The organism is Moraxella sp. CTOTU47579, assembly GCF_032004885.1.
Classification (GTDB): Bacteria; Pseudomonadota; Gammaproteobacteria; order Pseudomonadales; family Moraxellaceae; genus Faucicola; species Faucicola tetraodonis.
On record NZ_DALZOJ010000005.1, the window covers coordinates 1 to 57,671 of the forward strand.

At 46.0% G+C, this 57,671-nt stretch carries 54 protein-coding genes and 1 pseudogene (1 of these 55 running past the window's edge); 37 read left to right on the forward strand and 18 right to left on the reverse strand.

Going from position 1 to position 57,671, the window contains the following annotated elements:
- Window positions 1-79: 79 nt before the first annotated feature.
- Complete coding sequence (locus RTP55_RS04735) at window positions 80-1,615, forward strand: AMP-binding protein (RefSeq protein ID WP_312384816.1); 1,536 nt, start codon at window positions 80-82, stop codon at window positions 1,613-1,615.
- 59 nt (window positions 1,616-1,674) lie between these two features.
- On the opposite strand, the gene RTP55_RS04740 is transcribed toward RTP55_RS04735, so the two are convergent.
- Window positions 1,675-2,625, reverse strand: coding sequence for a GlxA family transcriptional regulator (locus RTP55_RS04740; RefSeq protein ID WP_312384611.1), 951 nt, complete (start codon window positions 2,623-2,625; stop codon window positions 1,675-1,677).
- A gap of 172 nt (window positions 2,626-2,797) precedes the next feature.
- On the opposite strand from RTP55_RS04740, the gene RTP55_RS04745 reads away from it, so the two are divergent.
- The 15 genes and pseudogenes from RTP55_RS04745 (at window position 2,798) to urtE (ending at window position 19,762) form a co-directional block, all read left to right on the forward strand.
- A complete protein-coding gene (locus tag RTP55_RS04745; RefSeq protein ID WP_409418417.1) occupies window positions 2,798-4,039 on the forward strand; it encodes an aminopeptidase P family protein in 1,242 nt (413 codons plus the stop codon).
- A 77-nt stretch (window positions 4,040-4,116) separates the two neighbouring features.
- Window positions 4,117-5,424, forward strand: coding sequence for an MFS transporter (locus tag RTP55_RS04750; protein ID WP_312384817.1), 1,308 nt, complete (start codon window positions 4,117-4,119; stop codon window positions 5,422-5,424).
- A 151-nt stretch (window positions 5,425-5,575) separates the two neighbouring features.
- Window positions 5,576-6,538, forward strand: coding sequence for a DMT family transporter (locus tag RTP55_RS04755; protein ID WP_312384615.1), 963 nt, complete (start codon window positions 5,576-5,578; stop codon window positions 6,536-6,538).
- Window positions 6,539-6,667: 129 nt separating this feature from the next.
- Window positions 6,668-7,621 carry an urease accessory protein UreD gene (locus RTP55_RS04760; RefSeq protein ID WP_096489507.1) on the forward strand — a complete coding sequence of 318 codons (954 nt, stop codon included), beginning with the start codon at window positions 6,668-6,670 and terminating at the stop codon, window positions 7,619-7,621.
- A 50-nt stretch (window positions 7,622-7,671) separates the two neighbouring features.
- Complete coding sequence (ureA, locus tag RTP55_RS04765; protein ID WP_060995978.1) at window positions 7,672-7,974, forward strand: urease subunit gamma; 303 nt, start codon at window positions 7,672-7,674, stop codon at window positions 7,972-7,974.
- A gap of 24 nt (window positions 7,975-7,998) precedes the next feature.
- On the forward strand, window positions 7,999-10,119 hold the full coding sequence (ureC, locus tag RTP55_RS04770; protein WP_312384618.1) for an urease subunit alpha: 2,121 nt from the start codon (window positions 7,999-8,001) through the stop codon (window positions 10,117-10,119).
- A gap of 237 nt (window positions 10,120-10,356) precedes the next feature.
- Window positions 10,357-10,920, forward strand: a complete 564-nt coding sequence (gene ureE, locus RTP55_RS04775; protein WP_312384620.1) for an urease accessory protein UreE — start codon at window positions 10,357-10,359, stop codon at window positions 10,918-10,920.
- The gene (locus RTP55_RS04780) at window positions 10,917-11,753 is read left to right on the forward strand and encodes an urease accessory protein UreF (RefSeq protein ID WP_312384621.1); all 837 of its coding nucleotides are present in this window, start codon (window positions 10,917-10,919) and stop codon (window positions 11,751-11,753) included. The genes ureE and RTP55_RS04780 overlap by 4 nt, the downstream gene beginning before the upstream one ends.
- Before the next feature lie 50 nt (window positions 11,754-11,803).
- Window positions 11,804-12,505, forward strand: a complete 702-nt coding sequence (gene ureG, locus RTP55_RS04785) for an urease accessory protein UreG (RefSeq protein WP_100285263.1) — start codon at window positions 11,804-11,806, stop codon at window positions 12,503-12,505.
- 27 nt (window positions 12,506-12,532) lie between these two features.
- On the forward strand, window positions 12,533-13,189 hold the full coding sequence (locus RTP55_RS04790; protein WP_312384624.1) for a HupE/UreJ family protein: 657 nt from the start codon (window positions 12,533-12,535) through the stop codon (window positions 13,187-13,189).
- A gap of 560 nt (window positions 13,190-13,749) precedes the next feature.
- Window positions 13,750-15,003, forward strand: coding sequence for an urea ABC transporter substrate-binding protein (gene urtA, locus RTP55_RS04795; protein WP_060996033.1), 1,254 nt, complete (start codon window positions 13,750-13,752; stop codon window positions 15,001-15,003).
- A gap of 292 nt (window positions 15,004-15,295) precedes the next feature.
- Complete coding sequence (gene urtB / locus RTP55_RS04800) at window positions 15,296-16,951, forward strand: urea ABC transporter permease subunit UrtB (protein ID WP_409418418.1); 1,656 nt, start codon at window positions 15,296-15,298, stop codon at window positions 16,949-16,951.
- Between the two features lie 18 nt (window positions 16,952-16,969).
- Window positions 16,970-18,019, forward strand: a pseudogene (gene urtC, locus RTP55_RS04805) (urea ABC transporter permease subunit UrtC); the annotation flags it as partial.
- Between the two features lie 216 nt (window positions 18,020-18,235).
- The gene (urtD, locus tag RTP55_RS04810; protein WP_095356662.1) at window positions 18,236-19,054 is read left to right on the forward strand and encodes an urea ABC transporter ATP-binding protein UrtD; all 819 of its coding nucleotides are present in this window, start codon (window positions 18,236-18,238) and stop codon (window positions 19,052-19,054) included.
- A 9-nt stretch (window positions 19,055-19,063) separates the two neighbouring features.
- Complete coding sequence (gene urtE, locus RTP55_RS04815; RefSeq protein ID WP_050325608.1) at window positions 19,064-19,762, forward strand: urea ABC transporter ATP-binding subunit UrtE; 699 nt, start codon at window positions 19,064-19,066, stop codon at window positions 19,760-19,762.
- A gap of 160 nt (window positions 19,763-19,922) precedes the next feature.
- On the opposite strand, the gene fumC is transcribed toward urtE, so the two are convergent.
- Window positions 19,923-21,338, reverse strand: a complete 1,416-nt coding sequence (gene fumC, locus RTP55_RS04820; RefSeq protein ID WP_312384629.1) for a class II fumarate hydratase — start codon at window positions 21,336-21,338, stop codon at window positions 19,923-19,925.
- 432 nt (window positions 21,339-21,770) lie between these two features.
- Between fumC and RTP55_RS04825 the strand changes: the two genes are divergently transcribed.
- Both RTP55_RS04825 and RTP55_RS04830 read left to right on the forward strand, forming a co-directional pair.
- Window positions 21,771-23,147 carry an MATE family efflux transporter gene (locus RTP55_RS04825; RefSeq protein ID WP_312384631.1) on the forward strand — a complete coding sequence of 459 codons (1,377 nt, stop codon included), beginning with the start codon at window positions 21,771-21,773 and terminating at the stop codon, window positions 23,145-23,147.
- 103 nt (window positions 23,148-23,250) lie between these two features.
- On the forward strand, window positions 23,251-23,382 hold the full coding sequence (locus RTP55_RS04830; protein WP_309574253.1) for a hypothetical protein: 132 nt from the start codon (window positions 23,251-23,253) through the stop codon (window positions 23,380-23,382).
- 96 nt (window positions 23,383-23,478) lie between these two features.
- Here RTP55_RS04830 and RTP55_RS04835 read toward each other — a convergent pair whose 3' ends face one another.
- From RTP55_RS04835 to RTP55_RS04855, 5 genes are all read right to left on the reverse strand, one after another.
- Window positions 23,479-24,135, reverse strand: a complete 657-nt coding sequence (locus RTP55_RS04835) for a trimeric intracellular cation channel family protein (protein ID WP_062333426.1) — start codon at window positions 24,133-24,135, stop codon at window positions 23,479-23,481.
- 301 nt (window positions 24,136-24,436) lie between these two features.
- On the reverse strand, window positions 24,437-25,174 hold the full coding sequence (locus RTP55_RS04840; protein ID WP_065253868.1) for a proteasome-type protease: 738 nt from the start codon (window positions 25,172-25,174) through the stop codon (window positions 24,437-24,439).
- Window positions 25,175-25,234: 60 nt separating this feature from the next.
- Window positions 25,235-26,086, reverse strand: a complete 852-nt coding sequence (locus RTP55_RS04845; protein ID WP_095356666.1) for a transglutaminase family protein — start codon at window positions 26,084-26,086, stop codon at window positions 25,235-25,237.
- A 60-nt stretch (window positions 26,087-26,146) separates the two neighbouring features.
- Window positions 26,147-28,297, reverse strand: coding sequence for a circularly permuted type 2 ATP-grasp protein (locus RTP55_RS04850; protein ID WP_312384634.1), 2,151 nt, complete (start codon window positions 28,295-28,297; stop codon window positions 26,147-26,149).
- A gap of 506 nt (window positions 28,298-28,803) precedes the next feature.
- The gene (locus tag RTP55_RS04855) at window positions 28,804-29,652 is read right to left on the reverse strand and encodes a LysR family transcriptional regulator (protein WP_312384636.1); all 849 of its coding nucleotides are present in this window, start codon (window positions 29,650-29,652) and stop codon (window positions 28,804-28,806) included.
- 180 nt (window positions 29,653-29,832) lie between these two features.
- Here RTP55_RS04855 and RTP55_RS04860 point away from each other — a divergent pair, with 180 nt between their 5' ends.
- The 5 genes from RTP55_RS04860 (at window position 29,833) to RTP55_RS04880 (ending at window position 35,035) form a co-directional block, all read left to right on the forward strand.
- On the forward strand, window positions 29,833-30,237 hold the full coding sequence (locus RTP55_RS04860) for a DoxX family protein (protein ID WP_095356669.1): 405 nt from the start codon (window positions 29,833-29,835) through the stop codon (window positions 30,235-30,237).
- An 86-nt stretch (window positions 30,238-30,323) separates the two neighbouring features.
- The gene (locus RTP55_RS04865) at window positions 30,324-31,130 is read left to right on the forward strand and encodes a DODA-type extradiol aromatic ring-opening family dioxygenase (RefSeq protein WP_312384638.1); all 807 of its coding nucleotides are present in this window, start codon (window positions 30,324-30,326) and stop codon (window positions 31,128-31,130) included.
- 353 nt (window positions 31,131-31,483) lie between these two features.
- A complete protein-coding gene (locus RTP55_RS04870) occupies window positions 31,484-33,349 on the forward strand; it encodes an ABC transporter ATP-binding protein (RefSeq protein WP_312384640.1) in 1,866 nt (621 codons plus the stop codon).
- A 182-nt stretch (window positions 33,350-33,531) separates the two neighbouring features.
- On the forward strand, window positions 33,532-34,416 hold the full coding sequence (locus RTP55_RS04875; RefSeq protein ID WP_282841653.1) for an alpha/beta fold hydrolase: 885 nt from the start codon (window positions 33,532-33,534) through the stop codon (window positions 34,414-34,416).
- Window position 34,417: 1 nt separating this feature from the next.
- Window positions 34,418-35,035 carry an alpha-ketoglutarate-dependent dioxygenase AlkB family protein gene (locus tag RTP55_RS04880; RefSeq protein WP_065253860.1) on the forward strand — a complete coding sequence of 206 codons (618 nt, stop codon included), beginning with the start codon at window positions 34,418-34,420 and terminating at the stop codon, window positions 35,033-35,035.
- A gap of 28 nt (window positions 35,036-35,063) precedes the next feature.
- On the opposite strand, the gene hisA is transcribed toward RTP55_RS04880, so the two are convergent.
- On the reverse strand, window positions 35,064-35,813 hold the full coding sequence (gene hisA, locus RTP55_RS04885; RefSeq protein WP_095356674.1) for a 1-(5-phosphoribosyl)-5-[(5-phosphoribosylamino)methylideneamino]imidazole-4-carboxamide isomerase: 750 nt from the start codon (window positions 35,811-35,813) through the stop codon (window positions 35,064-35,066).
- Between the two features lie 146 nt (window positions 35,814-35,959).
- Here hisA and nhaD point away from each other — a divergent pair, with 146 nt between their 5' ends.
- From nhaD to rplS, 5 genes are all read left to right on the forward strand, one after another.
- The gene (nhaD, locus tag RTP55_RS04890) at window positions 35,960-37,423 is read left to right on the forward strand and encodes a sodium:proton antiporter NhaD (protein WP_312384642.1); all 1,464 of its coding nucleotides are present in this window, start codon (window positions 35,960-35,962) and stop codon (window positions 37,421-37,423) included.
- A 301-nt stretch (window positions 37,424-37,724) separates the two neighbouring features.
- Entirely contained in the window at window positions 37,725-37,982 is a 258-nt protein-coding gene (gene rpsP, locus RTP55_RS04895) for a 30S ribosomal protein S16 (protein WP_007115987.1), read from the forward strand.
- Between the two features lie 34 nt (window positions 37,983-38,016).
- The gene (gene rimM, locus RTP55_RS04900) at window positions 38,017-38,574 is read left to right on the forward strand and encodes a ribosome maturation factor RimM (protein WP_282841656.1); all 558 of its coding nucleotides are present in this window, start codon (window positions 38,017-38,019) and stop codon (window positions 38,572-38,574) included.
- 49 nt (window positions 38,575-38,623) lie between these two features.
- Window positions 38,624-39,394 (forward strand): tRNA (guanosine(37)-N1)-methyltransferase TrmD, encoded by a 771-nt coding sequence (gene trmD, locus RTP55_RS04905; protein WP_312384646.1) that lies wholly within the window; start codon window positions 38,624-38,626, stop codon window positions 39,392-39,394.
- 124 nt (window positions 39,395-39,518) lie between these two features.
- On the forward strand, window positions 39,519-39,899 hold the full coding sequence (gene rplS, locus RTP55_RS04910; protein WP_007115984.1) for a 50S ribosomal protein L19: 381 nt from the start codon (window positions 39,519-39,521) through the stop codon (window positions 39,897-39,899).
- 141 nt (window positions 39,900-40,040) lie between these two features.
- On the opposite strand, the gene RTP55_RS04915 is transcribed toward rplS, so the two are convergent.
- Genes RTP55_RS04915 through argH form a run of 4 tightly spaced genes read right to left on the reverse strand, consistent with a single transcriptional unit; the run spans window position 40,041 to window position 43,412 of the window.
- Entirely contained in the window at window positions 40,041-41,339 is a 1,299-nt protein-coding gene (locus RTP55_RS04915) for an MFS transporter (RefSeq protein WP_312384648.1), read from the reverse strand.
- Between the two features lie 41 nt (window positions 41,340-41,380).
- A complete protein-coding gene (locus RTP55_RS04920; RefSeq protein ID WP_007115982.1) occupies window positions 41,381-41,668 on the reverse strand; it encodes an oxidative damage protection protein in 288 nt (95 codons plus the stop codon).
- Between the two features lie 21 nt (window positions 41,669-41,689).
- On the reverse strand, window positions 41,690-42,034 hold the full coding sequence (locus tag RTP55_RS04925; protein ID WP_312384650.1) for a gamma-glutamylcyclotransferase family protein: 345 nt from the start codon (window positions 42,032-42,034) through the stop codon (window positions 41,690-41,692).
- Window position 42,035: 1 nt separating this feature from the next.
- Complete coding sequence (gene argH, locus RTP55_RS04930) at window positions 42,036-43,412, reverse strand: argininosuccinate lyase (RefSeq protein WP_312384823.1); 1,377 nt, start codon at window positions 43,410-43,412, stop codon at window positions 42,036-42,038.
- Window positions 43,413-43,493: 81 nt separating this feature from the next.
- Between argH and RTP55_RS04935 the strand changes: the two genes are divergently transcribed.
- From RTP55_RS04935 to RTP55_RS04950, 4 genes are all read left to right on the forward strand, one after another.
- Window positions 43,494-44,672 (forward strand): histidine kinase, encoded by a 1,179-nt coding sequence (locus RTP55_RS04935; RefSeq protein ID WP_312384653.1) that lies wholly within the window; start codon window positions 43,494-43,496, stop codon window positions 44,670-44,672.
- A 270-nt stretch (window positions 44,673-44,942) separates the two neighbouring features.
- The gene (locus tag RTP55_RS04940; RefSeq protein ID WP_100269386.1) at window positions 44,943-45,680 is read left to right on the forward strand and encodes a LytR/AlgR family response regulator transcription factor; all 738 of its coding nucleotides are present in this window, start codon (window positions 44,943-44,945) and stop codon (window positions 45,678-45,680) included.
- Between the two features lie 168 nt (window positions 45,681-45,848).
- Window positions 45,849-46,808: a hydroxymethylbilane synthase gene (hemC, locus tag RTP55_RS04945; RefSeq protein WP_312384658.1), complete on the forward strand. Its 960-nt coding sequence runs from the start codon at window positions 45,849-45,851 to the stop codon at window positions 46,806-46,808.
- Between the two features lie 21 nt (window positions 46,809-46,829).
- Window positions 46,830-47,618 carry a uroporphyrinogen-III synthase gene (locus RTP55_RS04950; RefSeq protein WP_312384660.1) on the forward strand — a complete coding sequence of 263 codons (789 nt, stop codon included), beginning with the start codon at window positions 46,830-46,832 and terminating at the stop codon, window positions 47,616-47,618.
- On the opposite strand, the gene mutY is transcribed toward RTP55_RS04950, so the two are convergent.
- Together mutY and RTP55_RS04960 are read right to left on the reverse strand one after the other, a co-directional pair.
- Window positions 47,601-48,887, reverse strand: a complete 1,287-nt coding sequence (gene mutY / locus RTP55_RS04955) for an A/G-specific adenine glycosylase (RefSeq protein ID WP_312384663.1) — start codon at window positions 48,885-48,887, stop codon at window positions 47,601-47,603. The two genes, RTP55_RS04950 and mutY, sit on opposite strands and share 18 nt — an antisense overlap.
- 166 nt (window positions 48,888-49,053) lie before the next feature.
- On the reverse strand, window positions 49,054-49,794 hold the full coding sequence (locus tag RTP55_RS04960; RefSeq protein ID WP_312384664.1) for a dienelactone hydrolase family protein: 741 nt from the start codon (window positions 49,792-49,794) through the stop codon (window positions 49,054-49,056).
- Between the two features lie 204 nt (window positions 49,795-49,998).
- Here RTP55_RS04960 and RTP55_RS04965 point away from each other — a divergent pair, with 204 nt between their 5' ends.
- The 4 genes from RTP55_RS04965 (at window position 49,999) to RTP55_RS04980 (ending at window position 53,790) form a co-directional block, all read left to right on the forward strand.
- On the forward strand, window positions 49,999-50,472 hold the full coding sequence (locus tag RTP55_RS04965; RefSeq protein WP_312384666.1) for a YcgN family cysteine cluster protein: 474 nt from the start codon (window positions 49,999-50,001) through the stop codon (window positions 50,470-50,472).
- A gap of 156 nt (window positions 50,473-50,628) precedes the next feature.
- Window positions 50,629-51,528, forward strand: a complete 900-nt coding sequence (locus RTP55_RS04970) for a CBS domain-containing protein (RefSeq protein ID WP_135887611.1) — start codon at window positions 50,629-50,631, stop codon at window positions 51,526-51,528.
- A 52-nt stretch (window positions 51,529-51,580) separates the two neighbouring features.
- Window positions 51,581-53,155 (forward strand): apolipoprotein N-acyltransferase, encoded by a 1,575-nt coding sequence (gene lnt, locus RTP55_RS04975; protein WP_312384668.1) that lies wholly within the window; start codon window positions 51,581-51,583, stop codon window positions 53,153-53,155.
- 146 nt (window positions 53,156-53,301) lie between these two features.
- A complete protein-coding gene (locus RTP55_RS04980) occupies window positions 53,302-53,790 on the forward strand; it encodes a hypothetical protein (RefSeq protein ID WP_065253848.1) in 489 nt (162 codons plus the stop codon).
- A 93-nt stretch (window positions 53,791-53,883) separates the two neighbouring features.
- Here RTP55_RS04980 and RTP55_RS04985 read toward each other — a convergent pair whose 3' ends face one another.
- The 4 genes from RTP55_RS04985 to hisF form a co-directional block, all read right to left on the reverse strand.
- The gene (locus tag RTP55_RS04985; protein ID WP_312384669.1) at window positions 53,884-54,411 is read right to left on the reverse strand and encodes a dihydrofolate reductase; all 528 of its coding nucleotides are present in this window, start codon (window positions 54,409-54,411) and stop codon (window positions 53,884-53,886) included.
- 43 nt (window positions 54,412-54,454) lie between these two features.
- Window positions 54,455-55,315: a thymidylate synthase gene (locus RTP55_RS04990; RefSeq protein ID WP_095356690.1), complete on the reverse strand. Its 861-nt coding sequence runs from the start codon at window positions 55,313-55,315 to the stop codon at window positions 54,455-54,457.
- A gap of 31 nt (window positions 55,316-55,346) precedes the next feature.
- A complete protein-coding gene (gene lgt / locus RTP55_RS04995) occupies window positions 55,347-56,246 on the reverse strand; it encodes a prolipoprotein diacylglyceryl transferase (RefSeq protein ID WP_065253968.1) in 900 nt (299 codons plus the stop codon).
- A 129-nt stretch (window positions 56,247-56,375) separates the two neighbouring features.
- A complete protein-coding gene (gene hisF / locus RTP55_RS05000) occupies window positions 56,376-57,134 on the reverse strand; it encodes an imidazole glycerol phosphate synthase subunit HisF (protein WP_036600629.1) in 759 nt (252 codons plus the stop codon).
- Window positions 57,135-57,226: 92 nt separating this feature from the next.
- On the opposite strand from hisF, the gene RTP55_RS05005 reads away from it, so the two are divergent.
- Window positions 57,227-57,671, forward strand: the start of a protein-coding gene (locus RTP55_RS05005; protein ID WP_312115265.1) for a homoserine kinase. The gene runs 539 nt beyond the window's last position; the window shows 445 of its 984 coding nt (coding positions 1-445); its start codon is at window positions 57,227-57,229; its stop codon lies beyond the right edge, outside the window.

Genomic DNA, 57,671 nt, shown 5'->3' on the forward strand with positions numbered 1-57,671 from the left:
TCAGTCGGCTTTTGCCCAGCTTAAGGCTATTAGCGGTGCGTAACTTCAGTTATTAAATGAAGTCAAAGCCACGCTACTTATCACGCTTGCGCCATTACCCAATCAAGATAATAAGCCGCAGCTTTGGGACAAGGCGGTAGCGGTTGCCAAGCTTACCCCAAGTTTGCAGCATATCATTGGGGTGACGATGGCTCATCATTTCACCCATCAACTTAATATAACCTTGCCAGATGCAAGTAAAGAATTTGTACAGCAGTTACCAGAGACGGTCACCTATCATGACTTTTATGCTGGGATTGCAAGCCAGCCCAAAGATAGATTAATTAATCCCCGTACCATTGTCCCTGAGGATCTGTCTTCATTCTTTGGAACCGGTGGTACAACTGGCATGCCCAAAATCGCCATGCGTAATCATAAAAATGAAGTCGCCAATGTCTTACAGGCACGGGCGTTGTTTGGTGATGACATGCTAAATCAGGGCAATGTCGTGCTGTGCGGACTACCCCTATTTCACGTCAATGCCGTCATGGTTACAGGATTATTACCGTTATCGATGGGGGGTGAAATTTTGCTGGTTTCGCCAGAGGGCTATCGCGGCGATGGGGTGATGGCAAATTTTTGGGCGATTATTGCGCATTATCGCGTGAGTTTTTTTAGTGGTGTGCCCACGCTGTTTGCTGGCTTATTAAATCTACCAGTTGGCGACCATGATATTGCTAGTTTAAAGCACTGTTTGTGTGGCGCAGCCCCGATGCCGATAGAAGTATTTAAACAATTTGAAAAACAAACAGGGGTACAAATCATTGAAGCGTACGGTATGACGGAAGGCAATTGTGGTAGTTCAGCCAACCCAAGATTTGGGGAGAAGAAAATTGGTTCAATAGGGCTACGCTTCCCATATCAGCCTATGCAAGTGATGATGCTTGATGATAATGGCAAGTTTGTGCGAGTTGCCAACACAGGCGAGGTGGGCAATATTTGTATTCGCGGCGATAATGTGTTTGTCGGCTATTATTTGGCGCAGCAGAACCAAGGGATTTGGGTAACTGACTCTGACAATCAAACTTGGTTTAATTCAGGCGATTTGGGCTATCAAGATGCAGACGGCTACTTTTTCTTGACGGGTAGAAAAAAAGAGTTAATTATCCGAGGTGGACACAATATTGACCCAAAAATGATCGAAGAGGTGGTTTATCAATATGACGGGGTAGCCGGCTGTGCCGCCATTGGTAAACCTGATAGCTATACAGGCGAGTTACCTGTTTTATTCGTTGCCCCTAAGCCGGGTGTCAGCTTAGATACTGATAAACTCATGCAATTTTGCCAACAAAACATTGGCGAAAAAGCGGCGATTCCTAAAGCCATCTACGTGATTGATGCATTGCCTTTAACGGCAGTGGGTAAAGTATTTAAACCTGCACTAAAACGTCAAGCGACCGTGATGGCTGTCAGTGAAGTACTGCAACAACATCATATCAAGGCTACCGTCAGCAGCAAAGATGATTCTACTTATGGGTTTATTGTACTAGTCAAACTAGATGGCGATGCGTCACATCAACCCCAAGCCAAGACAGTGTTGGACCAATTGGCGATTCATTGGCAGTGGGCTGAATAGGTTTTTTAAATAATTAAGGTAACTACTAAATTAAGCGATGGTACAAGACGCATTAACCCTTATAGCGTTTTTCGAAAATCACTGGCTGACATATTAAACTGCTGTTGAAAAGCTCTGGAAAAAGATGCCAGATTAAAAAAGCCAGTCGCCATTGAAATGGTGGTCACTGGCATGGTGGTATGTTTGAGTAGATTTTTAGCATGGTCTAATCGTAAATTAAGATAATACTGTTGGGGTGAGACCCCTAGCTGTTTGGCAAATTGCCGCTGTAGTTGTCTTTCAGAAATGCCGACGTATTTAGCAATATCCGCTAGCGTGAGCGGTTCTTCGATATTGGTTTTCATTAACGTGATAGCATCGATAACATGCGCGTAGCTATGACTGAGGGTCTTTGGCTTAGGTAAATGTTGGATGCTCGCTGGCTCTCGGATAGCGGTGATGACAAACATGTCTTGAATTTTTTCAACGATTTCTCGCCCAAAGTGCTGTTTGATGATGTGCAGGGTCATATCAAGCGCACATACCCCGCCAGAGCAGGTGTAGAGTCGATCACCAATGGTAAAAATATGGTTTAAGAATTTTACATTGCCAAATTGTTCCTGAGCCAGCGTAACATTTTCCCAATGCAGCGAGGCTGATTGATTGGCTAACAACCCTGCATTCGCAAGCGCGATTGCTCCCGTACAAAGCCCCCCTAACGCAATATCCCGAACGGCTAAACGCTCCACAATCCCCTTTAGCGCGTCTGTCATTAAATTTTCGGCTTCATAGCCACCGCAGATAAACACGAGCTCACAATCAAATAGATGTTTGATTTCAGCGGTATGAGTGACTTGCACCCCATTACTGGCACTGGTCTGATGACCTGCAAAACCACTAATAATCCAGCTATATAGTGGCTGACTACTGACATAGTTTGCCATTCGTAACGGCTCGATGACATTGCTAAAAGCCATCATGGTAAAGCCATCAATCAATAAAAAACCAATTTTTTTAATATTCGCTGTCATAAGTAAAGTATGAATGGACAAGCCATGTTGTCGTAATTAGTCAAAAAAATGTCGCCTTATGAAAAACTGACTTTTTAAATTTGCGTATGATGAGGGATGTGGAGAGCAAAGAATTTCTTAACATCAACCTAAACCTCGTGAGGCGCAAACAATGAATCAGTCAGTTGAACATATGATAAATAAAGCAGCTAGCCTAGATACTGCACTTAGCATGCCAAGCTTAATCCAAATCAAAAATGGCGAGAAGGTCAAGCCGACTTTTAGCGCCCAAGAATACCAAAACCGCCAACAAAAGCTTAAAGCCTATATGGCAAAAAGCGACATTGATAGCGTGTTATTCACCTCCTATCACAATATCAACTACTATGCAGACTTCTTATATTGCTCATTTGGACGCTTCTATGGTCTGGTCATCGACCAAGACAAAGTAGTGACTATCTCCGCCAATATCGACGGTGGACAGCCTTGGCGACGTACCATGGGCGATGACAATATCGTCTATACCGACTGGCAACGCGATAACTACTTTAAAGCTGTGGCAAGTCAAATCAAAAATAAAGGCAGAGTGGGGATTGAATACGATCACTTACCCATTGAACGTTTGAAAAAACTACAAGACGCTTTGCCCAATGTTGAATTTGTCGATATTAGCCAAGCTTGTATGAAAATGCGGATGGTGAAATCAGCCGAGGAAATCGCCCTTATCAAGCAAGGTGCACAGGTTTGTGACATTGGTGGGGCAGCGCTCGTTAACGCCGTGCATGAAGGTGTTCCTGAGTATGAGGTAGCGCTAGCCTCTACCCAAGCGATGGTACGAGAAATCGGGCAACGCTTTGAGCATGTCGAACTCATGGATACTTGGACGTGGTTTCAATCAGGTATCAACACCGATGGCGCGCACAATCCTGTGACCAATCGCAAAGTGCAGCGCAATGATATTTTAAGCTTAAACTGCTTTTCGATGATTGCAGGCTACTATGTGGCGCTGGAGCGTACGCTGTATTTTGGTGAACCTGATGCAGCAACGCTCAAATATTGGGAAATTAACTGCAAAGTGCATGAAGAAGGCATGAAACTCATCAAACCTGGCGTTCGTTGCTGTGATATCGCCTTAGAGCTCAACAAAATCTATGCCGAATATGGCATTTTAGACCGCCGCACCTTTGGGTATGGGCACTCATTTGGCGTGTTGTCACACTATTATGGCCGTGAAGCAGGTTTAGAACTGCGTGAAGACATTGATACGGTACTTGAGCCAAATATGGTCATCTCAATGGAACCGATGATTATGATTCCAGAAGGTATGGCAGGGGCAGGCGGTTATCGTGAACATGATATTTTGGTTTTAACTGAAACAGGCGCAGACAACATCACAGGCTTCGCCTATGGTCCCGCGCATAACATTATCAGTTAGCTTACTTTAGCATGACTTACTACCAACCAAGGGGAAACTAAATGACAACTTTTGCACTTTCACCCACTGCCATAGCAATGCAACAACCAGCTGCAGAGCCGTATGTTAAAGATCCTGTGTTACTCAAAAAAGCCGCCAAAGCCAGTTTTATTGGTAACTTTGTCGAGTGGTTTGATTACGCATCGTATGGCTATTTTGCCACTGTCATCGCTAGCGTATTTTTTGCTAAAACCGATGCAACCGTCGCATTGATGTCAACTTATGCAATTTTTGCGCTATCCTTTATTGTCCGCCCGTTTGGGGGTATTTTTTGGGGACATATTGGCGATAAATACGGTCGAAAAGCGGCTTTATCTTGGTCGATTTTGATTATGTCAGGTGCTACTTTCTTAATCGGATTGTTGCCAAGTTATGCCACCGTCGGTATCTTAGCGCCTGTGTTGTTGTTACTGCTGCGCATGATTCAAGGTTTTTCAGCCTCGGGAGAGTATGCAGGGGCATCAGCATTTATGGCAGAGTATGCGCCCCCCGACAAAAAAGGGTTTTATACCAGTATCGTACCTGCCAGTACATCGGCCGGTCTATTATTAGGTTCGCTGATTGCGGCAGCTATGACCGCCTTTATGGATGCTGACTTTGTACAAACTTGGGGCTGGCGTATTCCGTTTTTATTGGCTGCACCACTGGGTCTAGTGGGTCGATATATGCGGTTGAATCTTGAAAAAACCCCGGCTTTTAAGGCTTTTGAAGAAAGCACCATTGAAAAACCGGTGCCAATCAAAAATTTGTTTGCCAACCATAAAAAAACCTTGTGTAGTGCGTTTATGTTATGTAGTTTGAATGCGGTGGCTTTTTACTTAATCCTAAGCTATATGCCGACTTATTTATCGACCCAAATGCACATCAATGAAACGCAGTCGCTGCTAGCTGCCTCCATTTCATTAGTCGCTTATATCGGTATGATTTTTACGATGGGTAAACTGTCAGACAAATACGGTCGCAAAACCATGCTGATCATCGCATCTGTATTGTTTATCGCGTTGACCGTGCCTTTGTTTCATATGCTAAGCCTGGGTGGGTTTTTAACCATTGTGTTGATTCAACTGCTGTTCTCGCTGTTATTATCCGTCAATGACGGTACACTACCGGCTTTTTTAAGTGAGATTTTCCCAGTCGAGGTGCGTTATTCAGGTTTTGCTTTCACCTTTAACTCAGCCAATGCCCTACTTGGCGGCACAACCCCGTTGATGGCAACTTGGTTAATGAGCAAAACAGGCAGTCAAATCGCGCCAGCTTGGTTATTGGTGATAGCAAGCGTAATCGCGCTGGTAGCAACGGTGATGTATAAAAAATCCGATAGTGTGTCTATGTTAGAAAAAGGTTAAAAAAACGTTAAAAAAATGTTAGAAAAATAATTGATTAACCACGGTTATCAATAACCCCATGAAGTTAATTTAAGTTTTTTCCCAAAGTGGTTTTAGCCAACCTTGTTTGCTAGAATCACTTTTTTTATTTCCCATTTTTTAGGAGTTGCCAGTGACTCGTAAACCTGCTTTCGGTACCAACCAATCCCCTAACACGCGCAATCATGCGACGATGGGTGGCTTACAAGTCATTGTGGCGGCTATCTGTTGGGGCACGCTGGGTATCTTTACTACCTATCTACATCAACTGGGTTTTGATAGTGTGCAAATTGCCATTTTAAGAGTGGTGACGGCTGCTATGATGCTACTGATGTTATTGCCATCGTTGTGGACGTCTATTAGGCAGTTGTCATTTGGCGAGATATTACAGTTGAGCCTGCAATCGTTGATTGGCGTGCTAGGCATGACGGTTTGCTATTTTATCGCGGTCAATTTTGTGGGCGCGGGCATTGCGGTATCACTACTATATACGGCGCCGATTTTTAGTTTGGTATTGGCATTTTTTTTATTAAAAGAACCGATAACAAAAAAATCATTTACCTTAGCTTGCATCGCGGTAGTGGGTGTGGCATTGACAACGCTCAGTGAGAACTTTACATTGAGTTGGGGGATTGTGTTTGGTCTATTATCTGGGGTGTGCTATTCACTGTATGGCATTTTAGGAAAAAAAGCCTTACACAAACACTATCCACCGACCTTGGTGTTTTTTAGTTCGGTGGTGATTAGTGCCATGGCTTTATTATTCCTACCGATGACCTATCAAACCTATGCCAAAGCATTCAGCATGCCTGTCATCACTTGGTTGTGGGTGATGGGGCTCAGCCTAGTGGGTACCGTGATTCCGTTTTTCTTGTATATGTCAGCCTTACATAAACTCCCTGCGACCAAAGCCTCGGTATTCACCGTGTTTGAGCCGTTTACCGCGATTGTATTGTCGATCGTATTACTGCACCAATCGCTCAATGGCATGCAGTACTCAGGGATGATATTAATCCTTTTAGCCACCCTCCTAAACTCTATCAAATTGCCCATGCAGCGTCATCGGCAACTGACGGAAGTCGATACTCAAGTTTAATAACAGCCCACCACCGTGTAAACATCCCTGATTTGGGCTTCAGTATGGTGGTATCAAGTCTCACTGCCGCAATGTGGCACACCCCTTGCATTCTATAAAACCATATATTTTTTATATAGTTAGATAGATATGGCTTGGCACTCAGTACTTACCTTAGCTTTTGACACCCAACATGCGGGTGAGCATGCGCGCACCAATTTGGTACAACGCCATCACCAAGGCGCCTTGCGGGTACAAAAAGCCTTGTATCCTGAAAGCGGTGAACAGCAAGGTATTTGTCATGTCATCATGCTGTATCCGCCTGCTGGCATCGCCTTAGGCGATAAACTCGATATTGACATTGGCGTAAAACATCACGCCCACGCTGTGATTACCACGCCCGGGGCAAATAAATGGTACGGCAATTTACCAAGTTACACCGCTAACAAGCAAACCGATGATAGCCCATCAGCCAGAAAAACCCAAGAAACCAAAAAAAACCAAGAAACTCAAGAGAATTCAAATAGTTATGCTGTTCAAAATGTCACGGTTTATCTACAAGATGACAGCCGTTTTGAATGGCTACCGCAAGAAAACTGTTTTTATAACGCAAGTTTTGCCCATGCCACCAATCAGTTTTTTATCAGCCCAGCTGCCAGTGTTATCGCTTGGGAAATTAACCTGTTAGGGCGAGAGTATCATGGCGAGCGCTACAGTACAGGCGAGATGCGGTTATCAAACCTATTTTGGCGCGTGGATGAGCAGCCCAAATTGCTGCTTGCTGATACCTTACATCACTGTGCCGAACACGATTGGTTTGGCTCAGCCGTGGGTCTCAATAACCATAGCGTCTTTGCGAGCTTATGGGTTGTGCCAAGCGTTGATGCGCAAAAACAGCTGATTGAATGGGTCAAGCAATTACGCTTATTTATCGACCACCATAGCTTGCCTGTCTCTTGCACCCAAACAGGCGAGGTGATGATTATTCGCTATTTGGGGGATGATGTCCGCCAATGTTTTGACAGTTTTGGTGCAGTTCGTGGTGAGATTCGCACTTTAATGTGGCAACAAGACAGTCATTTGCCCCGAATTTGGGCAACCTAATGGCAGTGAAGGTCTAATTTTTAACACTGAAAAAATAATTGGAGTAACCCATGCATTTAACCCCCGCCGAAAAAGATAAATTACTCATTTTTACCGCAGGACTGGTTGCCGAGCGCCGCAAACAACGTGGCTTAAAACTTAACTATCCAGAAGCAATAGCCTATATCAGTATGTTGGTGCTCGAAGGCGCAAGAGAGGGCAAAACAGTGGCACAGTTGATGGGCGAAGGCACCACGTGGCTTAGGGTTGAGGATGTGATGGATGGTATCGCCGAGATGATTGACGATGTGCAAGTGGAAGCCACCTTTCCAGATGGTACCAAACTGGTGACCATTCACCAACCGATTGTGTAATTTAAACAGTATAAGGGGTAAACCATGAAAGTTGGCGAATATAAGCTAAAAGACCAAGCCATTATCCTGAATGAAGGGCGCGCCGTCCAAACTATTTTGGTCAAAAATACCGGCGACAGACCGATTCAAATCGGCTCTCACTACCATTTTGCCGAAGCCAATGACGCACTGGCGTTTGACCGTGACAAGGCGCTTGGGTTTCGCTTAAATATCTTATCGGGTACAGCAGTGCGTTTTGAGCCAGGGCAAGCGCGATCAGTCGAACTGGTCGAGTTTGGTGGCAATAAGGCGATTTTTGGGTTTGCTGGGCGGGTGATGGGGCAAGCCACCGCATCTGTGGATACCGCAAGTTTACCAAAATCACAAAAAACCGTACCCCGCCAAATGTATGCCGAGCATTTTGGCTTAACCGTGGGCGATAAACTGCGTCTTGCTGATACCGAGCTGTGGCTCGAAGTGGAAAAAGACTTTACCAGCTATGGTGAAGAGGTCAAATTTGGTGGTGGCAAAGTGATTCGTGATGGCATGGGGCAAGGGCAGCGCCCGTTTGCTGAGGTGGCTGACACCGTGATTACCAACGCGCTTATTTTGGATTATACCGGGATTTATAAAGCCGATGTGGCGATAAAAGACAGCCGAATTTGGGCGATTGGCAAGGCGGGCAACCCCGATATTCAATCCAATGTCACCATCGCTATTGGCGCAAGCACCGAGATTATTGCAGGTGAAGGCAAAATTTTGACCGCGGGCGGGATTGACACCCATATTCACTTTATCGCGCCACAGCAAGCGGAGGTTGCCTTGATGTCTGGGGTGACGACCATGATTGGCGGTGGTTCAGGGCCTGCCCAAGGCACGCTTGCCACCACATGCACCAACGGCAAATACCATATCGAAACCATGCTCAAAGCCCTTGATGATATGCCCATGAACATTGGGCTACTAGGCAAAGGCAATGTCAGCTTGCCGCAGCCGATTGTCGAGCAAATCGAAGCAGGCGTGGTCGGGCTAAAACTGCATGAAGACTGGGGCACCACGCCGCAAGCGATTGATAACTGCTTGAGCGTTGCCGAAGAGTATGATGTGCAAGTGGCGATTCATACCGATACGCTCAACGAAAGTGGCTATCTAGAAAGCACGCTAAACGCCTTTAAAGATCGCTGTATTCACACCTTTCACACCGAAGGCGCAGGCGGCGGGCACGCCCCTGATATTTTGCGGGCGATTGGCGAGCCACATGTGTTGCCGTCGTCGACCAACCCCACGCGTCCGTTTACCATCAACACCATCGATGAGCATCTCGACATGCTGATGGTCTGTCACCATTTGAGCCCTGCGATTGCCGAAGATATCGCCTTTGCTGAGAGCCGTATCCGCCAAGAAACCATCGCCGCTGAAGACATTTTGCACGATTTGGGGGCAATCTCGATGATGAGTAGCGACTCGCAAGCGATGGGACGGGTGGGCGAGGTGATTATCCGCACTTGGCAAACGGCGGATAAAATGAAACGCCAACGCGGATTTTTAGCACCTGATACAGTGAGCCAAAATGCGTCTAATATTGGGCTTCATGACATCGACCCAGTGACCAAAAATACAGTGACCGAAGATACAGTGACAGAAAATGACAATTTTCGCATTAAACGCTATATCGCCAAATACACCATCAATCCCGCCATTACCCATGGTATTGCCGAGGAAGTCGGTTCGGTAGAAGTCGGTAAATGGGCGGATTTGGTGCTATGGTCGCCCAAATTCTTTGGGGTAAAACCTGACACGATTTTAAAAGGTGGTAGCATCGCCGCTTATCCGATGGGCGATATCAATGCCTCCATCCCAACCCCGCAGCCGGTGCATTATCGTCCGATGTTCGCAAGCCTTGGCAAAGCCATCCACCAAACCAGTATCACCTTTGTATCCAAAATCGCCTTTGACAACAATATCCAACACAAACTCGGGTTGCAAAAAGTGATTCGCCCTGTGCAGGGTATTCGTGACATTCGCAAAAAAGATATGCGGTTTAATAGCTATTGCCCTGAGATGTCGATCAACCCAGAAACCTATGAAGTGCGGGCGGATGGTCAGCTTCTCACTTGCCAGCCGTCAGCTGTGTTGCCAATGGCACAGCGGTATTTCTTGTTTTAAATGGGATTTTAGATATGAATGCCAATGTGATGACTAAAACCGAACAATCCCATCTGTGATGAATGTGGCAGTGAGTTTTTTAACAATGTATCGCCAATGAAAAATCTTTGCCCAAACTGTTCGCATTTACTGTATGGGCTTAACAACTGTGAACATCAATTTAAAGAGGGTCGCTGTCAAAAATGCGGTTGTCATGGGAAACTTCTGAGTAGGTAGAAAATTTAACAAAGGATAATGATGAAAATTTATAATCAGCGGGTGCAACTGTTAACTCACCAACAGCAAACCGATTTGGTCAACCAACAAGCAAACGGGCAGTTTTTGCAGCTCGACTTTGACACACGCCAGCGGTCACGCTTTCGTGCAACCCTGCAAAATGGTGAAGCGGTCGGTATCGACCTGCCACGCACAGGTACGCTCAAAGATGGGGATGTGGTACAAAATGCGTCAGGCGACATCATACAAATTTTTGCCAAACCACAAACCCTCACCAAAGTCACCGCCGACAATGCTTTTGAACTGATGCGGGGGGCGTACCATTTAGGCAATCGTCATGTACCACTGATGCTCGTTGAGCAGGGTCAAGCGCAGCATGCCCTGTACTTTGAGCCCGATTATGTGCTTGCCGATATGCTAGTGAAATTGGGCTTAACCGTGAGCGAGGTAGAACATGCTTTTGAACCTGAAACAGGGGCGTATGGGCATGGCGGGCATTCACATGGGCATGATAATCGGTTAAGCCATGCCGACACGCAAAGCACAATCGTCGGTGATTTAACCAAAGCCACGTTTTTTTCATGAAAACGATGACAACAATATCGCACCTCACACACACGGCGCCGCCACAACAATTGCTTAAGCTGATGATGCTGGCATCGAGCAATTTGCCGATTGGTAGTTATACCTATTCCCAAGGCGTGGAGTCTGCTATTGAGCAAGGTTTTATTCATGATGAAGCCAGTAGTTTGGCGTTTTTGCAGGCGTATCAACAAGAGGTTTTACTCAATTTTGAATTGCCGCTGATGGCAAGTATGATGCAGCTGTCAGCGCAAAAAAATCACCACAGCTTGGTGGATAGTCTAGCCAATTTTTATGGGGCAAGCCGTGATAGCCATGAGTTTTTATTAGAGAGTCAACAATTGGCGCAGGCATTTTGTGCCTGGCTCGATGGCGTGCTCGGCCTTGCGATGCCACAAGATTGGATAGCGCAAGGCTATTTACCGTTATTCGCTCGCTTGGCGTATTTTTGGCAACTGCCCATAGCCGATAGCTTGATGACCTATGCGTTTGCTCAAATGGAAAATCTGACCTTAGCGATTGTCAAAACCTTGCCGCTAGGACAAATGGCAGGCCAACGTATCATTTGGCAATTGGGGCAAGCGATGGATGAACCGATTGCCAAGCTTTGCCAAACGCAAGCCAGCAAAGTCAAAATGGCATTGACAGCCATCAATCATCAGCAAACGGTTATGGGTAAGCTACAAGACATTGCGCCACAATTTTTACAGGCACAGCAGCATGCCCAAACATTACTAATTTTAATCAACCACTTGCAACTATCAGCGTCTATACCATCTTTGGCAGAATTATCCTGTCATCATGAACAACAATATAGTCGTCTGTTTCGTTCCTAAACCCCCTGTCTTTAACAACCCGTCTTTAACATCAATCACAAGGAAACCCCATGACTGGCTTTACCCAAAAAACCCCAACCCAACAGCCTCGCTTATCCCCGTTACGCCTTGGCATTGGCGGGCCTGTTGGCTCTGGCAAAACCGCTTTGACCTTAAGTCTGTGTCGCCGTCTCAAAGATGTGTACAACATGGCGGTGATTACCAACGATATTTATACCAAAGAAGATTCGGAGTTTTTGACCCGCCACGACGCCATGCCCGCTGAGCGGATTATCGGGGTGGAAACGGGCGGTTGTCCGCACACAGCGATTCGTGAAGATGCGTCGATTAATCTTAATGCCGTGGCTACCTTGCAAAATCGCTTTGACGGTCTTGAGCTGATTATCATTGAGTCCGGCGGTGATAACTTGGCGGCGACCTTTAGCCCAGAGTTGTCGGATTTGACTATTTATGTGATTGATGTGAGTGCAGGCGACAAAATCCCCCGTAAAGGTGGACCCGGGATTACCAAATCAGATTTGCTGATCATCAATAAAACCGACCTTGCGCCACTCGTGGGCGCGGATTTGTCGATTATGGATAAAGACGCCAAAAAAATGCGCGGCGATAAGCCGTTTGTGTTTAGCAACATGAAAACTCAAGACGGTTTGGATGACATTATCAAATTTATCCAACAACAGGGCATGCTAAGAGCGCTAGAGATTCCGTCACAGCCGGTACAACATTTACCAAGCTCAAGCGAAAATATGTAAAAAATGCGATAAAATCAAGGAGACATAATGAAAACTTTAACCCAAAAAACAACCCAAAAAACGGCGTTGGCAACTGCGCTTTTTAGCCTTTCAAGTGTGGCAGTGGCGCATGTCGGTCATGGTTTAACCCATCATGCAGGTGCAAGTTCGGTGGATTTAATGGCTGCCGTCACTGCAGGGCTCATGCACCCTATCTCAGGTCTTGACCACGTGGTGCTTGCGGTTGGCATGGGCATGGTGTTTGCCCGTCACAAAAAACTGGGTTTAGGCTTATTGGTGACAAGCCTACTGTTAGGATTTGCTTTGGTGCAACTAGCTCATGTGGCGATTGGCTCATCGATTATTGAAGGTGCGATTTTGCTATCGGTGGTGTTGACAGCGGTCGCAGTTTTGGCGCAGCGCACCAAGATAGCACAAGCCAAACAGAAAAGCTTTTCGCTCATGATGGCGATCAGCTTATTTGGTTTGACGCTATTTCATGGTATGGCGCATGCCGTGGAGATGCCAGTCAGTAGCGTGAGTCAAGGCTTTGGCTTAGGCATGATAACCGCGATGTCTGCCTTGTTTGCTGTGGGTGCAGGGGTGATGAATTGGGTAAAAGCACAATCCCATGCGCATCCCAAGCTGTCTTGGCTACCTTCGATTATAGCGGCATTGGGCATGGCAATGGTATTGGCTAACTAGTGATTAACAACATTTTTGATAAAAAGTGCAAGCTGTCTGGCTTGCACTTTTTTTATGCAACAAATTGGGTCATGTCATAAAGACACTGGCGATAAAGCATTGTTTAGCGTCAGTCAATGCTAGAGCAATGCCAAATAAATGACAGATGAATGGTAATAGTGCAAAAAACTATTCCAGTTCATCAGATTGGTGAAATCGCTAAGGCTGCCAAAGTTTACCCATTTTTTACCAAGGAGCAGCATTTAGCCAATGGGTGATTATTTAAAATAAATGTTTTTAACTATACCAATTCAACCTTTTGATTTAATTGATAAAATTTCCAAAAATAGCTTTTAACATGCAGATTGGCACACTAATTGAATTATCACTATAGTCAGTTAAGACAACCAGCAACCGATAGCCAAAGCCTATCCGTTACGCTCTACCTTAAAACGGCAATCCATCTATTTTAGGAGTGACACATGTTAGACAAAAAAACCACCGAGCTAACCACGACTGAGCGTCAATTAAGCCGTCGTGCATTTGGCAGATCCTTGGTTGCCCTAGCGGTAACGGGCAGTATGATGTTGACAGGTTGTTCAAAACCGCAATCATCAAGTGACGCCAAACCAGCCAGTGGCACGTCAACCACTGCTGCCACCGGTAGTGCGCCTGCCCCTAGCAATGGTGATACCATCAAAGTGGGTATATTACATTCACTCTCAGGTACTATGGCAATCTCTGAAACATCGCTCAAAGACACCGCGTTGATGGCGATTGATGAAATCAATGCCAAAGGTGGGGTGATGGGCAAAAAACTTGAGCCTGTGGTTGTCGACCCTGCCTCAGACTGGCCATTGTTCGCCGAAAAAACGCGCCAGCTACTAACACAAGACAAAGTCGCGGTTATCTTTGGTTGCTGGACATCGGTTTCTCGTAAATCCGTGTTGCCTGTGGTTGAAGAATTAAACGGCTTATTGTTCTACCCTGTGCAGTACGAAGGACAAGAGCAGTCCAAAAACATCTTTTATACGGGCGCCGCGCCCAACCAACAAGCCATTCCTGCGGTTGAATACTTGATGTCACCAGAAGGTGGCGGTGCCAAACGCTTCGTCTTACTGGGTACTGACTATGTGTATCCCCGTACCACCAATAAGATTTTACGGGCGTTTTTAAAGTCTAAAGGTGTGGCAGATAGCGACATCATGGAAGAATATACCCCATTTGGCTTTAACAACTACCAAACCATCGTGGGTAATATTAAAAAATTCTCAGCGGGTAAAAAGACCGCCGTTATCTCCACCATCAATGGCGACTCAAACGTCCCCTTCTACCGTGAGCTTGGTAACCAAGGCATCAAAGCGGCGGATATTCCTGTGATGGCGTTCTCTGTGGGCGAAGAAGAACTTCGCGGTATCGACACTACCCCATTAGTCGGACACTTGGCAGCATGGAACTACTTTGAATCGGTCAAAAACCCTGTCAACATCAAGTTTGTGAACGCTTATAAAAAATACGCCATTGACCACAAACTGCCAAATGCCGATAAAGTAGTGACCAATGACCCAATGGAAGCCACCTATGTGGGTATCAATATGTGGAAGCAAGCGGTTGAAAAAGCGGGCTCCACCGATGTGGATAAAGTCCGTGCTGCCATGGCAGGTCAAAGCTTTGCCGCGCCATCGGGCTACACGCTAACCATGGATGCCGAAAATCACCACTTACACAAACCTGTGATGATTGGGCAAATTCGTGCCGATGGTCAGTTTGACGTGGTTTACAAAACCAAAGATGCCATTAAAGCTGAACCTTGGAGTCCTTATATCCCCAAATAAGTATTCCGAAATAAGTATGACGAAATAAGCCTTTCCAATAAGCTTGAATGAAGTTAACACTCGATGTTGTGACAGCCATACCGCGCATCAATACCCCAGCTGGTATGGCTTATTTTTTTGCCAAAATTTTACGATTTCACCTTTTATTGATTTAAACATTGATCCGTCACCCCACCAAACAGATGGACTAATCATAAAGACTAATCATACAAACTAAGGAGCGACCATCATGCTCAATGGTAATCATTCTCTCGGGCAGTTTTTGCAAAAAAGTAAAAAAATTGTGCTCGGCATGTCGCTAGCGACCACGATGGGCATTGGCTTGCCAAGCGTGAGTAATGCACAGGCAAGTACCGCTTCGGCAACTACGATAACCAGTACAGTAACCACAGCAGCTACAACTACGGCATCCGCAAGCACGGCAGCCAGCGCAGGCGATGATATTCAAAAATTCGTAGCCGCCGATTTTGCGGGGCGTCAAGCCATGCTCAACAACTGGACAGGCACCAGTCAATCCTATGACAAACTGGTCGAGCTGATTAACAAAGACGAGCTGTACCGTGATGATGCCGGCAATGTCTATACTTTAGAAAATACCGACCAACTCTACCACTATCCTGCGCATACTTTGGTAAGCAATTGGCCAAGCGACCTAAACCAAGTCACACTCAATAACGCGCTGCGTTCGGCGTTGACCTTAGGGCAAACCAAAGCCAAACTCAAATCTGACGATGCCAGCGAACGCCTTAAAGCGGTGGATATCTTAGCCGACAACATCGCCACACTCGATAAAAAAACCGTTGCCGATATTTATGCCAATGAAAAAGACAGTACGGTAAAAGCAGCATTGGCACAACTGCAAGCGCGTATGGATTTGCAATCGGGCGATGAGATGACCCAGATTGCGGCATTAAAAACCTTGGCGTCCAGTAACAGCCCCGATGTGTTAGCCGATATCGAAGCGATGGCAAAACAAACCAGCCATTCACCCGAGCTCAAACAAGCCTTACAAACAACCCAAGACAAAGTCAAATCGCGTATCAAAGCCAGTGAGTGGACGGGACACGTGTTTTCTGGCTTCAGCACCGCCAGTATTTTGTTGTTGGCGGCGTTGGGACTTGCCATTACTTACGGTCTATTGGGTGTCATTAACATGGCGCATGGTGAGCTCATTATGATTGGTGCCTATACCACCTATGTGGTGCAAAGTTTTTTTAAGAGCCATTTGGCAGGCTATGTCGATTGGTACATGCTTGCCGCGATTCCGCTGGCGTTTTTGGTGAGCGCCGTTATTGGCATGATTATTGAGCGGGTAGTGATACGTCCGCTATATGGCAGACAGCTAGAAACCTTGCTTGCCACGTTTGGGGTGAGTTTGATTCTGATGCAGTTAGTTCGCATGATTTTTGGGGCGCAAAACGTCGAAGTCTCCAATATTTCATGGCTAAGCGGTGCTGTCGCCTTGACCCCAAGCTTGATGTTGCCATACAACCGTATTGCTATTATCGGTTTTACCATTATCGTATTGCTGTTATTGGTGTTTTTACTCAAATACACCCGCTTTGGTCTGTTTGTACGTGCCGTGACCCAAAACCGTCAAATGGCGCGTGCGGTGGGTATTCGCTCGGCGCGTGTCGATATGATGGCGTTTGGGCTCGGCTCTGGCTTGGCAGGTTTGGCAGGCTGCGCTTTGGCGCAAGTGGGCAATGTAGGTCCTGATTTGGGGCAAAACTACATCATCGATGCTTTCTTGGTAGTAGTGGTCGGCGGTGTCGGTCAAATTTGGGGGGCAGTACTGGCCGCCTTGGGTCTAGGCGTGAGTGGTACCGTGCTTGAGATTGGCATGGGTGCGGTGATTGCCAAAATCATTTTGTTGGTACTGGTGGTGCTATTTATCCAAAAACGCCCACAAGGTCTGTTTGCCCTTAAAGGTCGCTTTGTCGAGTAATCATTGGAGAGTTAAAAAATGCGTATTTTACAATTATTTGCAGATAAACCAGTGAGTCGCTTGGCAATTATGGGCTGTTTTGCGGTGTTGATGGTGTTGCCTTGGTTGCATTTGCTACCTGCCGATTCGGCGCTGCATTTATCCGCTTATTGGGTCACTTTGATTGGCAAAATCATGTGTCTGGCGATGGTTGCTTTGGCACTGGACTTGGTATGGGGCTATGCGGGGATTTTGAGCCTTGGGCATGGCTTGTACTTTGCCCTTGGCGGGTATGCGATGGGTATGTATCTGATGCGCCAAGCATCAGGCAACAGCTTGCCCGAGTTTATGCGGTTTTTGAGCTGGGATAAAATGCCTTGGTTTTGGGCAGGCACAGACAACTTTGCTTGGGCGGCGATATTGGTGGTGCTGGTGCCGGCAGTGGTGGCTTTTATATTTGGGTTTTTTGCCTTTCGCTCAAAAATCAAAGACGTATATTTCTCGATTATCACCCAAGCCATGGTGTTTGCCGCATCACTTCTATTTTTCCGTAACGAAACTGGGTTTGGCGGTAACAACGGTTTTACCGGGTTTAAAACCATCTTAGGTATGGACATCGCTGCTCCCATGACGCGCACCTTGCTCTGTTTTGCCACAGCATTCGTGCTGATGCTTGCCTACCTTGGCCTACGTTATTTGATGCACAAGCCGTATGGCCGCGTACTGGGCGCCGTACGTGATAGCGAAAACCGTTTGCAATACCTGGGCTACCGTACCCTATGGTACAAGCTATCTGCGTGGGTGTTATCGGCGATTATCGCAGGGATTGCTGGCGCGTTGTATGTGCCACAAGTGGGCATTATCAATCCCAGTGAGATGAACCCTGTCAACTCGATTGAAATGGCGGTCTGGGTCGCCACAGGTGGACGCGGCACGCTGATCGGGGCGATATTGGGCGCAGGTGTGGTCAATGCGGTGAAAACTTACTTTACCGTGGCATATCCCGAAGCTTGGCTATTGATTTTGGGCGGGTTGTTTGTGGTCGTCACCTTGTTTTTACCCAAAGGCATTATTGGTCTATTGGACAAAATCACGCATGGCAAAAAAACGGTCGAGCCAAGCGTAAAAAATATGGAAACAAACCAAGAAACAAACATAGAAGCAAAAAAAGAATCTTAGGCGGAAGGGGCTTTAGGGTCGGCAGCGGCGTTAGGCTGACCGCCTGCAACCCAGTAGTTATTTTGATTATACCCGATGACTAATACCCCATAAATACCCCATTAATAACACATCAAAGAGTCTGTTATGAATACAAACGATAATAATATTAATGACTTTGCTGAGAGCAACTACGGAAGGCTAAAGTCACAAGAAGCGGATTTTAGCAAAGGTATTGCCCTATATATGGAAGATGTCAGTGTGTGGTTTGATAAATTCCGCGCCTTAAACAACTTATCTTTGTACATCAAAGAAGGCGAGCTGCGTTGTATTATCGGACCTAACGGTGCGGGTAAAACCACGCTGATGGACGTGATTACCGGTAAAACTCGCCCCACGGAAGGGTCAGTGTATTTTGGACAAACCCACAATCTTGCCAGCATGACCACCGAGCAAATTGCCGAAGCTGGCATTGGGCGAAAATTTCAAAAACCCACGGTGTTTGAAAATTTTACCGTCATGGAGAACTTACTGCTTGCCGCACCCAAAGACAAGCGGGTCAAAAAAAGCCTGTTTAGCAAACTTGACCCAGATGCGCAAAATGCCCTTGACCAGACTTTAGCGACGATTCGCTTGGGTGAGTTTGTCAATAAACCTGCAGGATTGTTGTCGCACGGGCAAAAACAATGGCTGGAGATTGGGATGCTACTGATGCAGCGCCCCAAGCTGATTTTGCTCGATGAGCCAGTGGCAGGCATGACCGATGCCGAAACCGAACGCACCGCCGAGCTATGTTTGGAGCTCAAAAAAGACCATACCTTGGTGGTGGTTGAGCATGACATGAGCTTTATTGACACCATCAGTGAGCAAGTGACGGTATTGGCACAAGGGGCGATTTTGGCAGAAGGGACGCTTGCTGAAGTACAAGCCAACGACGATGTCATCGAAAAATATCTAGGGCGATAGGGGATAGCGATGTTAGAAGTAAACACAATCAATCAATATTATGGCGGTAGTCATATTTTGCGCGATGTCAGTTTGACCGCGCCTGTGGGTGAGTGTTCTGTGGTACTCGGTCGCAATGGCGTGGGTAAAACCACACTGTTAAAGTGCCTGATGGGGGTTTTACCGATTAAATCGGGTCAAATTTTGCTCGATGGCAAAGACATCAGCAAATTATCGCCCGAAAACCGCGTGCGCGCAGGCATGGCGTATGTGCCACAAGGGCGAGATATTTTTTCAACCTTAACCGTAGAAGAAAATATCTTGATTGGCATGGCAAAGTTTAAAGGCAGCAAAGCCAAAAAAGTCCCAAACCATTTGTACGAGATTTTTCCTGTGCTCGATGAGATGAGCCAGCGCCGGGGCGGTGACTTGTCAGGCGGTCAACAACAACAATTAGCGATAGCCAGGGCGCTCGCTTCTGAGCCACGGGTGCTGATTTTGGACGAGCCGACTGAAGGGATTCAGCCATCGATTATCAAAGATATCGGACGGGTGATTCGTCGCTTGGCTGACCAAGGTGATATGGCGATTATTTTGGTCGAGCAGTTTTATGACTTTGCCGAAGAACTTGCCGACAACTATACGGTTATGGCACGGGGGCAAGTCATCGCCCAAGGCATGGGCGGTGATATGCCAGAAAAAGGCATCAGGGAGCTAGTGGCAATTTAGTAAATAGCAAAAGCTTGCGTGAGTTAGCTTTTAGCCAGATGACAGTCATCTGGCTAAAAAGCTGCTGATAAAAATTGATTGATTAAAGAGTGCGATTACGCTGCATTAACCTTCACATTACTTTGGACTAATCATTTTTGAATTAGTCACTTTCGATTAATCACTTTGGACTAGTCATGGCTTCAGGTTTGACCCATTCATCAAATTGGGCGTCAGTCAATAAACCGAGTTCAACGGCAACTTGTTTTAAGGTTTTATTTTCTTTATAAGCAGTTTTGGCAATTTTTGCTGCATTTTCATAGCCGACATGGCGATTGAGCGCGGTGACTAACATCAATGAGTTGTGTAGGAAATAATCAATTTTTTCTGTCACAGGCTCGATGCCTACCGCGCAATGGTCATTGAAGCTGTCACAAGTATCGGCAAGTAAGCGAATCGATTGTAGCAGGTTGTAGCCGATGACTGGCATAAACACATTGAGTTCAAAATTGCCCGACGCCCCCGCCATATTGATGGTGACATCGTTACCCATCACTTGCGCCACGACCATCGTCATGGCTTCAGACTGGGTCGGATTGACTTTACCTGGCATGATGGATGAACCTGGCTCATTTTCAGGGATTTTAAGCTCGCCAATCCCACATCTAGGACCTGAAGCCAACCAGCGCACATCATTGGCAATTTTATTAAGGCTTGCCGCCAAGGTTTTTAGGGCACCTGAGGCAAAAACTTCAGCGTCTCTGGCCGCTAACGCTTCAAATTTATTGGGCGCGGTGACAAACGGAATTTGTGTTAAATCCGCTAAGGTCTGTGCGACAGTCTGCGCATAGTCAGGATGCGCATTGAGTCCTGTACCGACTGCAGTACCGCCTAAAGGCAGTTCATACAGACCTTGTAGCGCGGCATCTAGACGAATGAGCGCATGATCTAACTGACTGACATAGCCGCTAAACTCTTGTCCTAGCGTCAAAGGGGTGGCGTCTTGCAAATGGGTACGTCCGATTTTTACAATGCTAGCAAACTGCTCAGCTTTGCTTGCTAAGGTGTCACGCAGTTTTTGCACCGCAGGGATAAGCAGATAGATAATCTGACGCGCCGCCGCTACTCGAATCGCGGTGGGAAAGCTGTCATTGGTAGATTGGGCGTGGTTGACATCGTCATTGGGATGAATTGGCTGATAACGACCTTTGCCTTGACCGACAAGTTCATTGGCGCGGTTGGCAATCACTTCATTCATATTCATGTTTGACTGGGTGCCAGAGCCTGTTTGCCAAACCACCAAAGGAAATTGGTCACGCAGTGCCCCGTTGATGATTTCATCGGCGGCCTGCACGATAAGGTCACGTTTATCATCACTGATACGCCCTAATTTGGCATTGGTGATGGCGGCGGCTTTTTTGACCAGTGCCATGGCTTCAATCAGCGGCTGTGGCAAGGTTTCGCCACCGATTTTAAAGTTATTGCGGCTACGCTCGGTTTGCGCGCCCCAGTAGGCATCTATAGGGACGTTGACAGCGCCCATGGTGTCTTTTTCGCTGCGAAATTGCTGGGTATCGGTTTGGTTGTCGGTTGTCATTATTGTTCTCTTTTTTAGTGAATTTTTTTGATTCTGTCATTATCAAAGCGGCTGGTTATCGCCACTTATGCATCAAAGCACATATGCACCAAGGCACAGGGTAAAGTTTAACAGAGTTATCGACCATAGAAGTTTGACAATATGTGTCGTTTGTTATCTTTGTTAAAGTAAGCGGTAAAATGACGGGTGATAACGAAAGATAGTTAACATTTTATTGCGATATGTTGTTGAGCAATCGTTTACTATGAACGAAATTTTGCCAGCGTCGGTAGATTTTTTGGCCTTTCGATACGCTTTGGGTTGCTATCTAGCACTGTATAAATTTACCTAGCGGGTAGGTAGCAAAAAAATAATTAAAATAGCCATCGTTATCATTATCATCATTAAGCAACTATTATTAAGAAGCAATTATCATTAAGCAAATTTGACGGTATGAAAAAATCACAACAACTTCCAGATTTTAGTTCGGTCGGCACGCTATGGCGACCGTTTTTGTTTTTCTTGTTGCCTTTACTGCTGACCAACATCTTGCAATCGCTGTCAGGGACGATTAACACTATTTTTGTTGGGCAGATGCTAGGGGTACAGGCGATTGCCGCCGTGTCGGTGTTTGCCCCAGTGCTGTTTTTTTTGATGGCATTTATTATCGGTATCGCTTCAGGCTCATCGATTTTGGTAGGGCAGGCTTGGGGTGCCAGAGAGTTGGATTTGGTCAAACGAATTACCGGCAATAGCTTTGCAATTATTTTGATATTAGGGGTAATGATTGCGATTGCGGGCAGCTTGCTCAGTCAATTGATTATTGTGCAGATGGGCGTCCCTGCTGAGATTCAAGGCTTGGCAAACCGTTATGCCAAGTTAATGTTGGCAGGCAGTCCGCTACTGTTTTTATTTATCGCTTATACTTCGTTATTGCGCGGGGTTGGCGATTCGGTGACGCCCCTGTTTGCCGTGGGTATTTCCATTGTGATTGGGATTGTGGTGACGCCTGCGCTCATTCAAGGTTGGTTCGGGTTACCCAAGCTAGATATTCAGGCCCCTGCGATTGCGACTTTATTGTCACAGTTGTTGGTATTGCTGTTTTTATTTTTTTATACCCGTGCCAAAAATCACCCCTTACAAATTGATACTCAATTACTCAAATATATACGCATCCAACCCGACATCGCGCGTAAAGTGATTCGGTTGGGGTTACCTACCGCGTTTCAGATGGTCACGGGCGCGATATCTGGCTTGGTGATTATTGGGCTGGTCAATGGCTTTGGTACCAATGCTACCGCAGCTTATGGCGCAGTCAACCAAGTGTTGAGCTATGTGCAATTTCCTGCCATGTCGATTGCGATAGCAGCATCAATTTATGCCTCGCAAGCGATTGGCGCAGGTAAAGCAAGTGCCTTAAACTGCGTCACTCGCACTGCCATGATGACCAATCTCATTATTACGGGTGGGTTGATTGTTCTGGCGTATCTTTTTTCCCGTTATTTGATGGCGATGTTTATCACGGTGGAAGGCGTGATTATACTAGCGCAACAGTTATTGCACATTGTGTTATGGAGTTTGCTTTTTTTTAGCAGTGGCATGATTTTTAGTGGCATGATGCGCGCTACTGGGATGGTGTGGCAGCCTATGTTTATCAGTATCGGCAGTATCTTATTGGTAGAGATTCCCAGTGCGATTTTACTCAGTCGTCATTTTGGACTGCAAGGCATTTGGTGGGCGTATGTGGCAAACTTTATAGTGATGAGCGTGTTACAAGGCTTGTACTACCAATTTGTTTGGAAGAAAAAAGCAGTCGAGCGATTGGTGTAAGCAGTATTTATTTCAATCTGGCAAAAGTAAGCTATCTAGATACCGACACCGACTATTGTCCAAAACCGCATACGCTAAGCTTAGATAATGATATAACGAGATTTTGCTGTATCATTATCTTGCGGCTGCAGCACTTGACATCCCAACCCCAACCGACCATCATGCCTATCTGACTTACCAGCTTGACGTCATCAAATGCGAGCATCGGTATTATTTGCTTGATTTAGCCGCTTGATAAAGCCTTATATTTATTAACGGATTGCCGCAGTCAAGCCAAATTTGATAACTACCAAAAGTGATGGCTAAATGTGTTGACTACCTAATTCGTTAGCTAAGAGGCGCTTTTTTTCCAACCGGGTAAATGATAATTAAACGCCAGCGCGGCAATACGCAGCCCTGTGGTGGTGACGGTACTGATGAACATAATCACCCAAGCGGCAAGCGAGCTGTAAACCGCCAAAATCGCATACACCCAGCCGCCAACCAACGCACACATAGCATACGGACGATGGTCAAAAAACGCGGTGGGCATCTCACCACAGGCAATATCACGCATCACCCCGCCAAATACCCCAGTAATAATCCCCATGATGACTGACACCGCCATCGGCATACCGCTTGCCAGTGACGCTTGTACCCCAGAGGCGACAAACAAGCCTAACCCTAACGCATCTGCCAATTGAATCGCCGCAGGGGTGATACGAAACGGACGGCGGCTATTGACTAGCATCACCACAATACAAAGCGCAAACACCAGCCATAACATCAGCTCTTGGGACACCCAAAAAAACGGCCGCCGCTCTAGCAAAATATCACGCAGCGTGCCACCCCCATACGCCGATAAAAATCCCAGCACCGCTACCCCAAACATATCCATACGTTTGCGCACGCCTGCCAAGATACCTGACAAGGCAAAAGCAATGGTGCCAATGACTTCTACGGCGATTCTGAGTGATTCACCCCAAGGTGCCAAATCAGTTAGCTGCATAGCATAAAAACCAAACAATTATAAAAAATCACATCATACCATACCCACCAAAATAACCGCCTAGCAAAAACCCAAGGTATTTGCATTATCTATGGCAAGGCAATTGAACTATAGTAAAGCAATTGCCTAGGACTGGTCGATATAGACGGGAACGGATTATGTCAAGAGCGGTATATGCCAAAAATGGTATAACCAAAAGCGCGGTATAACCAAAAGCACGATATAAATGGACAGGGGATGACACAGTGAAGAACCTGCTAGATGGTTTGACGTGGGTTGATTTTTAACTGTATGACAGTTGCTATTGCCAATAGCTCACCGGTGAGTCTTCAAGTTCATTTAGAATTTTTCTTAGCCCATCTGACCAGTGTTGGCGTATGCTGGCAAAGTACTCATCGTTTTCATCAATGCGAAACCCTTGTGGCATCTGTAGGCTGTCATTGTGATAGACCAACACATCAATGGGCATACCGACGGATAAGTTGGAGCGGATGGTTGAATCAAAAGAAATCAGAATGGCTCGCATCGCTGATTTGAGTGATGCGTCATAATTCATGGAACGGTCTAAAATAGGTTTGCCGTATTTACTTTCCCCTAACTGGAAAAAAGGCGTATCGGTCGTTGCTCTGATGCAATTACCTTCAGGGTAGATAAAATAAATTTCGGGGGATTGCCCCTTGATTTGCCCACCCAAAATAAAACTGCTTCTAAACTTGGTATCCGTTTCTTGTGCGATGGTTTGGGCATGGATGGTGGTTTCTCGCAGGCACTCACCCACCAATTGCGCGGCATCATACAGGGTAGGGACGGTATGCAGATTACGCTCTTGCGCAAGTTTGATGGCGTTATCTAGTTTGGTAAATACCGCTTGTGACGTCGCCAAGTTGCCGGCGGTTTGTAGCACCAAAAACCGCTCGCCTTCAATGCCGTATTGATACATTTTGCGAAACATCGATACTTGGTCAACGCCCGCATTGGTGCGAGTATCACTGGCGAAAATCATCCCATCTTTGAGTCGGATACCCACACAATAGGTCATGGTTGTTCCTTTTTTAGCAAATACTGGTTTAGCAAATATTGGTGAATCAATAGTGGCAAATTACTGCTGCGCTGCAAACTGCGCGTTAAGCTGCGGTATGTACTGGGGGCTTGTAGATACCATGACTTGACTATACAGTCGCTCGTCACCGCCCCCTGTTCGCACCCCGCGCACTGGCGCCGCATCGGCATAGTCACGCCCAAAGGCGATGTAGACATGGGAATTAGGGGTAAAATGTTGGTTAGAGATATCAAAGGTGTACCAATTACCCGCAAGCCAGACTTCTGCCCAGGCATGGCTTGCCATATGCGCTTGGGTCGCTTCATAAATATAACCCGATACATAGCGCGCTGCAATGCCTTTATCCCGTAGCAGTGCCAAAAATACATGGGTATGGTCTTGGCACACCCCAGCCGCCATCGCAAACGCTTGCTCTGCTGTGGTGCCGACATGGGTCACGCTTTTGGTATAGGGCATTTTATCGAGCAAGTCTTTTGCCAATGATTTGAGGATGGCTAACTGCGTATCGATGTCCTCACTTTGTAAAAACTGCTCAAGCGCGTCATGGGCAAATTCACGCATGGCTTCGGAGCATTGGGTCAGCTTGGTGGGTACGGCAAAAATCTGATACGGCACTTGCTGATTGTCAGGGATAAATAAAGTATCAGTGTTAATTTCTACTTCGCCAAAGGCTTGAATTTGCAAGTTGTTATGCGGTTCGTGACGGCTTAGGGTAAGCCATTGGTTGCCAAAGCCGTCCGTTTGCATTTGTGCGACTTTAGGCAGCATCACTTGCCAGTTATGGATGGTTTGGTGGGGTAGTGTCATCGGCGTCATGCGGATGTATTGCACACTGCGTAAGGCAAGTTGTTCATAAAAATAATTGGTTTGGTGGCTGATTATAAGTCTCATTGTGCTCTCACTAACTGCTTATTTTTGTCAAAATGATGGTAATCATCTAATAGATTTGGCTTACACACCTTGCTGTAAAATATTTGAAAACGCGCCCGATAGTGACTGAAAATCTTTGGGTTGATTAGACTTTAACAGTTGATTGACCAATCGATCCAGCTCACGCCAGCGGGTGTTTTCTGGCAAGGTATTAACAACCTCTTTAAGTTTTTGCACGCACTCACGGCAATCTTTTTTCATCAATATATGACAGTCCAGCGATTCAAAACATTGTCCGAGTTGCCAAAACGTGACCACAATCGGGTTTTCCTGCTGCATCGAGGCATTGCAGGCATAGAGCTGTAGGCTAGCGGCGCGGTACGCTCCTGTATTGGCTAGCCGTTTGATGAGGTTATAGAGTTCCGCCGTATCTTTGCCAATAACGCCTTTGACGTCTTGGACATTTTGCTCGATAAAACCAATGGTTTCGGGCACCTTTTTGTTGGCAAGATAGTCATATAGGGCATCGGCATCGGCTGAAATCGGCAAGCCAAGATTGTGCACGATGGCATCGACGTCTATTTGGCTGTACTGGTCATTTGACAGCCGTGTAATGATTTGTTCATAGTAGCGTAAGCGCTCACTGTATCGACCTAGCCACACTAAGTAGCTCGCTGTTGATAACAGCAAAATTAAGCGATTGTGATTGATGTTTTCATACGCCAATAAAGTCGACGATTGCGATTTTCGTTCATGGTTGGTTTGAATGGTGCCCAAATGAGCAGTGCCTTGTTTGCCGCTGAGTTTGCCATTGACGGTATCGACCACCCAAGTGTCTTTTACCCCGCCGCCTTGGGATGAGTTGACCACCAATGAGCCTTCGGTCATTGCCACCCGTGTCAATCCGCCTGGCACAATATCCACCGTACCGTCACCATGTGACAATACAAAAGGACGCAAATCAATATGGCGCGGTGCGATGCCACTGGCGACTGCGGTTGGGTTGGTGGACAGACTAATGGTCGGCTGGGCGATAAACCCTGCTGGGTTGTCTAGTAAGCGTTTGCGGTAAGCGGCAATTTGTTCTTTGCTTGACGTCGGTCCTATCAGCATCCCATATCCCCCCGAGCCCTGCGTTTCTTTAATCACCAACTCGGGCATATGGTCGAGCACATATGCCAACTCATCGGCATCACTGCATTGATAGGTTTGCACATTGGGTAGAATCGGTTTTTCACCCAAATAATACTCAATTATCTTGGGTACAAACGGATAAAGGCTTTTATCGTCAGCAATCCCTGTGCCTGGGGCGTTGGTTATCACCACATTGCCTGCGCGATACGCACTCATCAGCCCTGACACCCCCAAGATTGAATCGGGTAAAAACGCCAACGGGTCCAAAAATGGGTCGTCAATACGGCGATAAATCACATCCACTTGTACCTTGCCACGCACCCCTTGGATGTAGACATGGTTGTTTTCTACAATCAAATCATAGCCATGCACCAAGGGCACATTCATCTCACGCGCCAAAAACGCATGTTCATAATAGGCACTATTAAAACGTCCCGGGGTGAGTACCACGATTTGTGGGTCGTATTTGTTGGTGGTGCTCGATAGACACGCCTTTAACCGTTTTGGATAGTCTGCCACCGGCAACACTGATTGAGATTGGTAGAGTTTGCTTAGTAGGGTTTGTGACACATTGCGGCTCTCGAGCATATAAGAGACACCAGAAGGGGTGCGTAAGTTGTCTTCGAGCACACAATATTGTCCGTGCTGGTCGCGAATCAAATCAATGCCGCTGATATGGGCATAGACGGGTTTATCCAAGTTGATACCCAGCATCCACGGCTCGTAGCCACTGTTTTTAAACACAAACTCGCTTGGCACAATGCCTTCTTTGACAATCGTCTGTTCGTGATAAATATCATGGATAAATTGATTGAGCGCGCGGATACGTTGTTGGCAGCCTTTTTCCATCACTTGCCATTCTTGGATGTCAATGATGCGCGGGATGATATCAAAGGGTATCATGCGCTCAATGTTGCTAGCATCGCTATAGACAGTGAAGGTCACGCCGCGGCGATAAAAAATATCCGATGCTTGGTTATTCAAACTAATTAACGTGTCTGAATTCATTTCTTGAAGCCAAGCACCCACCTGTTGTGCCGAATGTCTATATTGCCCATCGGCGAGTTGCAGTTCATCAAATGCTTTGGCAATTGGCATTATTGGCTCCTTATGTATGACAAAAGATGGAATAGTTTTTGCCTCACGATGGCAGACATTTTCTTGACAGATTATTCTATAAATAACTTATTAAATAATTCATCAAGTTTCATGCCAAAAAAAACAAAGCAAAAGGCATAAATAGTTGAAAAATAGATTAAAAATCGCTCAATTTTGCCCCAAAATTAATCGAATTATTGAAGTTGGTGCAGTGTAAAACAAAAAACCTATGCCATAGGCGCATAAAAATCATGACATGAACCAAATTGATGCACGAGAAATATTTTGGTGAAAAATTAAACCAATATTTTTCTACTAAATTGTTATTATATTAAAATTATTTTTATTAAAAATTATTGCAATACATAATCAGATAATGCGCATACTAATAGCAATAGTCAATACCCAACTTGTACAATTCAAACAACCTGAACTAGTCGGATGCCGGCTTCGTTGATTACTCGACGCTAAGGCTCGTGACCTAAAGGATAAAAACAGTTAACAGGCTAATCGTTTTTTATTAAGTTCTCCCCCAAAAAATCAATGAATAAGCGTATTTTTAAATTCAAAAATGCCCGATTCATATAGACCGCATAGATTGATACGCTGCTAAATGGCTGCTCAAACAATTTGACCAGTCGTCCTTGCGCAATCTCATCCTCAATCAGCCATTCGGGCAATATCGCAGCGCCCATGCCTGTCAGCGCCATCTGTGCCATCATGACGGTGTTATTACTGCTGTTATAAGGTTTGAGTGTGGTTGCCATGTGCGTATAGTTGGGTAAAATCCCTGGCAGGTTACTGAGCGCCTCTGCAGACGTAGGCGGCTCGTGCTGCGCAAGAAAACGCGGACTTGCGACATAATAAAAATCTATTTTGCCCAGCGGTTTGACAATTAAATTATCTTGTGGCGTATTGACTACTCGCAGGGCTAGGTCATAGCCTGCAGCAATCAAATCGGTGAAGCGATTTTCCAAATCAACCGTTAGCTCAATTTTGGGGTAATCTTGCTGGAATTTGGCAAGCAGATTGACAAAATAGGACGTGGCAAACCATACCGGTGCAATGATTCGCAGTTTTCCTTCCGGCAGTACACTGCCATCATGTGCCTTGGTTTTTGCCTGCTGCAAAATATCTAGGGCGTGTACCGCTTCAGCGTAGTATTGTTGACCGACTTCAGTGAGGCTCAAATTACGGTTGTTGCGATGTAATAGCTTGGCTTGCACATAGGCTTCAAGGTGTTGTAAGTGTTTGCTAGTCATGGCAAGGGACATATCGAGTGCGTCAGCGGCTTTGGTAAAACTGCCTTTTTCTACGATGGTGCGAAACACTTGCAAGCTTTTGAGCGTATCCATGCGTATCCTTCAGTGAGTTAATGCTTCTAGTGAATTAACGCTTGAATGCGTCATTTCAATTATCAACTAATAAGAAATAATATATCAATATTTTATGTGTTTTTCTCTTAATAAGATATCAATATAATGGCGCCATCACATATATTCATGACCGTAATTTTAGAATAATAGGACACAACAATGAACAATGTTTCTCGATACCAACCTTATGTACTTGGCTTGCTTCGCATCGTACTGGGCTACACCTTTATGCTACATGGCATGGCAAAATTATTTGGGGTGCCGCATGTGGCGATGTTTGATGGTTTGCAATTGTTTTCGCTGATGGGCTTAGCAGGCGTGTTAGAATTGGTCGGTGGCGTGTTATTGATTTTGGGCTGGTTCACGCGTCCTGTCGCCTTTATTCTGTCAGGTCAAATGGCAGTGGCATACTTTATGATGCACGCGGGCATTGATAATTTTTGGTTGCCACTGCTCAACCAAGGTGAAGCTGCTGTGCTGTATAGTTTTGCTTTCTTGTACTTATCTGTCGCAGGCGCGGGTGCTTTCTCCATTGATAATCGCGGGCAAGCTGTCAGTGCCTAGTTCATAAAAATTTTAGGTAATAAAAATATTAGCTAATAAAAATTTTAGTTGATAAAAGTTTTAGGTGATAACAATAGGAGGTCGCCATGAAGGGTTTAACATTAACTGATGTATTCGGCGCAAGTATTGACAAGCCAACGCTGCCGAGTTTATTTATCTCGCATGGGGCACCGACGATTGCGATTGAAGATACACCATTTACTAAGGCGCTGCATCAGCTCGGTGCAGCTTTACCCAAGCCTAGGCTTATCCTTATCATGTCGGCGCACTGGGAAAGTGGCGAGTGGCTGATCAACGCCAATCCAGCGCCCAGCACTTGGCATGATTTTGGCGGTTTTCCTAAAGCGTTATTTGAAATCCAGTACCCCGCAGCCGGTCATCCGGCGGCTGCGCAAAGTATCGCCAAGCAGCTAGCGCAAATGCAAGTGGCGGTTAAAGTGGTCGACACTCAACCATTTGATCATGGTGTCTGGACACCGCTGCTACACATGTACCCCAATGCCGATGTGCCAATCGTGCAGGTGTCGTTGCCACACGGGTTTAGCCCCAGTCAGTTGTATCAGCTTGGGCAGTTGTTTGCGCCACTACGGCAACAAGGGGTATTGATTGTGGCATCGGGCAGTATTACCCATAACTTGTACAATGTGCGTTTTAACAGCCAACAGATTGAGCCGCAAGCTAAAACCTTTAAATACTGGATAATAGATCAGTTAAAAGCCAATGACAAAACGATGTTTGATTGGCAGACGCATAGCTTGGCTCGCCACAATCACCCAACGCCCGAGCATTTATTGCCTGTATTTTTTGCGCGGGGCGCAGGGGATGTGATGTCGGTAGTGCATGAAAGCTTTGCTCACTACAATCTGGGTATGGATATTTATCGGTTTGATTAGTGGATAAAAAAAGGCGAATTAACCGCAGTAAATTTGCCTTATCATCAATCTATCGCACAAGCTTTATAAGTAATGCTTCATAAAAATGTCATTTGTATTGCTTTATTTTAGTACTTTTAATCCAATATTGTAGCGGCTGAATAAGTAGCAAAAAAAGCCTCAAAAAAAGCCATTATTCTAGGATAATGGCTTTTTTATGGCGATAAAAAAGTTTTGGTAAATACCGCTTAGGATTAAGTTGAAAATTGTTTACTTGTATGTAAAGGATTGTAGCTCGCCGTCAGCAACCCTGCTATCAATCCTCAATATCTGCTAAAATAACACAGATAATTTTAAACTACTGATAATCAATTATGGGTTTATTTCGTTTTTTTGAAAATCGTCTGGAAGTCTATCCAGAAGACAATTACAACCTACCAACGGATAATTTTCTGAAGTTTCTGTGGGCGTGTACCAAGGGCTTGCGCGGTTGGATTTTTGCCTTCATGTTCTTGACGGGCTTGATAGGCGTGTATGAGTCGCTACTGTACAAGTGGATTGGCGATATCGTCAACTGGCTGGGTGCTTATACGCCCGCTAATCTGTGGTCAGAAAAAGGCAATAGTTTGCTAATGATGGCGGCTGTGTTGGTGGTCAGCCCGATTTTGGTGGGCTTAAGTTCGCTGATTCATTTTCAGACCCTGCAAGGCGTGTTCCCGATGCAGATGCGCTGGCGTTTTCACCGTCAAATGCTCGGTCAATCCATGCAGTTTTATCAAGACGAGTTTTCCGGTCGGGTGTCTGCCAAGGTGATGCAAACCGCGCTTGCGGTACGCGATACCATTATGACCATTGCCGATATGCTGGTGTATGTATTGGTGTATTTTGTCAGTAGTGGCATTATTTTATTTCACCTTGATGGTTGGCTACTTATCCCATTTCTGTTGTGGATGGTGATGTTTTTTGCCACTGTGGCGTATTTTATCCCCAAGCTTAAAAATTCTGCCAGTCGCCAAGCCGATGCCCGTGCCTTGATGACAGGGCGGATTACGGATGCGTATGCCAATATCACGACAGTAAAATTATTTAGCCACTCTCGCCGTGAGTTGACCTATGCCAAAGATGCGATGAGCCAGTTTTTGGGTACGGTGCATGAGCAAATGCGCTGGGTGTCCCGCCTTGAGCTGGTCAATCATTTGATTAATGTGGTATTGGTCGGTACTACGGTGGCGCTCGGTTTGTACCTGTGGTATTACAACGGCTTAAGCGTAGGGGCGATTGCGGCAGCGACTGCAATGGCGATGCGTCTTAACGGGTTGACCCACTGGATAATGTGGCAAACGGCGGCATTGTTTGAGAATATCGGTACCGTGCAGGACGGCATGAAAACCTTGTCAAAACCGCATACCGTGGTAGATAAGCCGAATGCTAGGGATTTAATCATCACGCAAGGCGAAATCAACTTTAGCCATGTCGATTTTAATTATGGCCGCAGTGGCAATAAAACCAATGATGCCGATGCCAAGCAAAAACTACTCGATGACTTTAACCTTGAAATTAAGGCAGGTGAAAAAATCGGTCTAGTGGGACGCTCTGGCGCAGGTAAATCAACCTTGGTGAATTTGCTACTGCGTTTCTATGATGTCGATGGTGGTGCGATTTTAATTGATAATCAAAACATCAGCGATGTCACCCAAGAGAGCTTACGCCAACAAATCGGCATGGTCACCCAAGATACCTCACTACTACACCGCACCGTGCGAGAAAATATTGCCTATGGTCGCCCAGATGCCACCGATGAGCAAATCATCAGCGCCGCCAAACAAGCGCATGCATGGGAGTTTATCCAACATCTAAGCGACGCCAAAGGCAATGTCGGCTTGGATACCCAAGTCGGTGAACGAGGGGTCAAACTCTCGGGTGGACAACGCCAGCGCATTGCCATCGCCCGTGTGATGCTCAAAAATGCCCCGATTTTGCTGCTGGATGAAGCGACCTCAGCACTCGATAGCGAAGTGGAATACGCCATCACTGACAGCCTTAACGATATGATGGCAGGCAAGACCGTGATTGCGATTGCCCACCGATTATCGACAATTGCGTCGATGGATAGATTGGTGGTGATGGATAGAGGGCAAATCGTCGAGCAAGGTAGCCATGCGCAGCTATTGGCTCAAAATGGCGTGTATGCCAAATTATGGGCAAGACAAAGTGGCGGTTTTCTTGGCGAAGATGATTAAATAAAAGACGTGCTAACTTACGCTAGATTTGATACCGCCCAACGGCAAGGGTGAATGCCAAGTCACAAAAGGGGTAGCCATAATTTTTCACTGGGTCTTATAATCAAGTAACCAAGTCACTTTTTAGTCACCTTTTAGTCACTAAAAAGTGGCTAAAAAAGTGATTAATTAGGACAATTGGCATGGAAGAACAACGCATCAATCTAAATGGCAAAAACGCCAAATACTATAACATTAAAAACCCCACCGCCAGCCAGACTGCCCATTTTTACGGCGGCAACGGCTTTGCCCTAGGCGTCTATGAGCCGCTCTTGATCGACTTGGCGCAACATCTTAACATCACCGCGCTAACCATGCGGGGGGAATGGTACGATAAACCGACCGAAACCGCGCTGACGCGGGAACAGGACGCCGATATCTTGATTGAGTTCTTGCAAGCCACCCTAGCAGAGCGAGACGGCAAGCCCGTCATCGGTATCGGGCACTCACAAGGCGCAACGGCCACCACCATGGCAGCTGCCAAACGCCCAGATTTGTTTAGCGCGCTTTATTTGCTTGAGCCTGTCACCTTTACCAACCAGCAAGGCAAGCTTTACAGCCTGGTGCCACGCATGGTGAAAATGACCCGAGAACCCTTTAAAAGCACCCAAGTCAAACAAGCCAACTGGGGCAGTGTGGATGCGTATTATCAGTTTCTTCGCCGTCATAAAGCGTACAAACGTATCACCGATGAGCACCTTTTAACCTATGCCAAAAATAGTCTAGAGGCAGGTGAGCAGGCTGAACTCACGCTACGTTTTTCACCCAAGCAAGAACTCGCCAATTATTTTGGTACACCGCTGATTATGAAGCCATTACAACAGCTTATTGCCGACAACAAAGTACCTGTGCAGTTAATTATCGGTAAGCCGTCGATGTTTATCAGTCAACAAGTGCGCCAGATGTGGGATACATTCGTGCCCAAGGAGCAAATGACGGTGCTCAATGACTATGGACATTTATTGCCACTTGAAGCACCAGAATTATGCGCCAAGCTCATTTTTCAAAAGCTGAAGTTGACAAGCTAACATGAGTTTATTTGCCGCCAATCCCAACGAGAATTTATTGCCCTACGATGGCATTGTCAATGATTTTGGGCAGGTTTTTGACAACCCCGCTTATGAGCCCAATGCGCTTTATCGGCATTTTTTAACGCAGTTACCTTGGCAGCATGACGTTGTCACAATTTTTGGCAAAACCCATGTCACCCACCGCCAAATCGTGTGGATGAGTGAAAACGATTATCACTATTCTGGACAACGCAAGACGGCAACGCCTTGGACAGCAGATGTTTTGGCATTAAAACAGCACATAGAATTGCTGCTGGCTGAGCAACATATGAGCGCAAATTTTAACGCCTGTTTGTTTAATTATTACCCCACAGGCGATGATGGTATGGGCTACCATGCCGATAATGAAAGCGAACTGGGTAATGAACCCATTATCGCGTCTGTCTCATTAGGGGCAACCCGTAAATTTGTATTTAAGCACCGCATCACCAAGGAAAAAGTCGAGATTCCCTTGCAAAATGGACAGCTAATTGTCATGCGCGGACAAACCCAGCGCCATTGGTTACACAGCCTGCCTAAAACCAAAAAAGTAACGGAAGGTAGAATTAATCTGACCTTCCGTCATATAGCGAATTAGATATCATTTAGCTATCGAGAAGCGCCTGCTAGCTATCGAGAAGCGCCTGCGCCGCAGCAATATCGAGGGTACCTTCATAAATAGCACGGCCTGTAATGATACCTTCAAGATAATCACTGTAGGGTTTTAGGTTTTCGATGTCTTGTAAATCCGTCACCCCACCTGAGGCAATCACCGGAATACCGCCTTCTTTTGCCAAGTTGACTGTTTGCTCGACATTGACGCCTTGCATCATGCCATCACGCGCAATATCAGTATAGACGATAGAAGATACACCTGCATCAGCAAAGCGTTTTGCCAAATCCACCGCTTTGACATCGGTGACATTTGCCCAGCCATGCGTCGCTACCATGCCGTCTTTGGCATCAATGCCCACAATGATATGACCGGCAAATTCTTGACACGCTTGTTCAACAAATTCAGGTTGTTCGACCGCTTTGGTACCGATAATAATATAGCTCAAACCTGCTTCTAGATAATGACGGATGGTATCAAGGCTACGGATACCGCCACCGAGTTGAATGGGTAAATTTGGGTAGGCTTTGGCAATCGCGGTGACGACGTCTTTATGCACAGGCACGCCATCGAAAGCACCGTTTAAATCCACCAAATGCAAGCGTCGAGCGCCTTCTTTTACCCAGCGGCTTGCCATTGCCACAGGGTCGTCACTAAATACGGTATCATCTTCCATACGCCCTTGTTTTAGGCGGACACATTTGCCGTCTTTGAGGTCAATGGCAGGGATAATTAAAGTTGGCGTAGTTGATAACGTCGTCATGGGGCTGTCCTGTTGTCGGTTGGCTCAAATTGAGCAAGGTTGGTCAAAATGCGTGTCGCTAGAATTTGGCGATAATTTTACCGTATAATGCCGACTAAGGTTAAGATATTTTGCATGTGGGTATTAGCATAACAGGGGTAGCGATAATGTTATACGTGGTCATAGCAGGGATTTTTATATTAGGGTACATGGCGATTGCCTTTGAGCACAACATCCATGTCAACAAAGCTGCCAGCGCGCTACTGACTGCGATTGCGTTATGGGTACTGCTGACCTTTGGTATCGATACGCTTGTTGCCAACCATTCGGTGATCGCCAGTCTTGCCAATCATCAAGATTCTTTGCATTTTGTCGGCGAGCAGTTACGTGAGCATTTGGCAGAAATCGCCGAGATTTTGTTCTTCTTGATGGGCGCGATGGCGATTGTTGAACTGATTGATGCGCATGATGGCTTTCGAGTGATTACCGATAAAATTCATACCAAAAATGCCAGTAAGCTACTCGCCATTATTACCATTATCACCTTTTTTCTCTCATCGTTACTCGACAACTTAACCACCACCATTGTGATGGTATCACTGGTGTCAAAAATCATCGATGATCAAAAAATGCGATGGTATTTTGCCGGTCTTATTGTGATTGCGGCCAATGCAGGCGGCGCTTGGTCACCTGTGGGTGATGTCACCACCACCATGCTATGGATTGGCGGGCAGATTACCGCAACGGGTATTATGGCAAATGTGTTTATCCCAAGTATCGTATGTACATTAATCCCAATGGGCTTGGTGATGATGCAGCTAAAGGGTCAAACCGTGACCGCACCTGTACTGCCAAGCGGACAAGAATCTGACAGTGAATTGGCTAGCATGCCTATAGAGCAGCGTATCGAAAGCCTACGTGCTACCATCAAATCAAACGCCCAAGACAGCATCAGTCAAAAAACGCGCATGACAGTGTTACTGCTGGGTTTGGGTGCATTGGCATTTGTGCCAATTTTTAAAACCCTTACCCATTTGCCCCCTTATGTGGGCGTGTTGTTTGGCTTGGCTGTACTGTGGATGGTCACTGAAATCATGCACCGTCACCAAGATGACTATATCCGTGAGCGTATCGGGGTTGAAGGCGTATTAAGCCGTATTGATATTCCCAGTATTTTATTTTTCCTCGGTATTTTATTGGCGGTGGCAGCGCTTGCCACTGCGGGCATACTCGGTGACGTAGCAAAATGGCTGGATGCCACTTTTGGCAATGTATATGTCATCAATGTCATGATTGGCTTATTATCCTCAATCGTGGACAATGTACCTTTGGTAGCAGGGGCAATGAATATGTATCCGCTGACCACTGATGCCAGTATCGCGCAAGCGGCTGCAGCTGAAGCGGCGCGCCTTGAGCTGTTTCGTCAAGATGGCATGTTTTGGGAGTTTTTGGCTTATTGTGCGGGGACAGGCGGCAGCTGTTTGATTATCGGCTCAGCCGCGGGCGTGGCAGCGATGGGGATGGAGAAAATCCCCTTTATGTGGTACATGAAAAAAATCACTTGGCTTGCACTGATTGGCTATCTGGTCGGGGCAGGGGTGTATGTGCTGATTGAAACGATGATAAGATAATACGATAATTGGCTATTCAAGCATAAAAAAGGCGCTCATTTGCGCCTTTTTTATGGACTGGTTTTATGGACTGGTGGGTGATGGCATAGCTTCAATGTGATTAAACTTGCGCTAAATATAAAAAGTCAAAATTTACCCCAAAAAGCTATTGATTTTGATAAAAATATGCTAAACTATTGCCCTTTTTGGTGTACCTAAACTTTGCTAAAACTGTATTTATACCGTTTTTTCAATTGTTTGGGTCTTTTAGGCTCTAACCACTGAACTAGATTCAATTGATTGCATTCACAGAGAGAACATTATGGTAGTTATCCGTTTACAACGCGGTGGTGCGAAAAAACGCCCATTTTATCAAATCGTGGTAACCGACTCACGCAATGCCCGTGACGGTCGTTACATCGAAAACATCGGGTTCTTTAACCCACTAGCGCAAGGTCAAGAAGTGCCACTACGCATCAACGCTGACGCTTACCAAGCATGGATCAACAAAGGCGCACAACCTTCTGACCGTGTTGCCGCTTTATTTAAAGCAGCTAGCAAAGCACAAGCAACTGCTTAATTTTTTATAAAAATTAAGTAGAGCGGACTTTAATATGGCAAAACAACCGACAGACTTGCATACCAATGAGGCTAACACATCGCTGTTTAAAATCGGCGAGCTAAAAAAGCCTTATGGCATTCATGGCTGGCTATGGGTATTTAGCTTTACTGAAGACCGTGAAGCGATATTTCATATGCAGCCTTGGGTCATCAATACTGCCATGGGTCAAAAGACCTTGACGGTAAAAAACTGGCGACAACAAGGTAAAGGCTACGTGGTACAACTTAACGAAGTACCCGACCGCAATATCGCAGAAACTATGTTTGGCGTGAGCCTTTGGGCAGAAAAAAACAATCTGTCTGAGCTTGCAGAAGACGAATATTATTGGTCAGATTTGATTGGTTTGACAGTGATTAGCCAGTCAGAAAATGTCATTTTAGGACGTGTAAAAGAGCTGTTTGAAACAGGGGCACATGCCATTATGGTAGTCGAGCCGACTGCTGATAGTGTCGATGGCGAAGAACGATTGATTCCTTGGCACAAACAGACCATTGGCGAGGTGAATTTAGCCGAGCAGACCTTGATGGTCGATTGGGGCAGTGATTACTAACACTGATGTTTTAGTAGATTAAAGTGCCAGTTTATAGTGAGAATAGCGTATGTTTTTTGCGGTGATAACCATTTTACCCGATATGTTCGCAAGTATCACCGATTTTGGCATCACTGGGCGGGCGCTGGCTCGCAAGCAAGCGGAAATCTTGCTGATTAACCCAAGAGACTTTACCACAGACAATTATCGTCGTATCGATGAGCGTCCGTTTGGTGGGGGTCCCGGCATGGTGATGATGGCAGAGCCGTTACAAAAAGCCATCGACTACGCTAAAACGCAAGCCAATGCGCGTGGTAAAAGCTGTCCTGTGGTGTATTTATCGCCACAAGGCAAGACACTGAGCGAAAGCAGGGTGCTTGATTTTTGCCAATATGACGGCTTGATTTTATTATGCGGTCGTTATGAAGGCATCGATGAAAGACTACTGAGTCAGTCTGTCGATATCGAATGCTCAATTGGTGATTACGTGTTGACAGGCGGTGAATTGCCCGCGATGGTGTTGATGGATAGTGTGATACGCCGTTTGCCCAATGTGATGGGCGATGATTTATCGGCGCAGCAAGACTCCTTCGTGGATGGCTTGCTCGATTGTCCACAATATACCAAACCGACTGAATATCAAGGGATGAAAGTGCCTGACGTGCTGTTGTCAGGGCATCATGCCAACATCGCCAAGTGGCGATTTATTCAGCAGGCAACACGCACCCAGTTAAGACGTCCTGATTTGTGGCAAGCCTTTGTGCCAACCAAACAGCAACAAAAATGGCTGAAAGAAGCAGCGCAATCTGCTAAAGACAGCAACCCAGATTCATCCACTTGACGGATGCCCTAATCGTGTCGATTGCTATCAAGGCACATAAAATTAGCGGGGAGTATGCGCATTTGCTGACATCAACTAACCTTAGTCAGCTTAGCCTCTGTCCCCAGTGAGAGGAGAAAATCTCATGAGTAACAAACATCCTTTGGTTCAACAAATCGAAAATAGCCAGCTTAAGCAAGACGTACCAAGTTTTGGTCCTGGTGACACTGTTGTCGTACAAGTAAAAGTGCGTGAAGGCGACCGTGAGCGTCTACAAGCATTTGAAGGTGTTGTTATCGCTAAACGTAACCGCGGCTTAAACTCTGCGTTTACCGTACGTAAAATCTCTAGTGGTGTAGGTGTTGAACGTGCGTTCCAAACCCATTCACCACAAATTGCAAAGATTGAAGTAAAACGTCGTGGTGATGTACGCCGTGCCAAACTTTACTACCTACGTGACCGTTCTGGTAAATCAGCACGTATCCGTGAAAAACTGTCAGTGCGTAAAGAAGAAGCGCAAGCTTAAGGCTTTAACTGCGTTATTTATTATTTGCCTAAATGGGTTAAACTTTGATTGTCATGGTTTAATCAACACCAAAAAAGCAAAAACCCCAAATAAATCTATTTGGGGTTTTTTGTTAGCTAACTTTAGCCTTTTATGGGTGGGCTAGTCATGATTAATTAAGCTATGCTCTTTGGTATCTTTCATACGAGTATAAACAATCAATGAAATCCCAATCATAATCGTCACATATAAGAAAAACCATTCTTCATGGCCTGCTTGCTTGAAGGACAATGCCACATACTCGGCTGTACCGCCAAACAAAGTATTGGCAATCGCATAGGGTAACGCCACGCCCAACGCACGAATATGCGCAGGGAACATTTCAGCTTTAACGACCGCATTAATTGACGTATAGCCTGTGACAATTATCAAACCAAACAAACATAACGCAAACGCCATCCACGGGTCTGTCGTGCCTGCTAAGGTGCTAAAAATAAAGTAAGTAAATAACACCCCCATCACACCAAATCCTATCATCAGCGGTTTACGCCCGATTCTATCGGATAATGCCCCAGCGACAGGTTGCAAGAGCATAAAAATAAATAACGCAATAGCGGTGATTTGGGTAGCCGACTCTTTACTAAACCCTGACGTGTTGACCAAGAATTTTTGCAAATAAGTGGTGTAAGCATAAAATGCCAATGTACCGCCTGCCGTCAATCCAATGACCGTAAATGCCGCTTTCGGGTGTTCTTTAAATAAAGCCAATGCGCCGGATTTTTTTTGCGAACTACTGGTATCAACTTTATTAAAGGATTCTGTCTCAAGCAAGCCACGGCGAATATAAAATACAAAAAACGCCAACAAAGCCCCAATGACAAACGGAATCCGCCAGCCCCAAGCTTTGAGCTCAGCAGGGGTTAAAACTTGCTGTAGAATAATCAGAAGCACTAGCGCAATTAACTGCCCAGAAATCAGCGTAACATATTGAAAACTGGAAAAAAATCCGCGCTTGTCTTTACCCGCCATCTCGCTGAGGTAAGTGGCGCTAGCCCCATATTCACCGCCTACACTGATACCTTGAATTAAACGAGCAGTCACCAACATAATTGGGGCAAAAATTCCAATACTGTCATAACCAGGTGTCACAGCAATCATCAGTGAGCCTAAGCACATTAATGTTACCGATAGCGTAAGACCTGCTTTACGACCTTTCTTGTCCGCATAAACGCCCATTATCCATGCACCGATCGGTCGCATGACAAAACCCACCGCAAAAATCGCTGCGGCACTCAGCAATTGAGCCGTTTGGTTGCCTTTTGGAAAAAATACAGGGGCAAAATATAAGGTAAAAGCTGCATACGCATACCAGTCGTACCATTCGACCATGTTACCCGCTGAACCGCCTAAAATAGATTTTAACCGTGTTTTTTGGTCAATAGTTTCAATCGATTGAGACATTGAAAATCCTTGTCATAGACTTGTTGAATACATGCTAAAGGTTATTTTTGCGCTGTCCAGCCTTTGGGGCGTTCGTAGTCTTCATTATCCAAAAATTTATTGCGCTGCTCAGTAATAAATTTTTTAGCTTCTGGGTCAATCATGCTCAAGTGATTTTCATTGATGAGCATGGTTTGGTGCTCAAGCCATTCGTTCCACGCTTTGGCAGACACGGTGTTTTGCAATTCTTCACCAAGCTTGTTAGGGAACGGCGGTTTTGGCATTTTGGGTAGCTTTTGTTTATATTTACGGCACATGACCATGTGGTCAGCGGGGTTATAAGTTTCCATTTGTTATCCTTTTAATAGTTGCTAGTCTAAATCGCTTGCATCGGCATAAATCCAAGCGGTAGCGCCACTGTCAAAGTGACCTTCCACTCGTGCGTAGGCATCGACTTCGTAGCGGTCGGCTTGGGCAAGCTCATCATCGGTAATGTCAAAAATCACACCTGCCACTTTGTCGGTTGGGTTGTTGGTTTTAAGTAGTATCGGATGAAAACGTTTGCCACTTTTGGCGAGCACATCGTCATCGGTGATTTCGATTTCACCCAACTGGTAGCCAATGAGTTGGTCTTTACTACCCACCAGTGTACGCCCAAAGGTGGCAAGCTGTACATTTTCTTGTTGTAATGTGCCATACGAGAACAGTTTTGGCATATTAATAACCTAATTGTTCGATACGCTCACGCCCACGCTCAATCGCCATTTTGACTTGATTGGGCGCTGTACCGCCGATGTGGTTACGGGCATTGAGCGAACCTTCAAGGGTCAGATATTCAAATACGTCCTCACCAATCAAATCACTAAAGCCTTGAAGCTCATCGAGCGACAATTCACTCAAATCCACGCCTTTTTGCACACCTAACGCTACTGCTTTACCCACTACTTCATGCGCGTCGCGGAAGGCTAAGCCTTTACGCACTAGATAATCCGCCAAATCGGTGGCGGTCGCATACCCTTTCATGGTCGCGGCACGCATATTTTCTTTGTTTGGAATCAAGTTTGGTAGCATATCAGCAAAAGCAAGTAGAGAGCCTGTTACAGTATCTACCACGTCAAATAACGGCTCTTTATCTTCTTGGTTGTCTTTGTTGTAAGCCAGCGGTTGGTTTTTCATCAATGTCAATAGGGTAATCATATCGCCAAACACGCGTGCAGCTTTACCCCGTACCAGCTCTGGCACATCGGGGTTTTTCTTCTGTGGCATAATCGATGAGCCCGTGCAAAAACGATCAGGGACGACCACAAACCCAAATTGCGCTGACATCCACAAGATGATTTCTTCACTCATACGTGACAAGTGCATCATTAACAGGCTTGCGCTACTGGCAAATTCAATGGCAAAATCACGGTCGGATACGGCATCCAGCGAATTTTGACAAATCCCTTCAAAGCCTAATAGCTGTGCGGTAAATTCCCGCTCAATCGGATAAGTCGTACCTGCCAGCGCTGCGGCGCCTAGGGGCATTTGGTTGATACGTTTTCGACCATCAATCAAGCGCTCGCTATCACGCATTAGCATCTCAAACCATGCCATCACATGATGACCAAAACTGACAGGCTGCGCGGTCTGCAGATGGGTAAAGCCTGGCATGATAGTGTCGGTATGCTCGCTTGCCAAATCCAGTAAGCCCGTTTGTAGACGTTTTAACAATCCTAAAATAATATCGGTTTGGTCACGCAGATATAAACGGATATCGGTTGCGACTTGGTCATTACGACTACGACCTGTATGCAGTTTTTTGCCGACATCGCCAATAATAGCGGTCAGACGAGACTCCACATTCATGTGCACGTCTTCAAGCGCCACTGACCAAACAAATTTGCCATCGGCGATTTCTTGTTTGATTTGGGTCAAACCGCCAACGATTTGGTCTTTGTCTGCCTCGGTAATAATCCCCGCTTTAGCAAGCATGGTGGCATGAGCAATCGAGCCTGCAATGTCTTGATTGGCAAAACGTTGGTCAAATCCGACAGACGCGGTAAATTCAGCGACAAAACTGTCAGTGGCTTCGCTAAAACGTCCACCCCACATACTAGATGTGCTAGAATCAGCGGAAATTTGATTGCTCATAATACGTCCATTTTTTGTGTAAGTGTGAAAGGAATAAAAACAATGAGATTGCTGGAGCTGTTATTTCCCTCTGCAAAATCTAGGGCTAGTATAGCAAAAACTGAGGATGCCTCACAAATTTCACTCAAGCGGATTAAAGAGCCGCTCACCAGCACCTTTTTCCTGCCCAATATGAGCGAAAAACAGACCATCAAACTGTGGGTAAGCTATATTGCGTTTTATTCACTGGTTTCGATTGTAACGCTGTTAACTTTTACCCATGATATCAGTTTGATTATCCGTCATAGCATTGAAACGGTGGTGATTACTAGCTTAGTTGTGACGGGTGAAATGATTTTTTTGGCGAATTCTGCCAAAAAATTCAGAGAATTTAATTGGCGTTCAAAACAAATCACCGCCTATCTGCTATCGACCTCGTTTATTATCGTGCCGGTACTGAGTTTGCTAGGTCGGTTGCTGTTATTTTTCACACTGGGCTATGAAGTCAGTTTAAATACGCTGATACTAGAAACCCTGGTGAATACTTTATGTGCTTTTTTGATGATAGCGGTGCTGCTCACTTTTTTTGAGATACAGTATCAAAATATTCGCCGCGCTGAACTGCGTAACCAACAAAAACTCATCGAGCAAAACGAGCAGTTAAAGGCGCGTATCACCCCGCATTTTTTCTTTAACCTACTCAATACTATGCAATATCTGATAGAAACCGATGCGTATGAAGCCGAGAGAATGATTTGTCATATCTCAAATCTGTATCGGGTGAGCTTTGATGAGACGCGTGAGATTGCGCTACTTGATGAGATGGCGCTATGCGAAAGCTATTTGAGCATCGAAAAATACCGTTTTGATAAAAAGCTGAAAGTAACTTGGCATTTGCCCGATGAAGATTTGCTCTATGACATGGTGATTACCTCGTTATCGCTACAAATAGTGATTGAAAAACTGATCGTACTGATTGTTGAAAACAGCACCGACCCCATTCACATTATTATTAGTATCGATTGGCAAAACGATGTTGCCAAAATTGATGTCGAAATTGAGCTGCCGACCACGACGTATCAGCTGATTTGTCAAGATATTCACCAAAAACTGCAGTTTAACAGTCAACTGGCAATTTTACGTCAGTACTTTGGTCATGAAGCCAGCATTCACTTTGAATTATCTGGACATTTGTTAGTGACTCAAATTCGTTATCCCCTCAAAGATGTCGCGGCTTTTTAGCCCAGTCATTTTGTTAGTCGGAATTGGCATAAAAAAGTCACCAATCTGACGCGGCATTTCACATTTTATCTAACAAACTATGGTATATTAATTTGCGTCTACTTAAAACAATGCGTTTATTAGTTTATCTAATCAGTTAAGCGGTATTTTATGAGTGTTTGATTGCTCACTAAGCGGTTGTGTTGGATTTGGCATTAGATTGTGAAGAAAGTAAGACTTGTAGGGTCAAATACAGGTGTTTTTGACCTCAAAGGAGCAAAGGAGTAAACAATGAGAGTTGTGATCTGTGACGATGAGCCATTGGCCCGAGAGAGGCTAACACGCATCGTAAGAGAAGAAGGACATGAGGTTGTTGCACAGGCAGCCACAGGTATTGAGGCCATTGCAAAAGTCAAAGAAACCGCACCCGATGTAATTTTGTTAGACATTCGTATGCCAGAAATGGATGGTATCCGCTGCGCCAAAGAGCTTAATGAACTTAATAATCCACCAGCCATTATTTTTGTGACCGCGTACGACCATTATGCGATTGCTGCATTCAAAGCACACGCAATTGGCTATTTGCTAAAGCCTGCCAACAAAGAAGAGTTGTTACAGGTACTATCAAGAGCGTCATTGCTTAGTAATGCACAGCTCAATGAAATCAGTCGATTAGAAGACCCGTTAGCACAGTCCAATCGTCAGCATATTGCGGCGCGTACCCATCGTGGTGTGGAGCTGATTGCGCTGCAAGATATTTATTACTTTACAGCGGACCAAAAATATGTGCAAATCCGTCATAAAGGCGGCACGGTTTTAATTGATGAAACCCTCAAAGAGCTTGAGCAAGAATTTGGGGATGCGTTCTTTCGTATCCATCGCAATGCGTTAATCAATGTTAACTACCTAGAAATGCTTGAAGCGATTGACCAAGGTCAGTACCAAGTGCGTTTCAAAGGTTTGCCCGACCAGCTTGCCGTTAGTCGCCGTCATTTGCCATCACTACGCGATAAAATCCAATCAATGTAGCGTAGGCTTTCGTATGTTTGCGTCTACTTCAATGAGCCGTAAGAGTAATTAGCCTGACATTTTGCTATACTGTTGCCTAACTCGCTGAATCACTGACAGATACCCATCTGACAAATGCCTAGCTTAGAGAGTTGGGCATTTTTATTGCTTGCTAAAAAAGATACTGCTATGACTACGTTAACCACTTTAAATATCGCTACTCGCCAAAGCCCGCTTGCATTGTGGCAAGCTGAACATATCCAAGCGCGGTTGCAAGCGCTGTACCCAAGCCTGACCGTCAATCTAGTACCGATGGTCACCAAAGGCGACAAAATCCTAGATACCCCGCTAGCCAAAATCGGCGGAAAAGGTCTGTTTGTTAAAGAGCTTGAGCAAGCCTTGTATGAAAAACGTGCCGATATCGCCGTGCATTCGCTCAAAGATGTACCCATGGTGCTTCCTGAAGGTCTGACGCTTGGCGCATATTGTGAGCGTGAGCAGCCAACCGATGCCTTCATATCAAATCACTATGAAAGTCTAGATGCGTTGCCACAAGGCGCTAAACTTGGTACCTCAAGTTTACGCCGTCAATGCCAAATTCAGCAATATCGTCCTGACTTAGAGATTATCAGCCTACGCGGCAATGTAGGCACGCGCTTATCCAAGCTAGATGCAGGTGAGTATGATGCCATTATTTTGGCAACCAGTGGCTTGACGCGTTTGGGGCTTACCGATCGTATCCGCCATGAACTTGATACGCATATCAGTTTGCCAGCGGTCGGACAAGGTGCGCTTGCCATTGAATGCCGAAGTGATGATGCCGATGTGCTGGCACTATTAAAATCGCTCAATGACGAGCCAAGCCGTCTATGCGTGATGGCAGAACGCGCCATGAATCGTCATTTGCAGGGTGGTTGCCAAGTGCCGATTGCAGGCTTTGCTACCATTAAAGATGGACAAATTTATTTACAGGGTCGTGTCGGCAGTGTAGATGGTAAAACCTTGTTAAAAGCTGAGCATCATAACGCGTTAGTTGATGACGTACGGGAGTCTGAGCAAATTGCCGAAGCCGTGGGCGTGGTGGTGGCTGAAGCGCTCATTGCACAGGGTGCAGACAAAATCTTGGCGCAGATTTATCAAGACCGCTGATATTGAACGATACGCATAGCGATGCAATTTATCAATACCAGACCCGATCAGCGAGCCAAAGCGCTAAGCCTATTTTTGCGCCAGCATGGTGTTGCAGTGATTGAGCTGCCGCTGTTGACGTTGGTAGAAAAGCCGCTAACAGTCGCAGAGCGGGCAGTTTTACAATCGATTGACCGTTATCAAGTGGTGGTGCTAGTCAGTGAAGCGGCAGTAAAGTATGGCTTAGCAAGGCTTGCCACCTCGGTCAAGCTAACGGAATTGTCCAAAAAGATTACATGGGTTGCGGTGGGTGACAAAACCGCAAATTGCTTTAAACAGACTTGGCAGCAGATCACAGAGTTGCCAGCGCCTACGGTTACTTTTCCCGGTGAAAAACGTACTCAAAACAATGAAGGGCTATTGAATTTGCCGGTAATCCAAGCGCTTGGTAAAGGCGATTATTTGCAGGTATGGCGCGGCATCGGCGGGCGAGAATTATTGGCAGATACATTGGCGGCAAAAGGTGTGCAAGTGCATTTGCTAAACTTGTACCAACGGGTTTTACCAAGCACAACCACCCAAGCATTCGCGGTTTGGCAGCAACATCAGAGCCACAACCAACCCATCGTTGTACTCATCTCAAGTTTGACCGCCTGGCAAAACTGGCAACAACTAACATTAGGCACTGAAATGGCTGCCAGCTGTTATTATTTGGTATTGCAGTCGCGTATTGCACAGCAAATGTTATTACGGCAGGCCAATCTTAACATAACTATCATCCCCGACTTACTACCTGCGACGATTCTACAAGCTTTAACTACTCACCAATAGTTGCATGGCTTTCGGTTTTGCTAAGCTGTTTTGCGCTGAATCTTCTACCCATGACAGCGTTTGCAGCGCTTGTTGCAGTGTTTGAGTTAGCCGCATACCCTGCTCTATCGTCAGCGTCATGGTGAGCGGGGTCAAAAACCAATGAAAATGGGTAAGGCTATGTTTGACAGTATCAGTGCTATCTAAATTAACCTGCTGGATATTTAGCAGCTGCTCAGCTTGTAAGAACTCGAAGATAATCTGCTCAGCGGTGTTATATTCTGCTTCAAACGTCGCCTCTTGCTGCCAGGTTGCCAGTAGCGGCGCGCCTGTATTTTTTGCCCCCGGTTGTTTTTTGACAAAGGCCAATGGTAAACACCACAGTCCGCCCCAAATCCCAGTGTCAGGACGTTGTAGCCACAAGGTTTTGTCATCGCAAACCAGCTTTAACGCTAGCGAAAACTTAGACGGATTGGGCGATTTTTTACTTTTTACCGGATAAAAACTTTGCTTACCTTGGGCATTTGCCACGCAGTCGGCTTGCACTGGACACAGTAGGCAGGCAGGTTTGGCTTTGGTGCATAGCGTCGCCCCCATATCCATCATCGCTTGGGCGTAGTGCCCGCTATCACGGGTCGGTGTTAGGCGCTCGGCAAGTTGCCAAAGCGCTTTGGTTGTGGCAGTTTTGGTGATATCGCCGTCAATACCTGCCCAGCGGGTCAGCACACGTTTGACATTACCATCGCAAATCACCCCCCTGTCACCGCCATATTGGTCAGCTCTGACACCCATCGCCACAATCGCGCCTGCCGTAGATTGCCCCACCCCTGAAATCTGCTCCCAGTGGGCAACCGTTTGCGGAAATTTACCAGTTTGCTCGATGATATCCACCAGCTGCTTGGCACCTTTATGCAGGTTGCGCGCACGCGCATAGTAACCCAGTCCTGCCCAGTGCTCAGCGACTTGCTCCCAAGATGCGTTTGCCAAATCCTGCACGGTGGGAAAACTTGCCATAAATCGCTCAAAATAAGGAATTACCGTCGCCACTTGGGTCTGCTGTAGCATGATTTCAGATAACCACACCGGATAGGGGTCTGGCGTGTCAAGCTGATGCTGCTGCCACGGCAAATCATGACGCCCGCTATGGTCAAACCAAGTCAAAATACGCGGTGCAAAACTATCAAGCTGCGCTTTGGTATGCGCTTCGGTATGCGCTTGGGTATAATTGTGGCTTAAGTGCTGATTGGGACTTGGCATCGTTGAGTGGCTGGTATTCGGATGTGCGTTCAAAATTCACCATCGGGTTACTATCGTGATAGCTATATAAGACTTTCTGGTTAGTATTCAATAGTGACTGACAACAGACTTAACAAAGCTGCACTCAAACTGGGACATAGACATAAAAAAAGCAATATCGTCACAGATATTGCTTTTGCTGTTAGGATGCAACTGTATGTTATACAAGATTGTCCCGCATAAACGCAATCATTTTATCCCAGCTGGCTTTTGCGGCATCCGCATCATAGCCCAAGTCCACGCCATTTTCTTCGGCGCGTTTGTCAGCATTAGGATTGGTAAAGCCGTGTTTGGCACCTTCGTACACATCGACTGTGTACTCTACATCGGCGTTGTCCAACTCTTTTTTTAGCCCTTCAATGGCATCCATTGACACCATGCTATCGGCTTCACCATGTGCCACCAACACTTTGGCGGTGAATTTGCCTTTTTGTGCCGGTTGTTTTGGGGCAGGGTTGCCGTGGAAAGTCGCCACTGCTTTGAGCGGGAAACCTTCACGCGCCATGTCTAGGGCGATTTTGCCGCCAAAGCAAAAACCAATTGCGCCAAGACGGTTTGTGTCAACAGCTTCAAGGTCAGTAAAGTCATCCATAATGAGTTTACAGCGCGCCATCAACATGTCTTGGTCGGCGAGCATTTGGCTCATCCATTCATTGGCTTGGGCGGCATCTGTGGTCAGTTTACCTTCGCCATACACATCCATGGCGACGGCAGCAAAACCCGCTTCGGCTAAACGCTCAGTGACTTTTTGTGGGTGCTCAACCACGCCCCACCATTCAGGCGCCACCAAAATCGCTGGGGCAGGATTGTCGTGGCTCGCTGATTCTGGTAGACAGACATAGCTTTTGAGCTCCACGCCATCGGTGGTGGTAGATTCGAGTTGTAAAATTTGAATTGGCATCATGGATCCTTATGTTATGGTAAATATATGATTGGTTGCTATTGTTATAAGACACTGGCGTTATAAAAACGCTGGATTCATACGCTAATGAGAGCGTGGCAAGTCAGTGCAACGGTTAATATAGGCACTACTGTATACTGAAATCATCGTATTTTCCGTTATAATACTGTCACTGTTTTATACAAGCCGAAAGTTGGAAACATAATGAGCCAATCTGTTACCTTACGCCCGCAATTTTGGGAGCGATTTTCGTTAGAACAATTGACCCAAGCTGAATGGGAAGCCTTGTGCGATGGCTGTGGGGCGTGTTGTTTGATTAAATTTAAAGACGATGACACCGATGAAGTTGAATACAGTGATGTCGCCTGTCGACTGCTTGATTGTGCCACAGGGGCTTGCCAGCATTACCCAACAAGGCGCGACTATGTGCCCGATTGCATCAGCCTAACCATCGATAACATTGGCGAGATGTACTGGCTACCGGCAAGCTGCGCCTACAAGCGCTTGTACTACGGGCAACAACTGCCAAGCTGGCATTTACTCCTCACTCAAGATGCTGCCGTGACACAAGCCATGATGCGCCAAAAAAATATCAGCGTGGCGGGACGCTGTCAGTCTGAAACAGAAGTTTCTGAGCTAGAGCAGGAAGAACGGGTGATTCATTGGATTCGCCAATAGCGCTTGGTTATTCGAGACTTTACTAGCACCGAGCAAGCTGATGGGTGAGTAAAATCAGCCAAAAAATACAATAAAATTAAGAAAAATACCATTGCAATCATCATGGGGTTAAGGTAAGGTAAAAAAATCTTTCGCCATATGAGGGTCTCGTCGGCTATGTCAGACGACAATTCGAGTTCACACCTGTCAAACAAACAGCAAAGCAGTAGCTGGTCACGCGGTCTGAAACGCTGGCTATCCACCGCCCCTGAAACCCGTGATGAACTAGTCAAATTGGTACATGATTCGCGTCGATTTTTGGCGCCCGACACCGTCGATATGTTAGAGGGTGTCTTAGATTTACCCGCCATTCAAGTGCGAGAAATCATGACCCCTGTCAGCCACGTTGCAGGCATCACCCAGCACCAAAACTTGCAAGACATCATGTCGCTCTATATGGAAACCGCCCACTCGCGTTATCCTGTATTTACCGATGACAACAAAGACACGGTGATGGGTATCTTACTTGCCAAAGATTTGATTCCATTTTTGGTCGCCAAGGCGCAAGGTCAAAATATTGACCATTTTAATCTTGAAGCGATTGTACGTCAGCCAATTTATATCAGTGAAACTGCGCGCTCTGACAACCTGCTGCGTCTATTTCAAAAAAACCAAATTCATATGGCAATCGTCATTGATGAGTTTGGGGTGACAGCAGGCGTGGTGACGATGGAAGACTTACTCGAAGAAATTGTCGGTGATATCATTGATGAGCATGACGACATCGAAGAAGATACCGATATCAATCATATAGTGCCTGTACCCAACCAGCCTGATACATGGATTGTGCAATCCATCACCTCAGTCTCAGACTGTAATGAACAGCTAGGTACCCATTTTGATAGTGAGGATGTCACCAGTATGGGCGGACTGGTCATGCAAGAGCTTGGCGAAGTCAATGAGGTGTTGGGTCAAACGGTCTTTATTGACGATTGTCGTTTGACGGTATTGTCAGCAGATGGTCGATTTATCCAAGAAATTGAACTGGTTAAAGGGTATAATCAGCTCGACGATTAGTCCAATTACTTATGTTTGCAAAACCGTTTAACCCTAAAGGCAATACTCGCCAATGCGTCTTACTACCCAGTCCCTAAAAAAGCAACTTTCTGTACAATCTCATCACGATAGTGCCAAATCTGCAAATACCAAACAGCCCCTGTTACCCAAACTGGTGCTGGCTTGGCTTGCGGGTGCGGCATTTGTCTTTGCGTTAGCGCCTTACAATTTTTGGATAGTGGCACTGTTGTCGCCACTGGTGCTGTATTGGCTGTTATTGCCCTCCATGTCAAATTGGCGGGCGTTTTGGCTCGGTGAAATGTATGGCATGGGATTGTGGAGCGTGGGCGCGTTTTGGTTGTTTACCTCGATTCATACCTACGGCGATACCCCTACCTTATTAGCTTTGCTGATGATTGGCTTTGTTGGCTTGGGGATGGGATTGTTTCATGGCGCCTTGGCAGTCATTTTTAATCGCTTTGTGGCAAAACAGCCGCTAAGCTTTGCGTCATTATGGGTGGTACAAGAGTGGTTAAAAACCTGGCTATTTACAGGTTTTCCTTGGCTATTCGTGGGCTATGCTTATACAGCGCAACCTTGGCTGACGAGCCTTGCCCCAATTTTTGGGGTGTTGGCGCTGAGCTTTGTATCCGTGTTCGTCTCAGCAAGTCTGGTGGAAGCGGCGCGAAAAAAATACCGTTTTTTAATTCCATCGTCTGTGATGTTACTGGCAAGCGTTGCGCTGTGGCTTATTGCCCCGCAATGGACGACCCCCAAAGGCACACCAAATCTAAAAGTTTCGTTAGTGCAAGGCAATATTCCGCAGGACTTAAAATGGCTGCAAGAGTACCAAATCCAAACGCTGGGTATCTATGCAGGCTTAAGTAAAACAGAATGGGGGCAGGACATTATCTTATGGCCAGAGTCGTCAATTCCGATGTTTCAGACCGACGCCATGCCCTTTATCAGCCAAATTGCTGCCCAAGCCCGCGAAAGCAATAGCGCATGGCTCACCGGTATTCCGTATGTCGATGTCAATAAATACGACCCAAAAGTTGATAAATACGAGCCATTTTACAACAGTGTGATTGCTTTGGGCGCCGATGCCAAAGGCTTATACAAGAAACAAAATTTGGTACCCGTGGGCGAATATATCCCGTTTGAAGGTATGTTAGATTGGGCATTGCCAAACTTGATGAGTGGCACCATGAGTTTTCGCAGTGGGTCTGCGCACCAAGCACCCTTGCAAGTCAAAAACCACCCAGTTGGCGTGGCGATTTGTTATGAAGTTGCCTATCCTGATACCACCCGCCGCAATGCCAAAAATACCGACTTTTTATTGACCGTATCCAATGATGCTTGGTTTGGCACATCGGCAGGTCCACTACAGCATCTACAAATGGTGCAAATGCGCTCGATTGAAACCGGCCGCTGGTTTATGCGCGCGACCAATACAGGCGTGACCGCAATCATCAATGATAAAGGCAATATTGTTGCCAAAGCGCCAGCCTTTGAACGCACGGTGCTACGGGGTGAGATCCAATCGCGCGTTGGTAATACGCCATTTATGCGCTGGGGTAGTTATCCTATCTTGGCACTGGCAGCGCTCTTGCTACTGATTAGTTGGCTGGTTCGTAAAACACGTTAAAAACCTTAAATGCAGTAAGGTTTTGTCACCAATTGCAAAAATTTAGTATATAATGGTTACAAAGTTCCGTATAATAGTTATAAATTAGATTTGAATTCATTTAGATTCAACAACTCTTGCCCCAATGATTTACAGTGAGGTTTACGATGGCTCATCATGAAGTCGTGGAAAACAATGTCAAAAAAGAACTTAGTTATTCTTTAATTGGCGTTTTAGCGTTTCTAGGCGTGGTTTTATTAATCCTTATTTCAGCAATTGTTCGCCCTGCTGGTAACCACGTTGACGTTGCAAAACTCAATGCTGAAGTGGAAGCCAAAGCCGCCGCATCTGCTGCCGCCGCTGCCAAACCAGCGGGTTCGACGCCTGCGGCAACCTCACCTGCGGCAGGTGAAACCACCACCGCCACTGCCAATGCAGACACCGCAACAGGTCCAAACGCCACGGTTGCCAGCCCAGACAATGCTTCTATGACGCCATCTTCTGCACCAACGGCTACTGCAAAAACATCGACCATTGAAGCGCGTAATGCCTCAACGGCTGAAGCCAAAGCAGAGATTAAAGCCAAAACAGGTGACACCCCAAATATCGCACCACCTGTTGCCTCAGCGGTAAAATCGCAAGAACAGTCAAAATAAGACATTGATACCTACATAAAAAACCACAGCTACATAAAAAAACCACGTTAGATAACGTGGTTTTTTTTGTGCGCTAAGTCGCCATTGTCAAACTTAAGCTTTTTGGTAAGTGACAAACTGATAGCTTAACGCGCTTTGCTCATCCGTGAATTTTTCACTTTCTGATGTTTTGACAAAATCACTGGTAATCTCTGGATAAAACGCCGCTGCATTGTCAATCACAGTATCGACATGGGTGATTTCTAAGCGATCACTAAACAGTAGGGCTTGTTGGAAGACTTTTTCGCCACCAATTACCCAAATCGTTTGCAAACCTTTACCATGGGCGAGCGACGAGGCTTGGGTCAGTGCTTCATCTAGGTTGTGCATCACAATGACGGCATCATCATCTACTTGGTAGTCCAAATTGGTGGTAATCACAAAATTGGTACGGTTGGGCAAGGGTTTTGCGCCCATGGATTCAAAGGTCTTGCGACCCATAATCACGATACCGCCATTGGTATGTTTTTTAAAATGTTTCAAGTCCTCAGAGATATGCCAAGGCAATTGATTGTCTTTGCCAATGGCGCGGTTTTGGCTCATCGCCACGATTTGGGCGACTTCCACATTAGAATAACTCATGATTTATCCTTATTGCTGTGAGTTTTGGCATTGGGCTGCAAGCTTATACAGAGACTTCAGCCTTAATTGTGGCATGGCTTTGATAGTTTTCAATTTTTATATCGTTAAAATCAAACGCAAAAATGTCAGTAACTTCAGGGTTGAGCCAAAGTTTTGGTAGGGCAAACGGCTCGCGGCTAAGCTGCTCATGCACTTGCTGTAGATGGTTGTTATAGATATGACAATCACCGCCCGTCCACACAAACTCACCGACGCCAAGCCCGGTCACATGGGCTATCATGTGGGTAAGCAAGGCATAGCTGGCAATGTTAAAAGGTACACCCAAAAACAAATCCGCCGAGCGTTGGTACAACTGACAAGATAATTTGCCATCGGCGACAAAAAACTGAAACAGGGTATGACAAGGGGGCAAGGCCACTTCGTTGGCCTCCAAAGGATTCCAGCCAGAGACAATCAAACGGCGCGAGTTTGGGTTGTTTTTGATTTCATTGACCACCCAACTGATTTGGTCAAAACCGTCTGAATGGTAGCTGCCGTCCGCTTTTTTGCTTGCCCCGAAGTTGCGCCACTGGTGTCCGTATACCGCGCCAAGTTCGCCTTCAGGCTTGCCAAAACGGGCAGTTTGCTCGGCGGTTGCCCATTCATTCCAAATGCGTACACCATTGTCCTGCAAGTATTGGACGTGGGTATCGCCTTTTAAAAACCAAAGCAGCTCATAAATCACGCTTTTGGTATGGATTTTTTTGGTGGTCAGTAGTGGAAAACCCTCATTCAAATCAAACCGCATCTGCGCGCCAAAATAGCTGATGGTACCCGTACCCGTACGGTCGCCTTTTTGTATGCCGTTGGCTAGCACCAGTTTAAGTAAATCCAAATAGGCTTGTTCGTTCTTTGACGTAATCATGGGTGATGAGTTCCTTGGTTAGTTTTCTTTGTTAGTCCACATTCTTTTGACTGCCCCAATCATAGATTTGGTTTTTATACGCCCAAATCAATAAAACCAAACCACCGATAATCATCGGTAGGCTTAAGATTTGCCCTTTTGTCATCCACCCTAATAAAATAAAACCTTGGTCAGCATCAGGTTGGCGGAAGAATTCGGTAATAAAACGTGCAATACCGTAGCCCATCACAAACAAGCCACTAATCGCCATACGCGGACGCGGCCGACTGGCAAACCACCAAACCAAAACAAACAGTACCACGCCTTCGGTAAAAGCCTGATACAACTGTGACGGATGGCGGGGAAGTAACAAATAATTGTTGCCATCAATCATAAAGGTTTGCGCAAGGCTTTGCAGGGCAGGGCTTTGTTTGAGCAGTTCATTGTCTTCATTGACCGCTTGCGGGAACAGCATCAGCCAGTTGTAACCACCGTCAGACACCCGACCCCACAATTCGCCATTGATAAAATTGCCAATACGCCCAAACAGTAGTCCGGTTGGCACGCAGGGAATAATAAAATCTAGCACATTCCAAATGTTCTTTTTATATTTGCGGGCAAAAAATAGCATTGCGATGGCAACACCCAAAAATCCCCCATGAAACGACATACCGCCTTGGTTGATTTTGAACAAATACATCGGATTGGCTAAAAATTCGCTTAATTGATAAAACAGCACATAGCCGATACGACCGCCTAGAATCACGCCCATCGCCCCATAAAATACCAAGTCAGCGACCATGTCGGCATTCCAGTCTGGGCGTGATTTAGTGCGATACCAAGCCAACGCATAAGCGGCAGCAAAAGCCAGTAAATACATCAGCCCGTACCAGTGGGCTTGGATAGGTCCCAAATGCAGAGCGACAGGATCCCATTGCGGGTGAGTTAAAATTAGTGGAAACATGGCAATTTAGTCATTATCGAAAATGCCAATATCATAGCAGTTTTGGCTAGTTTGGGCTATTTTTTGTTGTGCGCTTTTAGTTATTACCAACGGCTATCGTTCTCACAAGGCGCACCGTTACAAACGCATTTCAATGCCTTGCTGTGCCATAAACTGCTTGGCTTCCCCCACGGTATATTCGCCAAAATGGAAAATACTCGCCGCTAGTACCGCATCAACACCACCTTGCAGCACCCCATCTGCCAAGTGTTGCAAATTACCGACGCCACCCGAGGCAATCACTGGCACATTTACGCTATCGGTAATGCGCTTCATCAAGGCGATATCATAGCCGTTTTTGGTACCATCTGAGTCCATCGAGGTCACAAGCAGTTCACCCGCCCCAAAACCTGCCATTTTTACCGCCCATGCCACCGCATCAATGCCAGTCGCTTTGCGTCCCCCATGGGTAAAGATTTCCCATTGATTGTCACCCACTTTTTTGGCATCAATCGCTACTACGATACACTGACTGCCAAAACGTGCTGCCGCTTCACCGACAAATTCAGGGTTAAAAATTGCCGCCGAATTAATTGATACTTTATCCGCGCCCGCGTTTAGCAAGTGACGAATGTCATCGACTTTACGCACCCCACCGCCCACGGTCAGCGGTACAAATACGGTTTCTGCCATGCGTTCTACTGTGTGATAAGTGGTGTCGCGTCCATGATGGGTAGCGGTGATGTCCAAAAAAGTGATTTCATCCGCGCCCTGTTCGTTGTAGCGCTGCGCCACTTCAACAGGGTCGCCCGCGTCTTTGATGTCGACAAATTGCACACCTTTGACCACCCGACCATTGTCAACATCAAGGCAAGGGATAATTCGTTTTGCTAACATATTCGATTTCCTTCTATAATAGCCGTAAGTTTATCAAATTTACTTTGCCATTACCGCAGTTTTATCGGTGTGCTGCGCTTCAAGGATGCCTTATGTCTGTATATACCCAGTTGACTGACCAACAATTCAGTGATTTTTGCCAACAATTTGGCGTGGATTTTGCCAAAGCCATACCTATCACACAGGGTATCAAAAACAGTAATTGGTTTATTGAAACAACCACGGACGAAGCCGGCGAGCCGTCTTATGTATTTACCTTGTTTGAAGAACGCAAACCGCATGAAATTCAAAAAATGGCGATTATCCTAAACCGCTTAAAAGACCAGCTACCCGTAGCCGCACCGCTAGCCGCCAAAAACGGCGAGTTTTTGCTGTATTTTGACAACAAAGCCATTGTAGTGTCACCAAAACTCTCGGGCGGTCACCCGAAAGCAACCACACCTGATATGTGTCGTCAAATGGGCGAGGCTTTAGCCGTTCTTCATCAAACCTTGCAAACCTTGACCCCTGCTCAAAACTATGGCGTTGAGTTATATC

Coding starts and splice junctions, on each gene's coding strand:
- RTP55_RS04740 (WP_312384611.1), bottom strand. CDS start 2,625: ATGACAGCGAATATTAAAAAAATTGGTTTTTTATTGATTGATGGCTTT.
- RTP55_RS04745 (WP_409418417.1), top strand. CDS start 2,798: ATGATAAATAAAGCAGCTAGCCTAGATACTGCACTTAGCATGCCAAGC.
- RTP55_RS04750 (WP_312384817.1), top strand. CDS start 4,117: ATGCAACAACCAGCTGCAGAGCCGTATGTTAAAGATCCTGTGTTACTC.
- RTP55_RS04760 (WP_096489507.1), top strand. CDS start 6,668: ATGGCTTGGCACTCAGTACTTACCTTAGCTTTTGACACCCAACATGCG.
- ureA (WP_060995978.1), top strand. CDS start 7,672: ATGCATTTAACCCCCGCCGAAAAAGATAAATTACTCATTTTTACCGCA.
- ureC (WP_312384618.1), top strand. CDS start 7,999: ATGAAAGTTGGCGAATATAAGCTAAAAGACCAAGCCATTATCCTGAAT.
- ureE (WP_312384620.1), top strand. CDS start 10,357: ATGAAAATTTATAATCAGCGGGTGCAACTGTTAACTCACCAACAGCAA.
- RTP55_RS04780 (WP_312384621.1), top strand. CDS start 10,917: ATGAAAACGATGACAACAATATCGCACCTCACACACACGGCGCCGCCA.
- ureG (WP_100285263.1), top strand. CDS start 11,804: ATGACTGGCTTTACCCAAAAAACCCCAACCCAACAGCCTCGCTTATCC.
- RTP55_RS04790 (WP_312384624.1), top strand. CDS start 12,533: ATGAAAACTTTAACCCAAAAAACAACCCAAAAAACGGCGTTGGCAACT.
- urtA (WP_060996033.1), top strand. CDS start 13,750: ATGATGTTGACAGGTTGTTCAAAACCGCAATCATCAAGTGACGCCAAA.
- urtB (WP_409418418.1), top strand. CDS start 15,296: ATGTCGCTAGCGACCACGATGGGCATTGGCTTGCCAAGCGTGAGTAAT.
- urtD (WP_095356662.1), top strand. CDS start 18,236: ATGAATACAAACGATAATAATATTAATGACTTTGCTGAGAGCAACTAC.
- urtE (WP_050325608.1), top strand. CDS start 19,064: ATGTTAGAAGTAAACACAATCAATCAATATTATGGCGGTAGTCATATT.
- fumC (WP_312384629.1), bottom strand. CDS start 21,338: ATGACAACCGACAACCAAACCGATACCCAGCAATTTCGCAGCGAAAAA.
- RTP55_RS04825 (WP_312384631.1), top strand. CDS start 21,771: ATGAAAAAATCACAACAACTTCCAGATTTTAGTTCGGTCGGCACGCTA.
- RTP55_RS04835 (WP_062333426.1), bottom strand. CDS start 24,135: ATGCAGCTAACTGATTTGGCACCTTGGGGTGAATCACTCAGAATCGCC.
- RTP55_RS04840 (WP_065253868.1), bottom strand. CDS start 25,174: ATGACCTATTGTGTGGGTATCCGACTCAAAGATGGGATGATTTTCGCC.
- RTP55_RS04845 (WP_095356666.1), bottom strand. CDS start 26,086: ATGAGACTTATAATCAGCCACCAAACCAATTATTTTTATGAACAACTT.
- RTP55_RS04850 (WP_312384634.1), bottom strand. CDS start 28,297: ATGCCAATTGCCAAAGCATTTGATGAACTGCAACTCGCCGATGGGCAA.
- RTP55_RS04855 (WP_312384636.1), bottom strand. CDS start 29,652: ATGGATACGCTCAAAAGCTTGCAAGTGTTTCGCACCATCGTAGAAAAA.
- RTP55_RS04860 (WP_095356669.1), top strand. CDS start 29,833: ATGAACAATGTTTCTCGATACCAACCTTATGTACTTGGCTTGCTTCGC.
- RTP55_RS04865 (WP_312384638.1), top strand. CDS start 30,324: ATGAAGGGTTTAACATTAACTGATGTATTCGGCGCAAGTATTGACAAG.
- RTP55_RS04870 (WP_312384640.1), top strand. CDS start 31,484: ATGGGTTTATTTCGTTTTTTTGAAAATCGTCTGGAAGTCTATCCAGAA.
- RTP55_RS04875 (WP_282841653.1), top strand. CDS start 33,532: ATGGAAGAACAACGCATCAATCTAAATGGCAAAAACGCCAAATACTAT.
- RTP55_RS04880 (WP_065253860.1), top strand. CDS start 34,418: ATGAGTTTATTTGCCGCCAATCCCAACGAGAATTTATTGCCCTACGAT.
- hisA (WP_095356674.1), bottom strand. CDS start 35,813: ATGACGACGTTATCAACTACGCCAACTTTAATTATCCCTGCCATTGAC.
- nhaD (WP_312384642.1), top strand. CDS start 35,960: ATGTTATACGTGGTCATAGCAGGGATTTTTATATTAGGGTACATGGCG.
- rpsP (WP_007115987.1), top strand. CDS start 37,725: ATGGTAGTTATCCGTTTACAACGCGGTGGTGCGAAAAAACGCCCATTT.
- rimM (WP_282841656.1), top strand. CDS start 38,017: ATGGCAAAACAACCGACAGACTTGCATACCAATGAGGCTAACACATCG.
- trmD (WP_312384646.1), top strand. CDS start 38,624: ATGTTTTTTGCGGTGATAACCATTTTACCCGATATGTTCGCAAGTATC.
- rplS (WP_007115984.1), top strand. CDS start 39,519: ATGAGTAACAAACATCCTTTGGTTCAACAAATCGAAAATAGCCAGCTT.
- RTP55_RS04915 (WP_312384648.1), bottom strand. CDS start 41,339: ATGTCTCAATCGATTGAAACTATTGACCAAAAAACACGGTTAAAATCT.
- RTP55_RS04920 (WP_007115982.1), bottom strand. CDS start 41,668: ATGGAAACTTATAACCCCGCTGACCACATGGTCATGTGCCGTAAATAT.
- RTP55_RS04925 (WP_312384650.1), bottom strand. CDS start 42,034: ATGCCAAAACTGTTCTCGTATGGCACATTACAACAAGAAAATGTACAG.
- argH (WP_312384823.1), bottom strand. CDS start 43,412: ATGTGGGGTGGACGTTTTAGCGAAGCCACTGACAGTTTTGTCGCTGAA.
- RTP55_RS04935 (WP_312384653.1), top strand. CDS start 43,494: ATGAGATTGCTGGAGCTGTTATTTCCCTCTGCAAAATCTAGGGCTAGT.
- RTP55_RS04940 (WP_100269386.1), top strand. CDS start 44,943: ATGAGAGTTGTGATCTGTGACGATGAGCCATTGGCCCGAGAGAGGCTA.
- hemC (WP_312384658.1), top strand. CDS start 45,849: ATGACTACGTTAACCACTTTAAATATCGCTACTCGCCAAAGCCCGCTT.
- RTP55_RS04950 (WP_312384660.1), top strand. CDS start 46,830: ATGCAATTTATCAATACCAGACCCGATCAGCGAGCCAAAGCGCTAAGC.
- RTP55_RS04960 (WP_312384664.1), bottom strand. CDS start 49,794: ATGCCAATTCAAATTTTACAACTCGAATCTACCACCACCGATGGCGTG.
- RTP55_RS04965 (WP_312384666.1), top strand. CDS start 49,999: ATGAGCCAATCTGTTACCTTACGCCCGCAATTTTGGGAGCGATTTTCG.
- RTP55_RS04970 (WP_135887611.1), top strand. CDS start 50,629: ATGTCAGACGACAATTCGAGTTCACACCTGTCAAACAAACAGCAAAGC.
- lnt (WP_312384668.1), top strand. CDS start 51,581: ATGCGTCTTACTACCCAGTCCCTAAAAAAGCAACTTTCTGTACAATCT.
- RTP55_RS04980 (WP_065253848.1), top strand. CDS start 53,302: ATGGCTCATCATGAAGTCGTGGAAAACAATGTCAAAAAAGAACTTAGT.
- RTP55_RS04985 (WP_312384669.1), bottom strand. CDS start 54,411: ATGAGTTATTCTAATGTGGAAGTCGCCCAAATCGTGGCGATGAGCCAA.
- RTP55_RS04990 (WP_095356690.1), bottom strand. CDS start 55,315: ATGATTACGTCAAAGAACGAACAAGCCTATTTGGATTTACTTAAACTG.
- hisF (WP_036600629.1), bottom strand. CDS start 57,134: ATGTTAGCAAAACGAATTATCCCTTGCCTTGATGTTGACAATGGTCGG.